Origin of the sequence: Enterovibrio sp. FF113, from assembly GCF_041439165.1 — a bacterium.
GTDB classification, from domain to species: Bacteria; Pseudomonadota; Gammaproteobacteria; order Enterobacterales; family Vibrionaceae; genus Enterovibrio; species Enterovibrio norvegicus_A.
In genome coordinates this window covers 57672-102117 of the sequence record NZ_JBGONO010000022.1, presented here as the reverse complement: position 1 = coordinate 102117, position 44446 = coordinate 57672, and the positions used below count along the sequence as shown (strand labels likewise).

The following is a 44446-nucleotide window of genomic DNA, read 5'->3' as shown; positions in this document are numbered from 1 at the left end:
CGCTGGAGGGCGATGTCTCTGACTTTAAGGTCAATGTCAAAACCCACGATGACAATGTCTTCGAGGGGGACGAGGGCCTAACCTTGGTCGTCACAGAAGGCCAATTCACCACCAACGGCACCGCGTCTGCGAACGCTGTTTTCTCTGACGATGGCGTCATTGATGGCAACCCTGGCGGTGATGATGACCGCCCCACGCTGACCGTGGATAACGCAGGGAAAGTGAGTGAAGGTGATAACGCATCATTCAACGTCACACTCAGCAACCCGGTTGACCGCGACGTCGAATACACCCTGACGATCAACCCGCGCTCGGCGGAGGCAGCAGATCTGACGCTTAACCCTGACGGCACCCTGACCGTGCTTGTCGAGGGTACGCCAGTGATCCTCACCCAACACAATGGTAAATTCACTGGCACCGTGTCGCTGCCTGGCGGCACCACCGACTTCTCAGTCTCCGTGCCGACGTTCGACGACAATGAGAACCCGGTCTATGAAGGCAATGAGCGCTTCACCCTCACCGTCAACGCCGACATTCTGGCCCCCACTGGCAATGACAACGTGGGCGCGGCCACCATCACCGACAATGGGAAAAATCAGGGCGACGATGACCGTCCACTGCTTAATGTCACTGGTGGCGGCGAAGTCAGCGAAGGCGATAAAGCGTACTTTGTGGTGTCTTTGACCAAAGAGACCGAAAACGGGCCTGTTGACGTGAAAGTCGATGGCGACGTCACGTATACCCTGAGCTTTGGCAACACCGATGGCTTTACCGCCGACGACATTTCTTCGCTGTCCGTCAATGGCGTCAAACTCAACAGCGACCAAATTAAAGCCTTCTTCAATGGCGGCTTCGAGGCCACGCTGGAGGGCGATGTCTCTGACTTTAAGGTCAATGTCAAAACCCACGATGACAATGTCTTCGAGGGGGACGAGGGCCTAACCTTGGTCGTCACAGAAGGCCAATTCACCACCAACGGCACCGCGTCTGCGAACGCTGTTTTCTCTGACGATGGCGTCATTGATGGCAACCCTGGCGGTGATGATGACCGCCCACTGCTTAATGTCACTGGCGGCGGCGAAGTCAGCGAAGGCCAGGACATCACCTTTACTGTGGATCTGTCCAACAAGGTCGCGGGCCAGCTCACCTACAACTTCGGCATTGACCAGGGCGACGTGGAGCGCGGTGACATCACCGGCATGACCATCAATGGCAAAGCGTTGACCGCTGACGACATCGACGCGGTCTTTGCCGGCACCTACACCGTCGCGATCAGCGGCGGCAACACCAACTTTGACGTGGTGTTCAACACCCGTGATGACAAGCGCTTTGAGGGCGACGAAAGCTTCACCCTGAACGTCTCGGCCAATACCGGTATCACCGTTGATGGTGATAACAGATCCCTGGTACTGACCGGTAACCAAGACGCGACCATCTCCGATGACGGCGTGATCGGCGGCAAGCCAGGCGGTGACGATGATCGCCCTACTATATCAATCAGCGGCAAAACAGAAGTCAATGAAGGCGATTTTGCTTGTTATAACATTGCGATCGATGGAAAAACGGACAAGATCGCCAAATTTACGCTGGAGCTGGAGTTCGGACAAACAGACATCAATGACTTTAACAATACTCGCGATTTCAAAGTTGTCTTTTTGAATGACCGCAATATATTCGAAGAAATATCCCCGGATGCCGACGGAAACTACTCCGTCCCACCAGGCGTGACTCAGTTGCTAGCGTATGTCACAACGAGTGCCGACGAGCCAAACGCAGTCTTCGAAGACGATGAAACCTATTCATTGAAAGTAATCCCTCTAGATGGGATCAGCGGCATTACCGCCAACAAGTCTGACACCCAGGAAACCACCATTAAAGACGATGGTACCTATTCAGACGACGATCGTCCGACTCTGCAAGTTAATAGCTTGAACGACGCTGATGAAGGTAATCCTGCTAACTTTACCGTGTTCTTGGGCAATGCGGTGAAAGGAAAAGTGCTCTACACCCTGAACCTGTCTAGCCAAGATGGGTTTGATGCTGATGACATTACGTCGATTACAATTGGTGGCAGAACCATCACAGACGCCGACGTAATCAAAGCATTCTTTGACCCAGAAAAAGGCTATCCGCTTGAGCTTTCCGGTGACCGTCTCGATTTCACAGTCATTATCAACACCAAAGATGATGCCAAGTTCGAAGGCGATGAGAATGTTACCTTGAGTGTGAAAGCGGATATCGTGCTGGCTGAGGAAGGCAATCAACTGTCTGACAGTGCAAAAATCATCGACAACGACAACCCGCCAGTTGCTAAAGATGACTATAAAGACACAGGTTCTATTTTCTTCGAATCATTTGAAAGCCAACCAAGCAGCAATAACGTTGTTCTAGATAACGGCAAATGGGTGGTCGTCGATGGGTACAACGGCTGGGATATCACCAACGGTTTAGAAATCCAAACGGGTAATGTTGGTGGCAGCACGGCATCCGATGGAAACAGTCACGCTGAACTAGATAGCCATGGTTCTGTTGACACGTCAGTCACCATTAGTCGCACTTTGGATGCGGGTGATGGCGTTATTGAAGGTCAACTTTACACCTTGTCATTTGACTTCAAGCCACGTCCGAACCACGAAGATGACAGCGATATGCTCTTCAAATTCGGCGAGTTCACTTACAAAATCAACGTAGACAGCAACAAAAACGTAACGGTTATGCCTGAAGACTCAGAGGTCACCATTGAAGGTCCTGATAATAATGGCTGGTACACCGTTTCAACAGAATACACAGCGAATAGTAGCGCAGAAATCGAGCTTTCTTTTGCGAACAATGCCGACACCACCAGCACGAAAAACTTTGGTGCGTATATCGACAACATTGAAGTAGATGGCCCTCAGCCATATTGGGTGAATAACGATAGCGGTAACGAAATCATCATTCCGCTTGAGCACATTTTAGGAAACGATAGTGACCTAGATGGCGATTTGTTGTCTGTTTGGCTAGAGAGTGGATTAGAGACTCTTAATCTAGTTCCAGAAAATGCGGGGACTATTTCTCTCGTTACCGAGAACGGAGAAGTGACCGGAATCAAGTTCACACCAGACAGTGAATTCAACGGCTCTGTCCAGATCGAATACAAAGCGACTGATGGCACAAACCTGTCCAACACCGCCAATATCCACATTTACGTCAATGAGGTGAATGCAAACGACGATGGCGATGGCATCCTGTTTTCCACTTCAAAAGCAGATGGATGGGAAAACCTAGATGGAAATGGCTTCTTCACTGTCAAAGCATTCAAAAAAGGCGAAGTTCTAAACGCAGATGGCTCATTAAATACTGCTGGAGAACTTATCACCGAGGACTCAGAGCACCTAGACAACCAATATGGTATGGGTGTCGCTGACAGTGCTCGTGGTGATGGTGCTGGAGACGTGCCGTATCAAGTGGAATACGATCATGAAACAGACCAATCCGAAGCATTGCGGATCGACTTAACAAATCCAATTAAGGCGTTAGAGTTTGGCGTTGCACGTCTGTTTGCCGAAGAAAATGGCACTGAAGTTGGTCAATACACGCTTTACGATGCAGATGGCAATTTCATCAAAGTGCAGGAATTTTCGCTTGATTCAGGGAATAGCGGAAAATTCACGATCATTTCAGACGTAGCGTTTGCTTACGTCGTGTTTGAAGCTCTACCTCGAACGAAAGATGGAGACAATCAAACAAGTGGTGACGCTTCAGATTTTGTCATTACTGAAATTACCATTTTGTCAGACAAGTTCATTGTTGAAGAGGGGTCAACTCCTGACAATTCAGACACTGACACAATAAGCGGTTCGTTGTTCGACAACGACAGCGATCCTGAAGGGCATGCTTTCTCCATCACTAAGGTGGATGGGAATGAGCTCATCTTTACCGATGGTATAGCGACTGTTGATTTCGATGAAGGTACGTTGACTATCTGGCAGAACGGTAAGTTCACTTTCGAGGCTGCAGATCAGGGCGATGACCTTAAAGCAGGCGAAAAGCAGGACTTTGACTTCACATACACCATTCAAGACGAAAAAGGCGACACTGATACTGCAACGGTTCATATCGATATTATTGGTAAAGACATCACACCAATTCCAGAACCTGAAACAATGGTGTCAGGCTTTGGTGGTGATGACTCAATCAACGCAAACATCGAGGCCATATTAAAAACAGGTGGATTGAATCGCGATGATGAAGCATATACGAAAGAGCTTTTTGAAGACGCAGGCTACGTCGTCGACTCGCACGACGAGAGACTTCTGAATCATGACTCAGGCAAGTACGGTAACTTTGAACTAGAGCTTGAAAATCCTTACGACCCTTCTACTGGAGCCTATCTATTTGGCGACTTAGGGAATGATAATATTATCGGTGGCGCGGGAGATGACATCATTCGAGGTGGCGCTAACGGTCACGGAACTTCCGGAACAAGTGCAAACGGTGGACAAGGGGACACTCTTGAAGGCGGAGCGGGGGCTGATACCTTCCTCTGGATGAAAGAAGACTTGGTTAATCTCGGCGCCGTAGATGGATATGACCATATCACTGACTTCATTGGTGATTTTAATGTCAATGAAGATAAATTGGATTTGTCCGATCTCGTTTCTGTCTCAAATGGTCAATTAGATAACCTGACTGTGGGTTACGATGACAAAGGGCAACTGAAAATATCTATTCATGTCAATGACTTAGAGAATGATACAGATGGAAATGTCACCCAACATATTGTGCTGGAAAAAGTTAGCCAAGGTCAGGAAGGAAACGAAGGGCTAGATCCTTCCGCTGTTGGTGGTGTGGTGCTCAATACCATCATCAATGGCAAGGAGGCAACGTTGACTATCACCGATGAGGATGGCGCAGGAACAACGCATAACCCCATTGTTGAAATTAAGCTCGAAGAACATTCCTAATTAAAACCCTCAAGGCATCGGACAATCAGCCGATGCCCTTTTTGTATTTGTACATTTTTGATTTTTTATAGAGAGAACTAGGTGGCAGAAGCAGCTATCGCTGAACGTAAACCGTCGCAGTGGCGCATTTCAGCGTCTACGCAGGCGGTTGACGACCCGTTGTTAGATTGCTTGGTCTTATTGACTGAGCACTATGGTTCACCGTGCTCTGGCGACGCCTTAACGGCAGGATTACCCATGACTGATGCGTTGCTGACGGCGGATTTATTTCCTCAGGCTGCGGCGCGCGCAGGGTTAACCGCCAAGCTCTCGCGGCGCCAACTAAAAGCGCTACCGAAACTTTTGTTACCTTGCATACTTCTTTTGACCGACAAAAAAGCCTGCATTCTGCGTGAAATTGACGAGAAAGAAGGCACAGCGCTGATACAAACCTCAGAGAACGGCGGTGAGGAAGAAATGTCTCTGGCTGAACTTGAGTCCATGTATGTCGGCTATGCATTTTTGGTCAAACGTCAGTATCGCGGTGACAACAGTGTCGACCTGCATTTGCACGACACCAAAATCCATTGGTTCTGGCAAACCGTCAAAGACGCCTCCCCTATCTATCGCGATGCGTTAATCGCGTCGGTATTAGTGAACTTGTTCGCCTTGGTCTCGCCGCTGTTTGTCATGAATGTGTATGACAAAGTGGTACCTAACCTGGCGTTTGAATCTTTGTGGGTACTGGCATCGGGAGCACTGATCGCGTTTTTCTTTGATTTTCTCATGAAGAAAATGCGCTCTTACTTGATAGATATTGCAGGTAAGAAAGTCGACATCATCGTGTCATCTCGCTTGTTTGCGCGATTAATGGGGATCCCGTTAGAAAAACGCGCCAAAAGTGTCGGCGGTATGGCAAAACAACTCGGTGAGTTCGATGGTATTCGCGACATGTTAACGTCGGCGACTATCACTACCTTGGTGGATTTACCCTTTGCGGCCTTCTTCATTTTTGTGATTTACCTTGTCGCGGGCGATCTGGCGGTCGTGCCTGTTGTCGCGGGTATCGCCATTCTCGGTTACGCATTCATGGTGCAGCCGCGCCTGAAGGCCGCCATTGAAGAGTCCAATAAATACGCCAGCCAAAAGCACGGTCATTTGATTGAAAGCCTATCCGCCTTGGAAGGGATCAAAGCCAACGTGGCAGAAGGTATTGTGCAAAAAAGCTGGCAACAAATGACCGCACACACCGCTAACTGGAACATGAAAGTCAAACAAATCACCAACTCGGTGTCTTACTTTGCTTCTTTTATTGTGCAAGTTACCTCTGTTGCTGTGGTCGTGATGGGGGTTTACCGCGTCGCGGATGCTCAAATCAGTATGGGTGGCATTATTGCTGCGGTGATGCTATCTAGTCGCGCGGTGTCACCGATGGCACAGCTTGCAGGCCTGATGAGTCGCTGGAATCAGACCCAATCAGGTATGCGCCAGCTTAATGCCATGATGGATCAAGAAGACGAGTTCGTAGACAAAGGTCACCTGATCAGTCGTAAGCGCCTGAAAGGCGATATCTATGCCGACAACGTGGGCTTTAGCTACCCAGAAACGGAAAAGCCTGCACTACACCCCACCAGCATGACTATCAAGGCCGGTGAAAAAATCGCGATTCTGGGTAAAAACGGGACAGGTAAAAGTACCTTAATTCGTATGCTGGCAGGCCTTTATCAACCAAGCGCCGGCAGCCTGCGTTTTGATGGCGTTGACGCCAAACAAATCCACCCTGCCGATCTGCGCCGCAATGTCGGTTATCTGGCACAAGATGTGACACTTTTCCACGGTACGATTCGTGAAAATATCATGTTCGGCACCCGCCAAGTGACAGAGCACCAGTTAATCCGTGCGACCCAGCTGTCGGGGGTCGGAATCTTCACCTTACAAGACAGCGAAGGGCTAGATAAACAAGTGGGTGAGCGCGGTGAAACACTTTCCCGTGGCCAACGTCAGTCTGTCGCATTAGCACGTGCGCTGCTTAACGACCCGCCGCTACTGATCATGGACGAACCAACAGCCAGCCTTGATGCTCATGCGGAAAACCAGTTTATCCATTCCATGAAGTTCGCCGCAAAAGATCGCACCTTAGTGATGATCACCCACAAAATGGCGCTACTCAACTTGGTAGATCGCGTCATTGTGATGGACAAAGGCCGCATTGTGATGGATGGGCCACGAGACAAAGTTCTTGAGCGTTTAAACAGCAATAACGCAGGAGGACAACATGACTAATCCATTGAAGCGCGATGACATCGAAATGACTGACGATGTCTATGGTGCCATGCTGACCGACGCGCCACTTCGCTACCGCATGGTAATTTGGGGGGTATTCATATTCTTCGCAGTGATGTTGGTTTGGTCTAACTTTGCCTCGTTAGATCGCATGACACGCGGCGAAGGTAAAGTGATCCCCTCTTCACAAGTGCAGCTGATCCAAAGTCTTGATGGCGGTATTTTGCAAGCAATGTATGTGCAAGAAGGCCAACTGGTTCAACAAGGTCAACCGCTTGCGCGTATTGATGACACGCGTTTTCGTTCCGACCTCGCTCAGCAAGAAGAGGAGGAGTTCAGCCTTCGTGCCAATATTTTGCGTATGCAAACCGAGCTAAAAAGCATCCAGTTAACCCCGACGGCCCCAAACTGGCGCGAGCAAATCCAGATAACCATGTTGCCATTGGAATTTCCCACACAACTTGAAAGCGCCGAGCCGGCACTGATTGCGCGTCAGCGTCAGGAATATGCAGGCCGATTGGTCGACTTGAAAAACAAAGTCGAAATTCTTGCTCGCCAGATCCAGCAAAAACAGCAAGAACGTCAAGAGGTTGATTCAAAGCTACGCACCCTATCTAACAGCTATGGCCTGATCAATCGAGAGCTAAAAATCACCATTCCACTGGCCAAAAAAGGCATTGTTTCTGAAATTGACTTGCTCAAGCTTGAGCGCCAAGTCAACGATCTCAAAGGTGAACTGGAATCGCTTCGCTTAATGCAGCCAAAGATCAAATCCACTGTCGACGAAGCGATTTTAAAACGCCGTGAAGCGGTGCATTCGTTCAACAATGAAACCCGCTCAAAAATGAGTGAGTTGGAATCGCGCTTGTCTCGCTTAACGCAGGCACAAGTTGGCTCTCAAGACAAAGTGAACAAAGCGGTGATCACGGCCCCTGTCACTGGCACCATCAAAACCATTCATATCAATACATTAGGTGGCGTTGTTCAGCCTGGCATTGATTTGATTGAGATCGTACCCGCTGAAGACAAATTGCTGATAGAGGCTAAAATCGCGCCCAAAGATATCGCCTTCTTGCATTCAGGATTGCCATCGGTCGTGAAAGTCACTGCTTATGATTTCACACGCTACGGCGGTCTAAACGGCACCTTAGAACATATCAGTGCTGATACCACCCAAGATGAAGAAGGAAACAGCTTCTACTTGGTGAGAGTCCGCACCGATAGATCCAGCTTAGAAAAAAAGGATGGCAGTGAATTGCCCATTATTCCGGGAATGCTGACGTCAGTGGACATCATTACCGGAAAACGGACGGTTCTAGAATATTTGCTTAATCCCATTTTAAGGGCAAAAGAATCTGCGCTAAGAGAGCGCTAATAATAAGAATCAAGGAGAGAGACATGACAAACAGTGTTAGCCAGTCGCTGAAAAAAAGCGTGGCAGCATTGGCAGTGGCTGCGGTATTGCTACCTACGTCAGTTGCCGCTCAATCACTCGAACAGGCAGTGGCAACCGCATTAGATACTCACCCGCAAATCCGCCAAGCATTCAACCGTTTTAAGGCGCGTGAAGAGCAAGTGAACCAAGCCTCTGCTGGCTACTACCCAACGATTGATTTCGATGCAGGTATTGGCCGCGAGTGGACAGAAAGCCCGTCAACCCGTCGAGACGGACTCAACGATAACTATGACGATAACAAAGAACTGACGCGCCGAGAAATTGGTGTCTCCCTTCGCCAAATGCTGTTTGATGGTTTCCAAACCTCCAGCGAAGTTGAGCGCACGGAATATGAAACCAGCGCTGAACAATGGATGTTGTTCGCCTCTGCGGAAAATGTGGCATTGGAAGTCTCTCGTGCCTATCTAGAATACCTGCGCGCAGGTCAAATTGTGGTTCTTGCCGAGCGAAATCTAGAAAGTCACCAGACTATTTTTGATGCAGTAAAACAAAAAACTGATTCAGGCTTAGGCTCAACGGCAGATTTGTCTCAAGTCACAGGTCGTCTTGCCCGTGCGCATTCGAACCTAATTTCATCGAAAAACAACCTTTCTGACGCCACCATCACCTACAAAAAACTGGTAAATGTTGCACCAGCAGACCTACGCATTCCAGCACCTGATGCCGTTTTGCTGCCAATTAGCTTAGATCAAGCCATTGATATGTCGACAGCCGATCACCCTACCCTTAAATCAGCTGGCAATGATATCAATGCAGCAACAGCACAACGTGAATCTGCCAAAGGCAATTACTACCCTCAGGTCACCTTTGATCTGTCTGCGGGTTGGGATGACAACTTAGACGGTTCCGATGGCCTAAGTCCTTTTGGTGCTGACGTAGGCGGTAACAGCGACGAAGTGCTCGCCATGGTGCGCGTCAGCTACAACCTGTTCTCCGGCGGCGCAGACAGTTCAAGAGAGCGCGAAGCGGCTTACAGCATTAATGAATCAAAAGCGGTTCAACAAGAAGCTTATCGTGACGTTGTTGAAGGTACGACCTTGGCTTGGAACGCGCGTGATTTTCTGAGCCAACAAATGACCTACCTTCGTCAACATGTTGAATCAGCTATCGAAACTCGCAATGCCTATGAAGATCAGTTCAAATTGGGTCAACGTACATTGATTGATGTATTGGACTCAGAAAATGAACTTTTCCAAGCACGCCGTGAGTATTTAACGGCTGAATATGATGATCTTATCGCTCAGTACCGCTTGCTTAACGCCACTGGGCAACTGCTGCAATCATTACGCATCACTACCCCAGAAGTCTGGTTGGGCGACGATAGCTACAAAGGAGGCGTTCAATAATGAACAAACTCGTTCTCTTACTTCCTATTCTGCTTTTGGGTGGCTGTGCTAATCAAGAGATTGCCACCATGCAAGATGTCTCACCACAAGCCAATGACCTGCGTGATCTTGACTACGATGGCGTGATCAAAGCCCGTGAACTTTGTGGCGAAACGTTAAGTGGTGCGGCAGTCAACAACGACGGCTGTGCAAAAGACAAAACCGTTAAGCAAAGCTTTCGCCTAGACGTGAAATTCCCCAATGATTCCGCAAAACTCATACCGAGCAACTACGCAAAGCTCGAACAGCTCGCGGCATTTTTGGAAGAGCAAGATGGCGCAGTCGCGACGATTGAAGGCCACGCAAGTAAGGTGGGCAACCCCGCTTACAACTTGTCCCTGTCTCAACGTCGCGCTGACGCAGTCGCAACGGCACTGATTGAGGATTTCGACATCCCTGCTTCACGTGTTGAAGCGGTCGGTTATGGCGATACTGTGCCGTTAATTGATGAGGACTCCGAACTCGCCCACGAAACTAACCGCCGCGTGATGGCGTCGCTTTCAGGTGAATTCAGCGTCACAGACATGAGATGGACCATTTTTACGTCTGAATAATTTTATGTCGTATGACCTTATGCCTGCATAACTTACATATGCATAAGAGAGTGGGCCAGCGCATGAGCGTACTGGCCTATTCTATTCTGCGCTACCTCGAGCTTTACTATGATAACGAAACGCCTTTCTCTGCTTATGGTCTACGTGTCAGCAGCGTTGTTACTCGCGATGTTTATAACCGGACAGTTGTTCATGAATACGCATGAACAACAAGCCAAGTTAGCGCAGCGCGCCGATAACGCGACACATCAACTCATGCAAACGCTACCGAAGTTCATCGCTTACTACGATACGGATTCGATCAAGCTTATCGTTAATGCCATGCTGTCCCCTGAACTGACATCTATAACGTTGACCGATCAAATTACGTCGGAAGCGGCCACATGGTCTTATGACAAGATGTCTGCTGATGACATGCCTTCTGAGCGGATATTGACTGACAAAATGCCGACTTTTTCATATTGGTTTTCGTCACTCACGCAAGTTGCCCCCGTCGAGCGAGTTATTGAGCTAAAAAATGACGATGCCGTCGTCGCTTCACTGGCGTTAACGTTGTCGGCGGCTAAAGCGAACCAAAATGTCGCTACACGCATCTCCTCGCTGTTAGCGAGTGCTAGCCTGCTAACACTTGGTTTGTTATGCGTGTTCACACTGATCAGCGAAAAACACCGTCGCGCGCTACGAAAAGCGACATCAACAATCCGTCAGTTGGCGGTTCAAGATTTCTCCTCTCAGGAATCTTCATCGCAACGATCTGGCTTGGTACTCCTCGATAGCGCCATTGATAGCTTGGCTCAGCAAGTACAACGCCTGATTCAATCACTCAATAACGAGCTCAAAACACTGCACAACAGCATGATGTACGATGCGGTCTCGGGTCTTCCGAATCGTCAATACTTCTCACACCAGCTCAACAGTTGGATGGGGGAAGGTCATGACGCTCAAAGTGCTGTGTTCATCGCTAACATGGCATGGATGGATACGATATATCGTCGCTATGGTTACGCAGCGCGCGATGAAACATGGCGCTTGTTGTCGAACTCACTGCAGTCCGCCCTTGGTAATCAAACCAATATTTGTATTGCACGAATTAGCGAAACCGAAGTGGCACTACTGTTGCCAGAATACAGCGAAGAGCAAAGCCGACATTGCCTTCATACGTTGATTAGCACACTAAACAATGAAGTGACCATGGCAGGCTTTGATGCCAATGAAGGCTTCCATATTGGTGTGGTTCATGGTCATGCAGTGCCTAGCTCTCAGCTGATGTCTTTAGCCGACAACGCTATGCAGCGCGCGATTCAAATCAACGATGTGTTTGTGTTCAACCGTGGATCCGAAGAGCAAGTGATTGACCGAGAAACCTGGCGATCATTGCTTACTGATACCCTTCGCGAGAAAGCGATTCGCCTGCAATGGCAACCAGTGAATAGGTTGGATAGCGCCAATAGCAAACCCTTTCATTACGAAGTGTTTACGCAGGCATTGATTGAACATCAGTGGCAATCAGCAGGTCGGATCATGCCTTATATCCAGCTGTTTTCGAAAGGTATTGAGTTTGACAAAATCGTCATTGAGTCCTTAGTTGGCATGCACAAGTTACAGTCACTTGAAACGCCTATTGCGCTTAACCTCACCGACGAAAGCCTCTCCAGTGAGGCGTTTACCAATTGGTTGGTACAGACACTCAATACCGCGCTTCCTCGCGAAAAGATATTCTTTGAAATCAGTGAAGCAAGCGCGCGCAACAACTTGAAAGCCTGTATTTCATTTAGTGACAAAGTTCGCGATGCGGGGGCGTTTGTGGGCGTCGATCACTTTGGCCGCTTCCTACAGGAAGTAGAGTACTTGGCGAAGCTTAAACCTAGCTATGTCAAACTGGATCAAGCATTTAGCCAAGAACAAAACAACCAAAATCGCCTATTTACTGAAACGCTAGCCAATATCGCCGACTCGTTGAATATCACCGTGATTGCGACAGGGGTGAAAGATGAAGAAAATAAAACACGGCTAAACAGAGAATTTATCGATGCATACCAAGGCTTTATTCATCCTCCAGTGATGATTATCTTAAAAGAGCAAGCCGTCTAAATAGTATAAAAAAACCGCTAAGTGCGGTTTTTTTATTCAAAATCATTATTCGAACCAGTAACTCATGATCAGCGCATCTTCCTTACCCGCTTTTGTCGGGTAATAACCGTAACGACGATCAAATTCGTTAAACTCTAACGCTTCATAGAGCTTAATGGCAGCTTGGTTGCTCTCCCTCACTTCAAGCCATGCTTCCTGCGCATCCATTTTACGCATACAGGCAAGAAAGCCGCTCAGTAGTTCCTTTCCAAACCCTTTGCCTTGATACATCGGCGCGATGGCAATGTTAAGCAGCGACGCTTCCCCCGCCACACATTGCGCGAAAAAATACCCAACCACATCATCATTCATCACCAACACGCGATTGCAGCCAAACTTTGTCGGTGGCTTGCGCAGTAGGCTTTCTGCCCATGGGTGACTATGGGCCGCGCGCTCAATGGAAACCACCGCATCGAGCCAGCGATCATCCATTGGAAGTAATTCAGTTTTCATAATTTTTTATTTGTTTCCACAGTGCTTTTTTCGCGTTTTGGTCGTCGTTCAACGCAGAGAGTGACGGTGAAGAGAGCGCTTTAACATTCGGCAAGGCTTGCGCAGACACACCGGAAAACCAGCTCCATTCAAGCGAATGCTCGCCTAGCGCCGACAGTGCTCTCGGCGGCAAACGAAGCGCCTGCTCAGGGGTCAATTTCATGCTCGCGAGAATTTTCCCAAACAGCCAAGCTTCATGGTCATTCGGCGCACTCTCACTAACAAACAGCAGCTTGCAGGACGGAGGCAATGTAATGGCCGTTGTCATATTTTCAGGGAACACCACGGGATGCCTAATATCCCACACGGTAATCCCCATTTCTTTAAGACGCTGTAAATCGTTCATGGCACCACGAAAGTCAAAAACTCAACCGATAAATATGCACGCATCCTATCAAAGTTCGCGATACATCGACATCAAAGCGCGAAGTGATATCCCCAGGCAACTTCAAGATGCTCACTCAGCGAGCACTTACTCAGCATAAAAACAAAAGGAGCAGCCACTGGCCGCCCCTCTTGTTTTGAACCAAACATAGCGGAACAATCACATCACTGCGACGTTAAAGCTCATCAAACTCTGGGCAGTAATCCACAATGCCTTGCAGGTTTTCAAATGCATTATCAATGATCTCTGTTGCCATAAACGCCTCTTGCGGTACATCCCATTTGCAATGGAATCCGAAGGTGTTTGCGGCGGTAAAGCCAAACTGTTCGTAGTATGCAGGGTCGCCCAACACGACACAGGCTGGGTAGCTTAGCTCCCTCAGGATCTCCAAGCCTTCTTTGACTAATGAAACGGCAATACCCTGTTTACGATAATCAGGATGAACACAAAGTGGTGCCAAGCCTTGGACACCAGTGTCCATTCCACCGATTGTGACAGGGCTAAACATCACGTGGGCAACGATTTTGCCTTCGTCATTACACGCCACCATCGACAAGGTGTTGTGACCATTTTCACGCAATGACATCACCAACTTGGCTTCCGCTTTAGTTGGGAAGGCTTTTTTTAGCAATCTGTCGATCGGTAAAAGATCGGCAGGCGCTTCAGATCTTATGAGCATAGTGCGCCTCATTGAGGGGAGCGGGAGCTTGCAGGCCTTTTTGAACAAAGGCTGCTAACGAAAATAGTCCTTGGCGAAGCATGGTCGGTAATGAATCCAAATCCACACTGTCCATCAAGTTCTTCACTTCCAGCCCGAGCTCAGTATCACCTTCAATCAAAAGGCGACGCTGGAAAAACAAAGTATCAGGATCTTCCTTGCGGGCTGCAATCAATATTAAATCGTTCAGATTACCGCTAAATCTAACATCCGGCGCTTCAATGTCTTGTTGCACCACCAGCTTGTCATTATCAAAACTAATATAGCTTTTAAATCCAATATCGCGCACATGCACTTCCAACCAGCGATTCTCGAGAAACTCAAATTCGCCATCATCCAATGCTTCGCGGAACACGCGTTTTAAGGTTTCTAACATCAATGCCTTTTGCGCTGATGCTGGAACAAGTTTGATTGGCAGTCTAAATAAAGCTGGTGCTTGATGCACCAACGTTGAGTGAAGTTTGTCGAGCAAGGTAATGCTCCAATGCTAAGGGTGCTGAAGATGTGACCCATTGTATGCCATTGTGTCGAGCAATGATCATGCCTTACATCAAAAAATAGAGTGCACAAATGCCACGACTATATAAAACAGGGTTGAATTAAATATTAATGCTTTTTGTAAGGGCATTAGCCGTCCCTACAACCCTTTATTTGAAATACATCACGATGTGGCAATTTCAATACTCCCCCGAAAAGCGGTATGGGTTCAATAAGCCGATCCTTTAGAGATATAAGCTATATAAAGGTTTATCCGATCACATCACCGTTATATAGTGTTGTCTCACATTTGAAGTTGAAGTAGGAATTAGCTTCGCAAGCTAGGATGTATGGTGCCTAAATGCCAATCGAGCAGTTAACCTATTGGTTTTCACGTCTGACTCAAAACAGCCCTTTTCTTTTTGCCGTTCTGGACAAAAGCCATCGTTATCTCTGGGTTAGCCAGCGTTATTGCGAAATCAGTGGCCTCGATCACAATGAGTTAGTCGGAAAACAGGATAAAGACATTTTAGGCACAGCCTTCTACGATGCATTGTCGCCCCATTATAATCGCGCACTTAATGGCGAGAATACGGAAGGCGAGATAGTTCTCAATGATGGCATTCATGACTCAAGCTTTCACTTCAGTGTTTCCCCACTAACCAGCAGTGAGTGGCCAGAAGGCGCAGTGATTTTTCACGCTGCAGACACGTCTGAAAGGCAAGTACTGACCAGTGCATTAGAGTCGTCAGAAAGCCGGTTTACTAATCTGTGCCAACTGGTTGGTGAAGGGTGCTGCGTACTCGACGATGGCATAATCCTTAGTGCCAACAGCCATGCTGTTAACCTGTTAGGCTTCGATAACCTAAATGAAATTTTAGGTGAAGATATCGAAAACCTTCTGGCAAGTCCTATCAAAGGACAATCCCTCGTTGCCTCTTTAACGTCATTAGCATCTGGACAGCAACTGGTTTGCCAGGCGAGTAATGGTAACGCTGACAGCAAACCTCTGAATATCTCTTATGGCTCAGTGAGCTTACTCGGGGGCAGTGGCGCTCTCATTACGTTATCGCGAACCCTCGCAACAACCGACCATAAGCAGACTATCGAAAAGCTGGCTCAGTTCGATGCACTTACGGGCCTATATAATCGACACGGTTTCTCGCGCCGACTTGAACAGCTCATCAATGGCGAAACACCTCTGCTGATGCTGTATCTCGACATTGATAACTTTAAGAATATTAACGACTCTCTAGGACACCACATTGGCGATCGTGTGCTGCAGGAAATTGCTCAGCGTCTTCGTCGCCAATTACCCGCAGAAACCATATTGGGCCATCTTGGTGGTGATGAATTTGCGGTTTTATTGCCAGAGCAGACTGGTGAAGGTGTTGCCGGTGAATTGACTAATAAAATCGTGGAAGTGATCAGCCAACCTTTTGACCTCTACCATTTCAGCAAGTATCTCGCCTGCTCAATTGGCTCGGTAAAATATCCTGGCGATGGTAAAGACGCACGTAGCCTGCTGCAAAATGCTGACACCGCAATGTACGAAGCTAAAGAACAAGGCCGCAACCGTGTTGTGACCTATAACCAACACATGAACAAAGAAGCACGCATGCGTCTTTGGTTGGAAATTGAACTACAAAAAGCACTGCAAAACAATGGCCTAGAAGTTTGGTATCAACCTAAGGTGAATGCTCAAGATTACACCATCAACGGCGCGGAGGCACTGGTGCGGTGGAAGCACCCAGTTGAGGGCTACATCAGTCCTGCGCGTTTTATTCCGGTGGCAGAACGATCTGGCATGATTGAATTGCTCGGTCGCAATGTGATGCGCGAAGTGTTTCAAGCGGTGCGCCGCTGGCAAAGCCTAAAGGTGCTGCCCGGTCGTGTGGCCATAAACCTATCACCGCAGCAATTTAGTAACCCAAACCTCACTACGCACATGAAAAAACTGCAATCTGCCACGAAAGCTGATCCCTCACTCATCACCTTCGAGCTGACTGAAAGTGCCGTCATGAGCGACGGTGACCATGCGATCCAAATGCTAAATGCCATTAAGGATCTCGGGTTTGCACTCTCAATTGATGATTTCGGTACCGGTTATTCGTCGCTGTCTTATCTGGCCAAGTTTCCACTTGATGAATTGAAGATTGACCGCGCGTTTATCTCAGACATGGAAACCTTCCCAAAACAGGTCACATTGATAGAGAACATTATCAATCTTGGCCGTTCGTTAAACATGTCTGTGGTCGCCGAAGGGGTAGAAACGGGCAAACAGGCAAGCGTGCTCGCCAACCTAAAATGCGACACGATTCAAGGCTTTCATTTCTATAAACCGATGCCAAGAGCAGAATTTGAAGCGCTACTAATAAACAATCGTAAGGCGATTAAAGCCGCTTCCTGATGCCGATAGTTGGCGCACGAACTGCGCCAACTCTATTCGCCTCAAGCCCGTTCATTACAAACCGGTCACCCAAACTCACCTTCATCCGCCCCCCTGCCACCATATAGTCCACAGATCGAATCCGTTACATATATTGCCCTGAATCATCGATTTCCCATCGGTTTCATTCTTTGTTTACCCAAACCTGCCTTACATCAATACCTTTTGAGCCAACTCTGCCTAAAATCCGGACTTTATGTTCAAACTCATAGCCAGATGCTGACCACGGATGTGGGGAAATTTATGGAATTGCTTTGTCCGGCAGGTAACCTTCCTGCCCTGAAAACGGCCATCGATAATGGCGCCGATGCGGTATATATCGGCTTCAAGGATGGCACCAATGCACGCCACTTTGCAGGCCTGAACTTTGACGGGAAAAAGCTCGAAAAAGCGGTTTCCTATGTTCATGATCGAAATAAACATCTTCATGTCGCACTGAATACGTTTGCTCACCCAGATGGTTTCAAACGTTGGACTGACGCGGTTGATGCAGCGGTTGATTTGGGCGTAGATGCACTCATCATCGCCGATCTCGCCGTACTTGATTATGCAGCCACTAAGCACCCTGACATGGAAATTCACCTGTCGGTGCAAGCCTCCGCCACCAACAGTGCTGCCATTGATTTCTATCGTGATCACTTCAACGTTAAGCGCGTTGTATTGCCGCGAGTGCTATCTATGCATCAAGTGAAGCAGCTTTCTCGCACCACCGATGTTGATCTCGAAGTGTTTGCCTTTGGTAGTCTTTGCATCATGTCCGAAGGACGTTGCTACCTGTCTTCCTACCTGACAGGAGAGTCACCCAATACTGTAGGCGCTTGCTCACCCGCAAAATATGTTCGCTGGCAGGAAACGCCACAAGGATTGGAATCTCGTCTCAACGACATTTTGATCGACCGCTATAAAGCCGGTGAAAACGCAGGATATCCAACGCTATGTAAAGGACGCTTTGTCACCGACGGAGAGCCATTCCACGCTTTGGAAGAGCCAACCAGCCTGAATACACTTTCTATTTTGCCTGAATTGTTTGCCGCCAACATTGCCTCTGTGAAAATCGAAGGTCGCCAGCGTAGTCCTGCATATGTCGAACAAGTGACTCGCACGTGGCGACAAGCTATTGATAGCTATCTCAAAAAGCCAGATGACTATCATGTGCTTCCGCAGTGGGATCAGTGCTTGGACAGTGTCTCAGAGGGCGCTCAAACGACACTGGGTGCTTACCACCGTAAATGGCAGTAAGAGAGAAAACTATGAAATATTCACTTGGCCCACTTCTCTATTTCTGGCCAAAAAATGACGTTGAAAGCTTTTATCAAAAAGCCGTAAACAGCGACACAGATATCGTCTATCTTGGCGAAACTGTCTGCTCTAAACGCAGAGAAATGCGCACTGCCGATTGGATGGATTTAGGTCGAGAACTGGCACAACACGGCAAGCAAGTCGTGCTGTCGACCATGGCGCTACTTGAAGCGCCAAGCGAAGTCAAAGTGATGAAAAGTTACATCGACAATGGCGAGTTCATTATCGAAGCTAACGATGTCTCAGCGATTCAACTGGCACACGAGAAAAAGATCCCCTTTGTCGCAGGCCCTGCGCTGAACCTTTACAACGCACAAGCACTTCACGTGCTGCTGAAAAAAGGCATGATACGCTGGTGTATGCCGGTTGAGCTTTCTCGAGAATGGTTGCAAAAAGTCCTAGCTGAAGCTGAGATGCTGGGGATCCGCAACAGCTTTGAGGTTGAAGTGTTTTCCTATGGGCATTTACCCTTAGCCTATTCAGCCCGTTGTTTTAGTGCACGCGCCGAAAACAGACCAAAAGACAAATGCGAAACCTGCTGTGTTAACTACCCACAAGGTCTCGAAGTCAAAAGTCAGGAGGGCCAAGCCGTGTTTACGTTGAATGGTATTCAGACCCAATCAGGTTACTGTTATGACCTGAGTGCTGACATCGCATCCATGCAGGGGTTAGTCGACGTGGTACGCATCAGCCCTCAGCATTTAGACACCATTGATGTACTGGAAGGCTTCAAACGCAGTGATACTGGCTTTGCGCCTCGCACCCATCACTGCAATGGCTACTGGCACAGCATTGAAGGGATGGCGACACACGTTTAACCGCTCAAATGTGAAAAGAGCCACTGATAGCGGCTCTTTTTGCATGACTTCAACGCTTATCTCACCCACGCCATCAATATTATGAAGATGGCGACTGGCTCAACTGTTGTGCGATACGGCTTAGTTCCAACATCGAGTAACGATGCTCAACGAAGTCATAAACATTACCCGCCATAGCCAATTTATACAGTGCCACGGCTGAACCTAAATCACCCTGTGCCTGATAGCGTTTGGCAAGATAGAAATACCCTTCACACAATCGTTCGGCCAACTGTAAATTATCCATGCTGCTATTCATAACTTCATTAAAGAACGCTTGCTCACTAATATCGTTAAGATACAGCCTTGCTAACTGCCAGCCCCAGTCCTGTTTATCAGAGGCTTGGTAACGATCCCTGAGAGCTTGCGTGGCCTGCTCACTGCCCTCTTTCTCTCGCTCTGCCAGATACAACCACAAGGCGCGGTAGGAATCGTTTTCATTATCACTATAGTGTTTGAGCAAATCGCGTACAGCTAAATCGTAGCGACCACCGTAGTAAAGCGCTATTCCACGGTTACGCTCTGCATACTGATGTGTCTCGTTTAATTCTAAGGTCGAATCGAACGCTTCGTACGCTGCGTCATACAGACCACTCTGGGTGAAATACACACCAAGGATATTAAACACATCTGGTTGTGCAGGGTTATATGACAATGAACGGTTGAAATCTAAACGCGCGAGATCACGCAGCCCTAGGCTGTCATTAATTAATCCGCGCTCGTAGTAGATCTGCGCTCTGTCTTGCTCCGCGATATCATCACGAAGCAGAATTTGGTCAATTCGCGCTAGCTGGACTTCCTGTTGCGTGGTTGACTGCAATGGCACTGCCATTGGCAGGTAATGCCAAGGTTGCGTGTTTTTCACTGAGGTAGACGTAGCACAGCCAGAAAGCAGTAGCAACGACCCAACAATGGTCAACGGCAGCCATCTCATATTTCGCATTAGCGCATCTCTCCTGAAAAACAGAAAAACAAAAAGGGGGCAATAGCCCCCCTTTTTATACCGCGTTTATCGCAATAGTGTAACTTATTCCGCGTCAGCTTCTGGCTGAGCGTCAGTTTCAGCGGCAGCAGGCGCTTGCTCTACTGCTTCTTTCATGCTCAGGCGGATACGACCCTGACGGTCGATTTCCAGAACCTTAACTTGAACTTCCTGACCTTGCTCAACGAAATCAGACACTTTCTCAATGCGCTTGTCAGCAACTTGAGAGATGTGAACCAGACCTTCTTTGGTGCCGATAACAGACACAAAGCAACCGAAGTCTACGATGCGAGTAACTTTACCGGTGTAGATACGGCCCACTTCAACTTCAGCAGTCAGCGCTTCAATGCGTGCAATTGCCGCTTTCGCTTTATCGCCATCTGTTGCTGCGATCTTCACTGTACCGTCATCTTCGATTTCGATGGTGGTTTCAGTTTCTTCAGTCAGCGCACGAATAACTGCACCGCCTTTACCGATCACATCTTTGATCTTCTCTGGGTTGATCTTGATGGTGTGGATACGTGGTGCGAATTCAGAGATATCGTCACGAGCCGCAGAGATTGCTTGATCCATGACGCTAAGGATGTGCAGACGCGCGCCCTTCGCTTGGTTCAGTGCAATTTCCATGATCTCTTTAGTGATACCTTCGATTTTGATGTCCATCTGCAGCGCAGTGACACCGTCATCCGTACCCGCTACTTTGAAGTCCATGTCACCCAGGTGATCTTCGTCACCCAGAATGTCAGACAGTACAACAAAGTCGTTGTCTTCTTTCACAAGACCCATTGCGATACCCGCAACAGATTTCTTGATCGGAACACCAGCATCCATAAGAGCCAGAGACGTACCACATACAGACGCCATTGAAGACGAGCCGTTAGATTCAGTGATTTCAGAAACCACACGAATGGTGTACGGGAATTCGTCTTGTGAAGGCATTACTGCTGCAATACCGCGCTTCGCCAGTTTACCGTGGCCGATTTCACGACGCTTAGGTGAACCAACAAAGCCAGTTTCACCCACACAGTACGGAGGGAAGTTGTAATGCAGCAGGAAGTGATCAACACGCTCGCCAGTGATCGAGTCGATGATTTGAGCATCACGCTTCGTACCAAGGGTTGCAGTAACCAGAGCCTGAGTTTCACCACGGGTGAACAAAGAAGAACCGTGGGTACGTGGCAGAACACCAGTACGTACGTCTAGCGCACGAACCATGTCTTTTTCACGGCCATCGATACGTGGGTTACCCGCGATGATGCGACCACGTACAACGTTTTTCTCAAGGCTGCTCAGCATACCTTGGATTTCACGGACGTTCAGATCGTCATTCTCTTCGCTCATTTGAGCGATAACGCCTTGCTTGATTTCACCAACTTGCGCATAACGCGCCATTTTTTCGGTGATCTGGTACGCTTCTACGAAACGCGCTTCAGCCAGTTCAGCAACACGTGCTTTCAGGTCAGCGTCAACCGCTGGAGCAGCCCAATCCCAAGAAGGGGTAGCGACTTCAGCAGCGAATTCTTTGATTGCTTGAATAGCAACTTGTTGTTGGTCATGACCAAAAACAACGGCTTGCAGCATTTGCTCTTCGCTTAGACGGTCAGCTTCTGATTCAACCATCAGAACTGCGCCTTCAGTACCTGCAATAACCAGATCCAAACGGCTAGTTTCAAGCTCAGCGTTGCTTGGGTTCAATACCAACTGATCGTTGATGAAGCCAACACGTGCTGCACCAATAGGACCGTTGAATGGCAGACCTGAAATAGCCAGAGCTGCAGAGGTCGCAAGCAATGCAACGATATCAGGGCTTACATCTGGGTTTACAGAAACCACAGTTGCGATAACTTGAACTTCGTTTTTAAAACCGTCTGGGAACAGTGGACGGATTGGACGGTCGATCAGACGTGATGTCAGTGTTTCGCCTTCAGAAGGACGACCTTCACGCTTGAAGAAACCACCAGGGATTTTACCTGCAGCGTAAGTACGCTCTTGGTAGTTAACCGTCAACGGGAAGAAGTCTTGACCTTCTACTGCTGATTTCTTACCAACAACACTTACGAATACAGAAGTGTCGTCCATGCTTGCCATTACAGCAGCGGTTGCTTGGCGAGCCATAACGCCAGTTTCCAGAGTAACGGTATGGTTACCGTACTGGAATGTTTTTACGATTGGATTCACGTGAAATTCCTTGTTTTATTTGCACTTACTTAGTGCGAGTCACTTTATTTTCAAAGGCTTCACCAATCGCGACTAATGACAAAACTCAATATTTCCTTGCTGTAGGAAAACGGCAATAGAGTGTTCTCAATAGTCGCGACCTGATGGTCGACTTCGTAGACTGCGAAGCCAATGAAAGCGCCAATATTATATACCCAAACTGTCGCAAGTTGCATGTTTCGGCAAGAATTACTGGGGTTATGCTCAAGGGTTAACGCAACTCGATTCATTTGATCGAGTCAAAAAGCGGTCACGATAGGCACAAGCCCAAAAAATTCTCGAACGAATAATAGTTGAGGGATGAAAAAAGGCGGGAACAAAAACGAGAAAAGGAGTCACGAGGACTCCTTTTCGGCTTGCGGTGCTTAAAAGCCAAAGGCTTATTAGCGACGCAGACCTAGACGCTTGATTACTTCTAGGTAACGGTCAGCGTTTTTACGCTTCAGGTAATCCAGAAGCTTACGGCGACGTGAAACCATGCGCAGCAGACCGCGGCGGCTGTGGTGATCACCTTTGTGCTCAGCGAAGTGGCCTTGCAGGTGATTGATAGAAGCAGTAAGAAGCGCTACTTGAACTTCTGGAGAACCAGTGTCGTTAGTGCCTTGAGCGTAATCAGCAACGATTGCTGCTTTAGTTTCTGCATTCAGAGACATAGTCTATTCCTAAATGTAAAAGGTTAAATTTGTGTCAGCCAATCTCTGATTCAGCCAGACACCCGAGCGGCGGATTCTACAGCGCTTCCCTTAATAAGGCAATCGATATAGCGCCCACCAAATATTTTTTCATCGCTTGCGCGCTTACTCTGGGCGAGCGTTCACCAAACGGCGAGGTGCAACCATGCCATCAGCGTCAATCTCACCAACACCGATAAAGGTGCGCTCTTCGCCAACCGTCATACGTACTTGGCCTTCAGTAGGCGCGTTTGACGCTTGTACTGCCTGACCTTGTAATGCATAACTTGCTACAGCAGGAAGCAAATTAACTTCTTCTAAATCTTGTACCGCTGAATCCAGAGGCAACAAAAGAGAATCAAGCAACTCGCGTGGCTGAACTTCTTGCTCGCGCGCTTGCTCAAGCAGTGCTTCCAGCTGTTCCAACGTTACCATCTTCTCGATAGGGTAACGTGACACACCAATGCGGCGAAGGGCAATGACATGTGCACCACAGCCTAACATTTCGCCAAGATCATCAACGATGGTACGGATATACGTGCCCTTAGAGCAATGCACTTCCATCTCCACTTCATCGCCTTCAAAGCGTAATAGGGAGATTTCGTACACATTGATCTTACGTGCTACGCGAGGCACTTCGATACCCGCACGCGCATATTCGTAAAGGGGTTTACCTTCGTATTTCAACGCAGAGAACATAGAAGGCACTTGCATCGTTTCACCACGGAAACCCGCAATAAAGCCTTCAAGCTGTTCTAGATTGACGTTGACATCACGAGTTTCAACCACTTCACCGTCTGAATCAGACGTGTTGGTACGCTCACCCAATTTCGCGACAACAACATAACGCTTGTCAGAGTCGAGCAAAAACTGGGAGAACTTGGTTGCTTCACCAAAACAGATTGGCAGCATACCTGTCGCCAATGGGTCTAGTGCGCCGGTATGACCCGCTTTTTCTGCAAAGAAAATGCGTTTCACTTCCTGCAAAGCACCATTGGAGGTAATACCGCTTGGTTTATCCAGCAGAACGATCCCGTCAACAGGACGTCCGCGACGACGTGGACGACGACCCATTACTCTTCTTCCCCATCAACATCTGCGCGGCGCGCTTCGTCTGATTTAACAGCACTGGTGACAAGGTTCGAGATACGCATACCTTCAGTGAGTGACTGGTCAAACACGAAGATAACTTCAGGTGTGATACGCAGACGAATGGCTTTACCTAACAAAGTACGAACATACCAGGCTTGCTCGTTCAGTGCTTCCAAACCAGCTTCTGCCGTTTGATCGCCTGTCGTCAAAAAGGTCACATGAATTTTTGCATACGCAAGGTCACGTGAAACATCAACGCCTGACACGGTTACCATGCTAATGCGTGGGTCTTTAATTTCGCGTTGCAGGATAAGCGCGACTTCTTTTTGCACTTGTTGCGATACGCGTTGGGTACGGCTAAATTCTTTGGCCATAACTCTCTTCTCTGATAAAGAATAGGGGAAAGCGCTTAGCACTTCCCCCCATGGTGTTTATAAACAACCTGTTACAGGTAGCTATTATTCGATAGTACGCTTAACTTCAACGATTTCGAATACTTCGATTTGGTCGCCTGGGCGAACATCGTTGTAGTTCTTAACGCCGATACCACACTCGTAGCCTTTAGCGACTTCGTTAACGTCATCTTTAAAGCGACGCAGTGACTCTAGCTCACCTTCATAGATAACAACGTTATCACGCAGAACGCGGATTGGGTTGTTACGCTTGATGGTACCTTCAGAAACGATACAGCCTGCAATTGCACCAATCTTAGGTGACTTGAAGACTTCACGTACTTCAGCCAGACCCATGATTTCTTGTTTGAACTCAGGCGCAAGCATACCGCTCATCGCTTGTTTCACTTCATCAATCAGGGCGTAGATCACTGAGTAGTAACGTAGATCCAAGCTTTCTGCTTCGATAGTCTTACGCGCTGATGCATCTGCACGAACGTTAAAGCCTACCAAAATTGCATTTGACGCAGCGGCCAGCACAGCATCAGTTTCAGTGATTGCACCAACACCTGAACCAACGATCTTCACTTTCACTTCATCAGTTGAAAGTTTAACCAGTGAATCAGCAATCGCTTCAACAGAACCTTGTACATCAGCTTTCAGTACAATGTTCAGCTCAGACACTTCGCCTTCAGTCATGTTAGAGAACATGTTCTCCAACTTAGCTTTCTGCTGGCGAGCCAGTTTAACATCGCGGAATTTACCTTGACGATACAGGGCAACTTCACGTGCTTTACGCTCATCACGAACAACGGTCGCTTCGTCACCCGCTTGTGGTACACCTGATAGACCCAGGATTTCCACAGGGATAGACGGACCAGCCTCTTCAACGTCTTTACCGTTCTCATCGCGCATTGCACGAACACGGCCATATTCCAGACCACACAGAACGATATCGCCTTTCTTCAGCGTACCTTCTTGAACCAGAACAGTTGCAACTGGGCCACGGCCCTTGTCGAGACGTGATTCGATAACCACACCGCTTGCCATGCTGTCACGTACGGCTTGAAGTTCAAGAACTTCAGATTGAAGCAAGATAGCTTCCAACAGCTCATCGATATTAAGACCTTGCTTAGCTGAAACATGAACGAACATGTTTTCGCCGCCCCAATCTTCTGACATAACGTTGTGCTGAGACAGTTCGTTTTTCACTTGATCTGGGTTTGCTGCTTCTTTATCAATCTTGTTCACTGCAACGATAAGTGGCACATCGGCCGCTTTTGCGTGCTGGATAGCTTCGACAGTTTGTGGCATTACGCCATCATCTGCTGCAACAACCAGAACAACGATATCTGTTGCTTTCGCACCACGTGCACGCATTGATGTAAACGCTGCGTGTCCTGGAGTATCCAAGAAGGTGATCATGCCGTTTGGCGTTTCAACGTGGTATGCACCGATGTGCTGAGTAATACCACCCGCTTCGCCTGAAGCAACATGCGCTTTACGAATGTAGTCAAGTAGCGACGTTTTACCGTGGTCAACGTGACCCATGATAGTAACAACTGGTGCACGTGGTTCACGTTTTGCACTGTCATCACGATCCAGCATGACCGCTTCTTCAAGTTCGTTCTCTTTACGAAGAACAACTTTGTGACCCATTTCTTCTGCAACAAGTGCTGCAGTTTCTTGGTCGATAACTTGGTTGATGGTTGCCATAGCACCCATCTTCATCATGGTCTTGATAACTTCGGTAGCTTTAATAGCCATCTTGTTAGCCAGTTCAGCAACAGTGACCGTTTCACCGATCTCTACATCACGGTTAACTTTCTGTACTGGTTTCTGGAAACCATGCTGCATAGACGTCGGCTTGGACATGCGTCCTTTTAGCTTACCGCCTCTACCGCCACGACCGCGATTCGCAGATGAATCGTCTTTGTCTTGTGCTGACTTTTTCTTCTTACGGCGACGTGGAGCGGCTTCTTGGCGGCGATCCGCTTCGTCTTCTGCTTCACGTGCATGTTGGAAAGTTGTAACGTGATGATCGGTTGCTTCCATTACATCTGCTACCACTTCTTGCTTACTCCAACGCTCTTCATTCAATTCTGCCATTTTGCGTGCCTCTTCTAGCTGGCGCTGACTTTCTTCTTCAGCTCTACGCTTGGCTTCCTCTTCCTGGCGACGCTTGAGTTCATCAGCTTCATTTTTTGCTTGCGACTCTGCCGCTTCACGAGATGCTCTTTGTTCAGAGTTCTCATTCAACGCTTTAGATTTTTCAGTCGCAACGCGTGCTTTTTCTTCAGCGTCGCGCTTAGCTTTCTCTTCAGCTTCGCGTTTTGCTTTTTCTTCGGCTTCTCGCTTCGCTGTTTCTTCAGCGGCGCGACGGGCTTTTTCCTCAGCCTCTCGCTGTGCTGCTTCTTCAGCTTCACGTTGTGCTGCTTCCTGCACTACACGTTGTTCTTCGAGGTCGCTGCGCTTCACGTAGGTACGTTTCTTACGCACTTCTACCTGAACATCCTTACTCTTTCCGCCAGCACCTGAAACACTCAATGTGCTGCGTTTTTTGCGCTGTAACGTCAGTCGAGTTGGAGCGCTACCATCGTCGCCGTGCTCACGTTTCAGGTGAGAAAGCAAAGTTTGCTTCTCATCTTGGCTTACGCTGTCTTCTGCCGACTTTTGAATACCGGCATCTTGAAATTGCTTAAGCAAACGATCTACCGGCGTATCGATCTCGCTCGCCAGTGCTTTAACTGTAACCTCTGACATTCTGCTCCTCCTTTGCTGCGCTTAAGCTTCGTCGCTGAACCAGCAAATATTGCGCGCAGCCATAATAAGCTCGCCCGCTTTAACTTCATCCATTTCCTCGATATCAAGAAGATCATCAGTGCCTTGGTCAGCCAGATCTTCCAATGTACAGATGCCTTTTGCTGCTAGGCGGAACGCCATATCACGCTCCAAACCTTCCAGACCCAATAGGTCTTCAGCGGGCTCTGCACCGTCAAGGATTTCTTCTTTCGCCAGTGCGATAGTGGTCAGTGCTTCTTTTGCACGGCTACGTAGTTCTTCAACGGTATCTTCATCAAGACCGTTGACTTCCATCAGCTCTGCAGCTGGTACGTAAGCAACTTCTTCCAATGTGGTGAAACCTTCTTCAACCAACATTGCTGCGAAATCTTCGTCGATATCCAGGTGCTTACTGAACAGTTCAATAGACTGGCCAGCTTCTTCCTGGTGTTTCTTCTTCAGATCATCAACAGTCATGACGTTCAACACCCAACCCGTAAGTTGAGATGCTAGACGTACGTTTTGACCGTTACGACCGATAGCTTGCGCTAAGTTGTCCGCTTCGACAGCGATATCCATAGTATGGGTATCTTCGTCTACGATAATAGACGCAACTTCCGCTGGTGCCATCGCGTTGATAACAAGTTGTGCAGGGTTATCATCCCACAAAACGATATCGATACGCTCACCACCAAGTTCACCTGAAACAGCTTGAACACGCGCGCCACGCATACCAACACACGCACCAACAGGGTCAATACGCTTGTCATTCGTCTTCACGGCAATTTTTGCACGTGAGCCAGGATCACGGGCTGCGCCCATGATCTCAATCATTTCTTCGCCAACTTCTGGCACTTCAATGCGGAACAGTTCGATCAGCATTTCAGACTTAGAGCGAGTCATGAACAATTGGAAGCCACGGGCTTCAGGACGCACAGCATACAGCAAACCGCGCACGCGGTCGCCTGGACGGAAATTTTCACGTGGTAATTGATCGTCACGTTGGATTGCCGCTTCTGCGTTGTTGCCCAAATCAACGATGATCAAATCACGGTTGACCTTCTTGACAATACCAGTGATTAGCTCACCTTCATTGTCCATGAACTGCTCAACGACTTGTTCGCGCTCAGCTTCTCGTACCTTTTGTACGATAACTTGCTTCGCTGTTTGCGTCGTGATTCGGTCAAACGTAACAGATTCGATGTCGTCTTCAACATAACCACCAAGCTCAAGCGTTTCGTCATCGAATTGCGCTGCTTCCAAGGTGATTTCACGTGTTGGCATGGTAACTTCGTCAACCACTAACCAACGACGGAAAGTTTCGACCTCGCCAGTTTTGCGGTCGATAACAACGCGGACTTCAATTTCTGCTTCGTATTTCTTTTTCGTGGCCGTTGCCAAAGCTGTTTCCAACGCTTCAAAAATGCGCTCGCGGGGAACTGCTTTTTCATTGGATACCGCTTCTACGACAGCCAAGATTTCTTTGTTCATGAACTAATGCCTCATTTAAGCTTAAAATGAAGGAACCAGGTTTGCCTTGGCGATATTGCTCAGGGCGAACGCTTCTTCGTTGCCATCGACGCTGATGGTCACAGTCTCACCATCCACGGAAAGAATATTACCTTTCCACTTGCGGCGGTTTTGCATAGCCATTTTAAGCACTACGTTGACTTCATGGCCGATAAAACGCTGATAATGTGCAGCGTTAAAAAGTGGTCGCTCCAAACCCGGAGATGAAACTTCGAGATTGTAAGCTACTGTAATTGGATCTTCGACGTCCATGACCGCACTAACCTGACGGCTCACTTCTGCACAGCTTTCAACCGTAATACCATTTTCATGATCAATAAAGACCCGAAGGGTTGAGTGCTGCCCAGCGCGAACAAATTCAAGCCCTACAAGCTCATAGTCCAACGCCGCTACAGGCGCTTCAAGCATAGCGAAAAGCTGTTTTTCTAGTCCTGTCATACAAACCCCAGAAATAAAAAAAGGGCTAAAAAGCCCAGTTATTTGTTCGAATGGTCATCTTCAGATAATAAAAAACCCCGAATCTCGGGGTTTAATGCAACTGGACCCTGTGCCATGGTTTCCCATAACCAGCGACTGTTTTGGTCTCACTAAACAATCGCCGTAAAGTGGTTGCGGGGGCCGGATTTGAACCGACGACCTTCGGGTTATGAGCCCGACGAGCTACCAAACTGCTCCACCCCGCGTCCGATGGCGACATTATATCGTCGCCTCACACACTAATACAAGCACTGTGAACCCTAATAGGGATTTTAAATTGGTGCCGAGAGCGGGACTTGAACCCGCATGCCTATACAGGCACTACCCCCTCAAGATAGCGTGTCTACCAATTTCACCACCTCGGCAAATCTTTTCTTAGTTAGGGATGTCGCTGTTGCCACTTGTCGTAGCGGGAACATCACCTGCCTGCGTCTGCTCAGTTAGCGGCACACTCAGGTCTTCATACTCACTACCCGTTTGGATCTGGTGAGATGTTAAGTTACCCAGCACAAGGCTAAGTATAAAAAATACAGTTGCGAATATCGCAGTCATTCGGGTCAGAAAGTTTCCAGAGCCGCCAGAGCCAAATACAGTACTTGATGCCCCAGCCCCGAAAGAGGCTCCCATATCTGCGCCTTTACCTTGTTGAACCAAAACCAGGCCAATAACACCGAGCGCGGCCAACAGATAAATCACAAGTAGAATTTCGTACATGGGTTCCACCTATGTTCCAAATTGTTGAGCCAGCTGACATTTAAGTTCACTAGCGCAACTCCCATCATTGGGAGCGAGAGAATACTAACGAATGCCAGCAGGTGAAACAAGAGAAAAATGCAAAAAAACAGCACTTTTCCTCGCGTTTGCACATCTTCTAACCAAACTGTCTCTCTCGCCCAATGTCGTTTTATGTATCAGCGGTATGTGCGATTAGCAGTTCGCTTTCACAGCGTCTGCAATCTCAAACGCATAGGCTTGGACATCTTCCGCATTTTCGCCTTCCACCATAACGCGTATGAGGGGCTCAGTACCCGACTTACGAAGCAATACGCGGCCTGTATCACCCAGTTTCGACTCGACAGATGCTTTTGCCGCTAACACGGCTTCGGATTCAAGCGGGTCGCTAGTGCCTTTGAAACGAACGTTCTCTAACACTTGTGGGAACATACTCATGCCTTCACACAGTGTTTTCAAACTCATTCCAGTGCCAACGACGCTCGCCAGCACTTGCAATGCTGCCACAATGGCGTCGCCAGTGGTGACCTTATCCAAAAGAATAACGTGACCTGAATTTTCAGCGCCAATTTTCCAGCCTTTTTCAAGTAGCTGTTCCATGACATAGCGGTCGCCTACTTTGGCACGGGTAAACGGAATACCAAGGTTTTTTAACGCCACTTCCATGCCCATATTGGTCATGAGTGTACCGACAACACCGCCCTTCAATTCGCCACGACGCAGAGATTCACGAGCAATAATATACGCAATCTGGTCGCCATCCACTTTGTTGCCTTCGTGGTCAACCATGATCACGCGATCGCCATCACCATCAAAGGCAATGCCAAGAAGGGCTTCTTCTTCAACTACGCGTTTTTGAAGGGCGCGTACGTCAGTTGCACCGACTTCGGCGTTAATGTTAATGCCGTTAGGTTCAACACCCATAGCGATGACATCGGCACCCAGTTCAGAAAATACGGAAGGGGCAATGTGATAGGTTGCGCCATGGGCGCAGTCAATCACAATTTTCATTCCCTTAAGGCTCATTTCTGAAGGAAAAGTCCCTTTACAAAACTCAATATAACGGCCCGCTGCATCGACAATTCGCTTAGCTTTACCCAACAAGGCTGACTCTACACAGGTCAGCGGCTTTTCCAATTCAGCTTCAATAGCCAGCTCAATCGCATCAGGTAGCTTGGTACCTTCTGATGAGAAGAATTTGATGCCGTTATCGTAATAAGGATTGTGAGACGCAGAAATCACGATCCCCGCTTCGGCGCGGAAGGTTTGAGTGAGGTAGGCAATCGCTGGCGTTGGCATTGGCCCTGTAAACGCAGCTTGAAGACCCGCAGCAGATAGGCCAGCTTCAAGTGCGGACTCCAGCATGTAACCAGAGATGCGCGTGTCTTTACCAATCAAGACCTTTTTCGTGCCCTGCTGGCTCAATACACGCCCTGCTGCCCAGCCAAGCTTCATAATGAAATCTGGCGTGATCGGGAATTCACCCACTTTGCCGCGCACACCGTCGGTGCCGAAATATTTACGTTCTGTCATTGTGTTTCTCCAAATAAAGCCGCTGCTTCGTTCATCATTTTGACGACATGAACAACGTCAGAGGTCTCTTTCACGTCATGTACGCGAATGATCTGAGCCCCTTTCATTGCAGCGATGGTGGCGCAAGCTAAACTGCCCCCGAGAACATCGGTAGGCGCTTTATCCAAAAGTTTAAAAATCATGGACTTTCTCGACATACCCGCCAGTATTGGCAGCCCATAACGATGAAAAACCTCCAGCTGTGAAAGCAGTTGGTAGTTATGTGTCAAGGTCTTACCAAACCCAAAACCAGGGTCTAGTATCAGCTTGTCTTTCGCTATACCTGCGATTTCACAAGCCTCAATACGTTGTTCGAAAAACTGATGAATATCATCCAGTAAATTCGTATAGATTGGGTTAGATTGCATGGAACGTGGCTGACCTTGCATATGCATTAAACACACAGGCACGCCAGCATTTGCAGCTGCTTGAAGGGCTCCCTCTTCTTGCAGCGCTCTTACATCGTTAATCAGATCAGCCCCGACAGCCGTCGCCTCACGCATCACATTGGCTTTGCTGGTATCAATAGAAATCCAACAATTAAAACGTGTGCGGATCGCTTCAATAGCAGGTACAACCCGAGATAATTCTTCATCTTCTGACACGTCTGCTGCGCCAGGTCGCGTTGATTCCCCACCAATATCCAGAATAGACGCTCCAGCCGTTAACATGGCTTCTGCATGAAACAATGCAGCATCTAACTGGTTGAATCTCCCTCCATCAGAGAAAGAGTCAGGTGTTACGTTGAGGATCCCCATCACTTGAGGGGTAGAAAGATCTATCACTTTGGATTTGCAGATGAGTTTCATGAATGGACTTTGTTCGGTTCGAGAATTTATAGCAGATAAAAGAAAAACCCCGAATTAATTCGGGGTTTTGCGATATTTCGATTCAATTACGCTTCCGACTTGTTATCTGGGTCTACGGGCTTATTGCCTGCATCCAAATTGTCAGAGGATGGCGGAACATCTGAGGCCACTTCTGCGTCTGGCGTCTTCGGTGTGTTATCTGAATTATCAGAATCCGAAGCAGTCCAGCCAGCAGGTTCACGAACAGGACGTCGTTCCATCAAATCATCGATTTGACCCGCATCGATCGTTTCATATTTCATCAATGCATCTTTCATTGCATGCATGATGTCCATGTTATCTTCGATGAGTTTGCGCGCACGCAGATAGTTACGGTCAATCAATTCGCGAATTTCACTGTCAATAAGACGCGCTGTTTCATCTGAGACGTGCTTGGATTTAGCCACAGAACGACCAAGGAAAACTTCGCCTTCATCATCAGCGTATAGCAATGGACCTAACTTCTCTGAGAAGCCCCATTGCGTCACCATCTTACGGGCAATATCCGTAGCGCGTTCAATGTCGTTCGATGCACCGGTTGAAACGTTGTCGAAACCGTAAACAATCTCTTCAGCCAAACGACCGCCATACAAACTTGAAATCATTGATTCAAGGTGTAAACGAGACATGCTCACACGGTCAGTCTCAGGCAGATACATGGTCACACCCAACGCACGACCGCGCGGAATGATTGAGACTTTGTAAACAGGATCGTGCTCTGGCACGAGGCGACCCACAACGGCGTGGCCTGCTTCATGGTAAGCCGTTGATTCTTTCGTCTCTTCGGTCAGTACCATGGACTTACGCTCAGCGCCCATCATGATTTTGTCTTTGGCCAGTTCGAATTCAGTCATCGACACAACACGCTTATTACCACGGGCTGCAAACAATGCTGCTTCGTTAACCAGGTTTGCCAAATCTGCACCAGAGAAACCAGGTGTGCCACGTGCAATCAGCGATGCTTCCACGTCGCTACCCAATGGCACCTTACGCATGTGAACTTTAAGAATCTGCTCACGACCGCGAACATCCGGTAGACCAACAACAACCTGACGGTCAAAACGACCTGGACGCAGAAGCGCTGGGTCAAGAACGTCTGGACGGTTAGTCGCTGCGATAACGATGATACCTTCGTTACCTTCAAAGCCATCCATTTCAACCAGCATCTGGTTAAGGGTTTGCTCACGCTCGTCGTGACCACCACCTAAACCCGCACCACGTTGACGGCCAACGGCATCAATTTCATCGATAAAGATGATACATGGTGATGATTTCTTCGCTTGCTCGAACATGTCACGCACACGAGATGCACCCACACCCACGAACATTTCAACGAAATCAGAACCTGAAATAGTAAAGAATGGGACTTTGGCTTCACCCGCAATGGCTTTTGCCAGTAGCGTTTTACCTGTACCTGGAGGACCCACCATTAGAACACCCGTCGGAATTTTACCGCCGAGTTTCTGGAAACGGCTTGGATCACGCAGGTAATCCACCAACTCTTTAACGTCTTCTTTTGCTTCATCACAGCCAGCAACATCTGCAAACGTCGTTTTGATTTGATCTTCACTCATCATACGAGCTTTAGACTTACCAAAAGACATTGCACCTTTGCCGCCGCCGCCTTGCATCTGACGCATGAAGAAAATCCACACACCAATAAGCAGAAGCATTGGGAACCAAGAGATGAAAATAGATGCAAGAATGCTTGGTTCTTCAGGTGGCGTACCGCGAACCTGAACTTTAGAGTTAATCAAGTCGTCCAGCAATTTTGGATCTTGGAGAACAGGCATGTAAGTGACATAGCTCGTGCCATCACGACGTGTCACTTTCAGTTCGCGATTATCGAACTGTACATCCTGTAGTTTATCCTGTCCTATTTCTTGGACGAACGTTGTGTAGTCGACTTGACGGCCCGCGCTGTCGCCTGGTCCAAAACTCTGGAACACAGACATTAGAACAACAGCGATAACCAGCCATAAAATCAAGTTTTTTGCCATGTCACTCAAGGTGTTAGCCCCGCGGAAACTTTAGTAATAATAGTAGAGTACTACAGTTTATAACCTGTAGCCACAATGTAGACCTCACGCGAGCGCGCGCGGGAGGAATCTGGTTTGCGGATTTTCACCGCTTTAAACATTTTACGTACTTCAGCCAAATATTGATCAAAGCCTTCCCCTTGGAATACCTTAACAATAAATGCGCCATCACGAGCCAAAACTTCTTGGCACATACTCAGCGCCAACTCAACCAGATACATAGCACGAGGTTGATCTGACGCTTGGTTACCACTCATGTTTGGTGCCATATCTGACATCACCACATCCACCATATCTGGCTGGATACGATCTAGCAACGCGTTTAGCACCGCCTCTTCACGGAAATCTCCTTGCAGGAAACTGACACCTGGCAAGGAGTCCATAGGAAGAATGTCACAAGCAATGACCTGTCCATTATCTCCGACCTGTTCAACAGCATATTGAGACCACCCCCCAGGGGCTGCCCCCAAATCGACCACTGTCATACCGGGTTTCAATAACTTATCTTTACCTTGGATTTCATCAAGTTTAAAAATTGCTCGGGAACGAAAGCCTTTTTTCTGGGCTTCTTGAACATATTTATCATCAAAATGTTCTTTCAACCAACGACCAGAACTCGCTGAGTGTTTCTTTTTGCTCATGTTTTACCTAGCCCTTAATTCAGTCGTTAACTTCAAACAGACGGTTTAGAGGGATATTTGTTCAGTTTGATTAGAGATGGCGGTAGAATGTCACGTTTTCAACCCCGATAAAACAACAAATCGAGTCAACATGAATCTAAGCACAAAACAAAAGCAGTATCTAAAAGGTCTGGCACATAATCTTAAACCTGTCGTTCTGATGGGTGCCAATGGCCTAACAGAAGCCGTGCTTGCTGAGATTGAAATCGCTCTCGATCACCACGAACTGATCAAGGTTAAAGTTGCGTCTGAAGACCGCGACACTAAGAACCTGATTGTAGAAGCAATTGTTCGTGAAACTAAGGCAGAGAAAGTCCAAGTCATCGGTAAGGTACTTGTTCTATATCGTCAAAGCCAAGAGCGTAAAATCGAACTACCACGCAAATAAAAGAAGGCCGCTTAGCGGCCTTCTGTGTTTTCACGCCTGTAATACTCGCTAACAGTTTTCACTGTTAGACATTCCGCACTACACGTACTTAACACCACCAATTTCAAATTCTTTTACGCCACCAGGCGTGGTGATAGACACTTCATCACCTTCTTCTTTACCAATCAGCCCACGCGCGATCGGGGAATTTACAGAAATCAGATTTTTCTTAATATTAGCTTCGTCATCACCAACAATCTGATAAGTCAGTTCATTGTCAGTATTGATGTCTATCAGCGATACTGTTGAACCGAAAATAACCTTCCCGTTGTTAGGGATTTTTGAAATATCGATAACTTGAGCGACTGACAGCTTGTATTCAATGTCGCGAATTTGTGCTTCGCAGATGCCCTGCTCTTCACGTGCGGCGTGATACTCAGCATTCTCTTTAAGATCGCCAAGTTCTCTCGCTTCACCAATCGCCTGAGTAATAATTGGACGACGTTTCAGTAAGCGAGCTAGCTCTATACGAAGCTGCTGCTCGCCAAGAACAGTCATGGGTACCTTATCCATAAATGACATTACCTCTGTGTCCAAAACCTTGTGTTTTGGAATAACAAAACCCCGCCCAAGCAAAGGTATGAGCGCGGAAAACGAATATTTATACCCTCAGTGTAAACAAGTTAGTTGCTCTGGTCACCTACGATTTTGGTCGCGCAGGTGCTTGAGCGCTCCTGAATGGCATAGATATAAACAAACACTTGCCACCTAAAAGCCCCTCTACATATCCCTCACGATATTTCCTCGATGCACATCACACAAACAAGAACAAAAACAAATGTTTAGGAAAAATAAAAAACAAAAAATATCTAAAAACACCGCCTAAAATGGAACTTATCAATAAAGTGGCAACACGTTGAAAAATAGGAAATTACAACAAAAAACCCACATAAAAAACAATGTTTTCTATTTGTTTTTTGATCGTTTTACTAACGGTTGCAATTCGGGAGCGGTTACAAACAAGACATCGAGATGTTTGGAGATTACGTCTCGAAAATCATAATCTTATAAAGGACAACATAATGAACAAAAAGTTGATCGCACTTGCTGTTGCTGCTGTAGCTTCTACCTCTGTTTCTGCTGCTGAAGTTTTTAACGACGGCACCTCTAGCCTTTCAATCGGTGGCCGTATCGAAGCACGTGCATTGCTTGTTGATGGTGACATGGATGACAAAAGTCGCGCACGTATGAACATCCTTGGTCAAACCGAGATTGCAGAAAATGTTTACGGTTTTGGCTTCTTCGAGCACGAATACACCACAACTGAAGATGAAGTTCGTTACGGCTTCGCAGGTATCAGCACTGAGTTTGGTAAAGTGGCTTACGGTAAAACTGACGGCTCTTTGGGCATGATCACCGATTTCACCGATATCATGTCTTACCACGGTGCTGGCGCGAGCGCTAAAATCGCCGTTGCTGACCGTATCCAAAACAACCTAGCGTACATGGGTGAGTTCGGTGGCCTGACGGTTAAAGCAAACTACGTAGGCGAAACCACCGATCTTAACGGTGGACTGGTTGTTGACGGTGGTTACTCTATGGGTGCGATATACGCACTAGAGAACGGCCTAGCAATGGGTCTGGGTTATGCTGACCAAGGTAAAGATGCTGTTGTCGCAGGCAAGTCTTACGCAGCTGAAAGCCAAACTGAAGCAGCACTTTCTTACACCATCGGTGACATCTACGTTGCTGCGCTTTACAAAGATGGCGAAAACAAACAATCAGGCGTTAGCACTGACCTGACTGGTTACGAATTGGCTGCTGCTTACACCATGGGCAAAACTAAGTTCACAACCACTTACAACAACGCGGAATCAAAAACAGGTTCTGACAAGTCAAATACCTACGATGCAATCGCAATCGACGCGACGCATTACTTCAACGACAACTTCCGTGCTTACACTTCTTACAACTTCAACCTGCTTGATGCAAACGAAGTTGAAACTAAGAAAGATGCAGAAGACCAATTGGTATTCGGCCTACGTTACGATTTCTAATCTGACTTAAGTTCTTTACTTAAATCAGTATCAAAAACGCCTACCTCCGAGTAGGCGTTTTTTGTACCATACTGAATCTTCCTTCATTGCGGGAACTTCTTATGGCGCGCCTTTTATCTCTAATCGTTTGTTCTCTTTTCTCTGTCACCGCCTTTTCCATTCCCCTCAATAACATTGAGGCTATGCTTCCCGCTGGTAGCCAGCTTGCACTTTCGGTGTTTAACACCAACAGCGGCGAGCAAATCATTGGGCGTGATGATGACATCTTGCTGCCACCCGCCAGCACACAAAAAGTCGTGACCGCACTGGCCGCATCACTTTACCTCCCCCAAGATTTCGCCTTTGAAACCAAAGTGCTTCAATCAGGCAAAGACATTGTTTTTAAGTTTGATGGCGACCCAACGCTGAAGCGCAAAGATCTTCAATTGCTCGTTAGTGCCCTAAAAGCCAAAGGCATTCGTCAAATTCGCGGTGATGTTTGGCTGGATGGTGAAATATTTACGGGATATGAACGCGCCGTTGGTTGGCCATGGGACATTTTGGGCGTTTGCTACAGCGCGCCGTCTTCAGCAATAACGCTAGAACGAAACTGTGTTCAAGGCTCGATCTATAGCGAAAAAAGTAAGCGCCAAACTCGCGTCTTTGTGCCCGAGCACCAACCGATAGAGATAAGTACCAATGCATTGGCGCTGACCACCGATCAGCAAAAAGACCAACATTGCGATTTAGAACTTCACTATGACAACAACAACCACTATCAATTGAGTGGTTGCTTGGCTCACCGCACTAGCCCGCTTCCTCTAAAATTTGCCGTGCAAAATCCACAAAAATACATGAGTGATGTACTCGCCAGTGAGCTAAAGAAAGCCGCTATTTCCGTGAAAGGTAAAATTCGAATCGGCGCGCCAAGCGGCCAACGCAGTTTTATTGCCATGCATAAATCAGCGCCACGCGATGCACTGCTTAATACCATGCTCAAGCGCTCTGACAATCTAATTGCCGACAATATACTCAAAACATTGGGTCATCGTTACTTCGATCAAGCCGGCTCATTCAGCAATGGGGCGGCGGCGATCAAAGCCATATTGAAGCAACAAGCAAACATTGATCTTGATACTGCGGTGATGGTTGATGGGTCGGGATTGTCTCGTAACAATCGCATGACAGCCGCGCAATTGATGGATGTGGTGCAATACGTCTATACACACCCTCAAATTGGCCTGCTGGCCATGTTGCCCGTGTCAGGGGTGGATGGCACATTGAAGTATCGCAGCAGTGTTCGTCATGCACCGCTCAAAAATAAGCTGACAGCGAAAACAGGCTCTTTGTACGGTAGCTATAACCTTGCGGGCATACTGAGAAATGACAAAGGCCAAGATATCCTGGTGGTTCAGCTTGTGACTAACTACCACATTCCCGCATCGGATGATCGCCCCAGCAATGTTGCCAGCCCGATCACCCAATTTGAACGAGAGCTTTATCAAGCGCTGCTTACGTCAAGCCTAACCACGCGTTAATGGTCATAAAGTAAATCGCCATCCCGCTGATATCGACGACAGAGGCCAGCACTGGGCTCACAAGAACGGCGGGATCTAGCTTGAGTTTGCGAGCCACCAATGGCAGCACACCACCTAACGTGGTGGATAGTGTCACTTGGATCACCAATGCGGTACCAATGGCCATCGCAATGTCATTAAGGTGAAAGCCTGCAGGTAACGATGTGGCATCACTAAAAACCAGCACTCTCGTCATAATCACGGCCGCTAGCGCAAACGCGATAATAATCGCCACTCGTACTTCCTTCCACATCACAGCTAGCCATTGAGAAGGGCGAACTTCATTCATGGCCATTGCCCTCACCACTAATGTCGCCGCTTGAGAGCCCGCATTTCCTCCCGCTGCAGCGACCACTGGCATATAAATAGCGAGCAGAACCAACTGAGTGATCGTGTCTTCATAATGTGAAATGATAAGACCAGATAAGATCCCAAGTAACGCCAAACCAACAATCCAGCCAATACGCTGCCTGACATGGTTCATCACAGAATTAGTGAGATAATCTCCGTCGGGTTCAATTTCAGAACTAATCAATCCCAAATCTATCGCGATTTGTCTGCTCCTGACGGTATCCCCCGTTTCCGTTAATGCATCCAATAATTGTCTGACCAAAGCCAGTGGGCAGTAATTCAGCACACCAACAGCTTCAGATACGGGCATGACCAAGAGCAGACGAACTCTCTCTTCCATGGTGTGAATGAGAAATGCATTTTTTGCGGCATCAATTTCATGAGCAGCAAGGTGTGTGTGTTGGCAATCCAACAGTGTTGTGTACATTACCGACATAGCGAATCTCCCGATTGGCAAGTTCCTGACGTAAACGCCTGGTTGAGGGTAACGACCAAAAAATACGAATTTGATGCTCAACAATAAACAGCTAACGCGCATGCTTATCATGAAACTCGTCACTAAAGACTCAACGTCCTTGGTCGTATTTTCACTCTGAATATCGGGGAAGCGCTGGGATTGATGCAGGAAATAGCAATCATTCCGACCGGGCGGTCGAAATGTGGATACACATGAACTTAACCGCTGGGTTTACTGGCCTCCCTGACAACTCGGAGGATGGTCGATAACGTTCATGGTGTTCTCCATCATTGCCGCAGTATTGCGACACGAGCATTTTACGCATCCCCTACCTCATCTCAAGCAAAAAATGTCATCAATCAACAATCAATGCCTAGCTTATTGATGGGCTAAATCACGCCAAAATAAACAATGAAATTCGGTGATGTTTCGCACTATCTGAAACGAATAAGAAATGCCAGAGACAAAAAAGCCCGCCTAAGTAAGGCGGGCAAGGAGGTTATCTAGGCCGGCTTGATGCCGGCTCATTGGTTATAACTTTATATCGTGTATAAGGATTACGCTTTACCGTATTTCTCTGCCACGCGAGCGTGCAACTCTTGCACTGAGTTCACTTTAGACAGATCAGCTGCCGTGTGAGCCATACAAGTTGCGAATGCTGCGTTTAGTGTGGTGGTATAGTTCACTTTCTCAGCCAGTGCGCCACGACGAAGTACTTTTGAATCTTCAATCGCCTGACGACCTTCCGTGGTGTTGATGATGTAGCTGTATTCACCATTCTTGATACGGTCAAGAATATGAGGACGACCTTCATGCACCTTGTTCACCAAGCGAGGGTTAATACCCGCTTCACCAAGCACAACTGCTGTACCGTGTGTTGCATCTAACTCAAAACCTAGCTTGATAAGCTTGGCTGCCAGGTCAACAACACGTTGCTTGTCGTTATTACGAACAGACAGCAGCGCGCGACCTTGGTCGGAATAGGATTTACCACAACCGAGATCCGCTTTCGCAAACGCTTCTGCGAAGGTATCACCCACACCCATCACTTCACCTGTTGAGCGCATTTCTGGGCCTAACAGTGGGTCAACGCCAGGGAACTTGTTAAATGGCAACACCACTTCTTTCACTGAGTAATACGGTGGAATGATTTCCTGCGTGAAACCTTGTGATTCAAGTGATTGACCAGCCATTACACGTGCGGCAATTTTCGCCAGTGGTGCGCCAGTGGCTTTAGACACAAACGGGACAGTACGTGCAGCACGTGGGTTCACTTCAATCAGGTAGACTTCACCGTCTTTCACCGCAAACTGTGTGTTCATCAAGCCACGAACGCCCAGCTCAAGTGCTAGCTTCTCAACTTGGCGACGCATTTCGTCCTGAATCTCTTGGCTCAGAGTATATGCAGGTAATGAACATGCAGAGTCACCGGAGTGAACGCCCGCTTGCTCAATGTGCTCCATGATACCGCCGATAACCACACGCTCACCGTCGCAAATTGCATCTACATCGACTTCGGTCGCGTCATCCAAGAAACGGTCCAGCAATACAGGGGATTCGTTAGAAACACTCACTGCCTCAGCAAAGTATCGGCGCAGATCGCTCTCGTCATAAACGATTTCCATCGCACGGCCACCCAGCACGTAAGAAGGACGAACAACCAATGGGAAGCCAATCTCTTTTGACTTCTCAATCGCCAGTTCCATCGTAGTTACAGTGGCATTTTGTGGGGTTTTCAAACCAAGACGGTCAACCGCTGCTTGGAAGCGCTCACGGTCTTCTGCACGGTCAATGGCATCAGGACTTGTACCAATGATTGGTACGCCTGCCGCTTCTAGTGCACGCGCCAGTTTCAGAGGTGTTTGACCACCGTACTGAACAATCACGCCTTTTGGTTTTTCAACACGCGCGATGGCCAGTACGTCTTCCAAGGTTACAGGTTCGAAGTACAAGCGATCAGACGTGTCATAATCGGTTGAAACCGTTTCAGGGTTACAGTTAACCATGATGGTTTCGTAGCCATCTTCACGCAGCGCGAGCGACGCATGAACACAACAATAATCGAATTCAATGCCTTGGCCGATACGGTTTGGACCGCCGCCAAGAACCATGATTTTGTCTTTGTCAGTAGGGTTCGCTTCGCATTCTTCGTCATAAGTGCTGTACATGTACGCGGTATCAGACGAGAACTCTGCCGCACAAGTATCAACACGCTTGTAGACAGGGTGAATGTCGAATTGGTCGCGCAGCTTGCGGATTTCGCTCTCGCTAACACCCAACAGCTTGCTCAGGCGAGCATCAGCAAAACCTTTGCGCTTCAGTTTACGAAGCACTTCTTTGTTCAGACCCGCGAAGCCATTCTCTTTCACTTCAGCTTCGATTTTGACGATGTCTTCGATCTGAACCAAGAACCAGCGGTCAACGTTTGTCAGCTTAAACACGCCGTCTACCGACATGCCTGCACGGAATGCATCTGCGATGTACCAGATGCGCTCAGCGCCCGCATCTTTTAGCTCATGACGAATTTTGGTCATGGCATCGGGTTCGTCCAGATCAACCATTTCATCAAAGCCTGTCGCGCCAACTTCTAGGCCGCGCAATGCTTTATGCAGTGATTCTTGTTGATTACGACCAATAGCCATGACTTCACCCACAGATTTCATCTGTGTGGTCAGACGGTCATTTGCGCCCACAAATTTCTCGAAGTTAAAACGAGGAATTTTGGTCACAACATAGTCAATTGTTGGTTCAAATGATGCTGGAGTTGCACCGCCAGTGATGTCATTCATCAGCTCATCAAGCGTGAAACCAACCGCCAGTTTTGCCGCGATTTTTGCAATCGGGAAACCCGTCGCTTTTGACGCCAACGCAGAAGAGCGAGAAACACGTGGGTTCATCTCGATGATAACCATACGGCCATCTTTCGGGTTGATACCAAACTGAACATTCGAACCGCCTGTTTCTACGCCAATTTCGCGCAGAACAGCCAAGGATGCATTACGCATCAATTGGTATTCTTTGTCCGTCAGTGTTTGTGCTGGGGCAACGGTGATGGAGTCACCCGTGTGGATGCCCATCGCATCGAAGTTTTCAATCGCACATACGATGATGCAGTTGTCGTTTTTGTCACGAACAACTTCCATCTCGTATTCTTTCCAACCAATCAGAGATTCATCAATGAGAAGCTCGTTGGTAGGAGAAAGATCCAAACCGCGACGACAGATTTCATCGAACTCTTCTTTGTTGTAAGCAATACCACCACCGGTGCCGCCCATGGTGAAAGAAGGACGGATGATGCAAGGAAAACCAACCATATCCAAAACTTTATAAGCTTCTTCCATCGTTTTCGCTGTATCTGCCGTTGGGCATTCCAAACCGATAGACTTCATCGCTTTGTCGAAACGTGAACGGTCTTCTGCTTTATCAATCGCATCAGCCGTTGCACCAATCATTTCCACGCCGAACTCAGCCAGTACGCCGTGTTTTTCCAAATCTAGTGCACAGTTCAGTGCCGTTTGACCACCCATGGTAGGCAGTACAGCATCTGGGCGCTCTTTGGCGATGATGTTACGTACTACTTCCCATTGAATTGGCTCGATGTAGGTCGCATCAGCCATTTCAGGATCAGTCATGATGGTTGCAGGGTTGGAGTTAACCAGAATAACGCGGTAACCCTCTTCACGCAGCGCTTTACACGCCTGCGCACCTGAATAGTCAAACTCACATGCTTGACCGATAACGATTGGGCCTGCACCCAGAATAAGAATACTTTTAATGTCTGTACGTTTTGGCATTCTCTGCTACTCCGGATTACGCGCTGTGTTGCTTGATAAGTTCAATGAAATGGTCGAACAGTGGGGCCGCATCGTGTGGGCCTGGGCTCGCTTCAGGGTGTCCCTGAAAGCTAAATGCTGGTTTATCTGTGCGATGAATACCTTGCAGTGAGCCATCAAACAGAGACTTGTGAGTAGCACGCAAGTTCTCTGGCAGAGTGTCTTCGTCTGCTGCAAAACCGTGGTTTTGGCTGGTGATCATCACCACATCGCGATCCAAGTCTTTCACAGGGTGGTTGGCGCCGTGGTGACCAAATTTCATCTTCACGGTTTTAGCGCCACTTGCCAGTGCCAGAATTTGGTGCCCCAAACAGATACCAAAAATCGGTAGGCCTTTTTCTAAGAATACTTTTGTTGCTTCAATAGCATAAGTACATGGCTCTGGGTCACCAGGACCGTTCG

Annotated in this window: 33 protein-coding genes and 2 tRNA genes (1 of these 35 running past the window's edge); 12 read left to right on the top strand and 23 right to left on the bottom strand. The window is 47.9% G+C overall.

All coding sequences use genetic code 11. From position 1 onward, the window contains the following. From ACED36_RS17265 to ACED36_RS17240, 6 genes are all read left to right on the top strand, one after another. A partial coding sequence (locus ACED36_RS17265) for an Ig-like domain-containing protein (RefSeq protein ID WP_371733574.1) occupies positions 1-4946 on the top strand: 4946 nt, incomplete at its 5' end. A gap of 81 nt (positions 4947-5027) precedes the next feature. Further along, the gene (locus tag ACED36_RS17260; RefSeq protein ID WP_371733573.1) at positions 5028-7208 is read left to right on the top strand and encodes a type I secretion system permease/ATPase; all 2181 of its coding nucleotides are present in this window, start codon (positions 5028-5030) and stop codon (positions 7206-7208) included. Continuing rightward, positions 7201-8583 carry an HlyD family type I secretion periplasmic adaptor subunit gene (locus ACED36_RS17255; protein WP_016961633.1) on the top strand — a complete coding sequence of 461 codons (1383 nt, stop codon included), beginning with the start codon at positions 7201-7203 and terminating at the stop codon, positions 8581-8583. Before ACED36_RS17260 ends, ACED36_RS17255 begins: the two co-directional genes overlap by 8 nt. Before the next feature lie 23 nt (positions 8584-8606). Then, complete coding sequence (locus tag ACED36_RS17250; RefSeq protein ID WP_016961635.1) at positions 8607-10010, top strand: TolC family outer membrane protein; 1404 nt, start codon at positions 8607-8609, stop codon at positions 10008-10010. Next, positions 10010-10603: an OmpA family protein gene (locus ACED36_RS17245; protein ID WP_371733572.1), complete on the top strand. Its 594-nt coding sequence runs from the start codon at positions 10010-10012 to the stop codon at positions 10601-10603. Before ACED36_RS17250 ends, ACED36_RS17245 begins: the two co-directional genes overlap by 1 nt. A 108-nt stretch (positions 10604-10711) precedes the next feature. Then, on the top strand, positions 10712-12694 hold the full coding sequence (locus tag ACED36_RS17240; RefSeq protein WP_371733571.1) for an EAL domain-containing protein: 1983 nt from the start codon (positions 10712-10714) through the stop codon (positions 12692-12694). Between the two features lie 45 nt (positions 12695-12739). Here the strand turns inward: ACED36_RS17240 and rimI are convergent, their stop codons facing one another. The 4 genes from rimI to ACED36_RS17220 all read right to left on the bottom strand — a co-directional run bounded on the left by rimI (position 12740) and on the right by ACED36_RS17220 (position 14800). Further along, positions 12740-13186 carry a ribosomal protein S18-alanine N-acetyltransferase gene (gene rimI, locus ACED36_RS17235; RefSeq protein ID WP_016961641.1) on the bottom strand — a complete coding sequence of 149 codons (447 nt, stop codon included), beginning with the start codon at positions 13184-13186 and terminating at the stop codon, positions 12740-12742. Further along, on the bottom strand, positions 13176-13571 hold the full coding sequence (locus ACED36_RS17230) for a DNA polymerase III subunit psi (RefSeq protein ID WP_016961643.1): 396 nt from the start codon (positions 13569-13571) through the stop codon (positions 13176-13178). The genes rimI and ACED36_RS17230 overlap by 11 nt, the downstream gene beginning before the upstream one ends. Before the next feature lie 214 nt (positions 13572-13785). Then, a complete protein-coding gene (locus ACED36_RS17225) occupies positions 13786-14289 on the bottom strand; it encodes a GNAT family N-acetyltransferase (RefSeq protein ID WP_016961645.1) in 504 nt (167 codons plus the stop codon). Continuing rightward, entirely contained in the window at positions 14273-14800 is a 528-nt protein-coding gene (locus ACED36_RS17220; protein ID WP_016961647.1) for an SCP2 domain-containing protein, read from the bottom strand. Before ACED36_RS17220 ends, ACED36_RS17225 begins: the two co-directional genes overlap by 17 nt. 366 nt (positions 14801-15166) lie before the next feature. Here ACED36_RS17220 and ACED36_RS17215 point away from each other — a divergent pair, with 366 nt between their 5' ends. The 3 genes from ACED36_RS17215 (at position 15167) to ACED36_RS17205 (ending at position 19371) form a co-directional block, all read left to right on the top strand. After that, positions 15167-17215 carry an EAL domain-containing protein gene (locus ACED36_RS17215; RefSeq protein ID WP_371733570.1) on the top strand — a complete coding sequence of 683 codons (2049 nt, stop codon included), beginning with the start codon at positions 15167-15169 and terminating at the stop codon, positions 17213-17215. A 282-nt stretch (positions 17216-17497) separates the two neighbouring features. Next, on the top strand, positions 17498-18493 hold the full coding sequence (locus ACED36_RS17210) for a peptidase U32 family protein (protein ID WP_016961651.1): 996 nt from the start codon (positions 17498-17500) through the stop codon (positions 18491-18493). An 11-nt stretch (positions 18494-18504) separates the two neighbouring features. After that, positions 18505-19371, top strand: coding sequence for a U32 family peptidase (locus ACED36_RS17205; protein ID WP_016961653.1), 867 nt, complete (start codon positions 18505-18507; stop codon positions 19369-19371). Positions 19372-19450: 79 nt separating this feature from the next. Here ACED36_RS17205 and nlpI read toward each other — a convergent pair whose 3' ends face one another. From nlpI to rlmE, 15 genes are all read right to left on the bottom strand, one after another. After that, a complete protein-coding gene (gene nlpI, locus ACED36_RS17200) occupies positions 19451-20353 on the bottom strand; it encodes a lipoprotein NlpI (RefSeq protein ID WP_016961655.1) in 903 nt (300 codons plus the stop codon). Positions 20354-20437: 84 nt separating this feature from the next. Further along, complete coding sequence (gene pnp / locus ACED36_RS17195; protein WP_016961656.1) at positions 20438-22570, bottom strand: polyribonucleotide nucleotidyltransferase; 2133 nt, start codon at positions 22568-22570, stop codon at positions 20438-20440. Positions 22571-22992: 422 nt separating this feature from the next. Then, the gene (gene rpsO, locus ACED36_RS17190) at positions 22993-23262 is read right to left on the bottom strand and encodes a 30S ribosomal protein S15 (protein WP_016961657.1); all 270 of its coding nucleotides are present in this window, start codon (positions 23260-23262) and stop codon (positions 22993-22995) included. Between the two features lie 144 nt (positions 23263-23406). After that, positions 23407-24354 carry a tRNA pseudouridine(55) synthase TruB gene (gene truB, locus ACED36_RS17185; RefSeq protein ID WP_016961658.1) on the bottom strand — a complete coding sequence of 316 codons (948 nt, stop codon included), beginning with the start codon at positions 24352-24354 and terminating at the stop codon, positions 23407-23409. Further along, a complete protein-coding gene (gene rbfA, locus ACED36_RS17180) occupies positions 24354-24746 on the bottom strand; it encodes a 30S ribosome-binding factor RbfA (protein ID WP_016961659.1) in 393 nt (130 codons plus the stop codon). Before rbfA ends, truB begins: the two co-directional genes overlap by 1 nt. 84 nt (positions 24747-24830) lie before the next feature. Continuing rightward, entirely contained in the window at positions 24831-27527 is a 2697-nt protein-coding gene (gene infB, locus ACED36_RS17175; RefSeq protein ID WP_016961660.1) for a translation initiation factor IF-2, read from the bottom strand. A gap of 21 nt (positions 27528-27548) precedes the next feature. Next, positions 27549-29036 carry a transcription termination factor NusA gene (gene nusA / locus ACED36_RS17170; protein WP_016961661.1) on the bottom strand — a complete coding sequence of 496 codons (1488 nt, stop codon included), beginning with the start codon at positions 29034-29036 and terminating at the stop codon, positions 27549-27551. Between the two features lie 21 nt (positions 29037-29057). Then, entirely contained in the window at positions 29058-29513 is a 456-nt protein-coding gene (gene rimP / locus ACED36_RS17165; RefSeq protein ID WP_371733569.1) for a ribosome maturation factor RimP, read from the bottom strand. A gap of 168 nt (positions 29514-29681) precedes the next feature. Continuing rightward, positions 29682-29758 (bottom strand) — tRNA-Met (locus ACED36_RS17160). A gap of 72 nt (positions 29759-29830) precedes the next feature. Beyond that, positions 29831-29917: transfer RNA gene (locus tag ACED36_RS17155), tRNA-Leu, on the bottom strand. A 10-nt stretch (positions 29918-29927) separates the two neighbouring features. Next, entirely contained in the window at positions 29928-30266 is a 339-nt protein-coding gene (secG, locus tag ACED36_RS17150; protein ID WP_016961663.1) for a preprotein translocase subunit SecG, read from the bottom strand. A 213-nt stretch (positions 30267-30479) separates the two neighbouring features. Beyond that, positions 30480-31817: a phosphoglucosamine mutase gene (glmM, locus tag ACED36_RS17145; protein ID WP_017004592.1), complete on the bottom strand. Its 1338-nt coding sequence runs from the start codon at positions 31815-31817 to the stop codon at positions 30480-30482. Then, complete coding sequence (gene folP, locus ACED36_RS17140; RefSeq protein WP_371733568.1) at positions 31814-32665, bottom strand: dihydropteroate synthase; 852 nt, start codon at positions 32663-32665, stop codon at positions 31814-31816. Before folP ends, glmM begins: the two co-directional genes overlap by 4 nt. Positions 32666-32751: 86 nt before the next feature. Further along, positions 32752-34704 carry an ATP-dependent zinc metalloprotease FtsH gene (ftsH, locus tag ACED36_RS17135; RefSeq protein WP_016961666.1) on the bottom strand — a complete coding sequence of 651 codons (1953 nt, stop codon included), beginning with the start codon at positions 34702-34704 and terminating at the stop codon, positions 32752-32754. 50 nt (positions 34705-34754) lie between these two features. Beyond that, positions 34755-35384, bottom strand: a complete 630-nt coding sequence (gene rlmE, locus ACED36_RS17130; RefSeq protein WP_016961667.1) for a 23S rRNA (uridine(2552)-2'-O)-methyltransferase RlmE — start codon at positions 35382-35384, stop codon at positions 34755-34757. Between the two features lie 130 nt (positions 35385-35514). Between rlmE and yhbY the strand changes: the two genes are divergently transcribed. Beyond that, on the top strand, positions 35515-35811 hold the full coding sequence (yhbY, locus tag ACED36_RS17125) for a ribosome assembly RNA-binding protein YhbY (RefSeq protein WP_016961668.1): 297 nt from the start codon (positions 35515-35517) through the stop codon (positions 35809-35811). A 78-nt stretch (positions 35812-35889) separates the two neighbouring features. On the opposite strand, the gene greA is transcribed toward yhbY, so the two are convergent. Continuing rightward, positions 35890-36363 carry a transcription elongation factor GreA gene (gene greA / locus ACED36_RS17120; RefSeq protein WP_026024021.1) on the bottom strand — a complete coding sequence of 158 codons (474 nt, stop codon included), beginning with the start codon at positions 36361-36363 and terminating at the stop codon, positions 35890-35892. A 509-nt stretch (positions 36364-36872) separates the two neighbouring features. Here greA and ACED36_RS17115 point away from each other — a divergent pair. Beyond that, the gene (locus tag ACED36_RS17115; RefSeq protein ID WP_371733567.1) at positions 36873-37847 is read left to right on the top strand and encodes a porin; all 975 of its coding nucleotides are present in this window, start codon (positions 36873-36875) and stop codon (positions 37845-37847) included. A gap of 101 nt (positions 37848-37948) precedes the next feature. Continuing rightward, positions 37949-39364, top strand: coding sequence for a serine-type D-Ala-D-Ala carboxypeptidase (dacB, locus tag ACED36_RS17110; RefSeq protein ID WP_371733566.1), 1416 nt, complete (start codon positions 37949-37951; stop codon positions 39362-39364). On the opposite strand, the gene ACED36_RS17105 is transcribed toward dacB, so the two are convergent. From ACED36_RS17105 to carA, 3 genes are all read right to left on the bottom strand, one after another. Then, positions 39339-40190: a magnesium transporter gene (locus tag ACED36_RS17105; RefSeq protein ID WP_371733565.1), complete on the bottom strand. Its 852-nt coding sequence runs from the start codon at positions 40188-40190 to the stop codon at positions 39339-39341. The genes dacB and ACED36_RS17105 overlap by 26 nt on opposite strands. A gap of 578 nt (positions 40191-40768) precedes the next feature. Next, complete coding sequence (gene carB, locus ACED36_RS17100) at positions 40769-44005, bottom strand: carbamoyl-phosphate synthase large subunit (protein ID WP_016961673.1); 3237 nt, start codon at positions 44003-44005, stop codon at positions 40769-40771. A gap of 16 nt (positions 44006-44021) precedes the next feature. Further along, positions 44022-44446: the final stretch of a glutamine-hydrolyzing carbamoyl-phosphate synthase small subunit gene (gene carA / locus ACED36_RS17095; RefSeq protein WP_016961674.1), read on the bottom strand. The gene runs 715 nt beyond the window's last position; 425 of the gene's 1140 nt are visible here — the last part of the coding sequence; its start codon lies off the right edge, out of view; it ends in the stop codon at positions 44022-44024.

Bases quoted from the DNA above. Each gene is read 5' to 3' on its own strand.
- ACED36_RS17255 (WP_016961633.1), top strand. From the start codon at position 7,201: ATGACTAATCCATTGAAGCGCGATGACATCGAAATGACTGACGATGTC.
- ACED36_RS17250 (WP_016961635.1), top strand. From the start codon at position 8,607: ATGACAAACAGTGTTAGCCAGTCGCTGAAAAAAAGCGTGGCAGCATTG.
- ACED36_RS17245 (WP_371733572.1), top strand. From the start codon at position 10,010: ATGAACAAACTCGTTCTCTTACTTCCTATTCTGCTTTTGGGTGGCTGT.
- ACED36_RS17240 (WP_371733571.1), top strand. From the start codon at position 10,712: ATGATAACGAAACGCCTTTCTCTGCTTATGGTCTACGTGTCAGCAGCG.
- rimI (WP_016961641.1), bottom strand. From the start codon at position 13,186: ATGAAAACTGAATTACTTCCAATGGATGATCGCTGGCTCGATGCGGTG.
- ACED36_RS17230 (WP_016961643.1), bottom strand. From the start codon at position 13,571: ATGAACGATTTACAGCGTCTTAAAGAAATGGGGATTACCGTGTGGGAT.
- ACED36_RS17225 (WP_016961645.1), bottom strand. From the start codon at position 14,289: ATGCTCATAAGATCTGAAGCGCCTGCCGATCTTTTACCGATCGACAGA.
- ACED36_RS17215 (WP_371733570.1), top strand. From the start codon at position 15,167: ATGCCAATCGAGCAGTTAACCTATTGGTTTTCACGTCTGACTCAAAAC.
- ACED36_RS17210 (WP_016961651.1), top strand. From the start codon at position 17,498: ATGGAATTGCTTTGTCCGGCAGGTAACCTTCCTGCCCTGAAAACGGCC.
- ACED36_RS17205 (WP_016961653.1), top strand. From the start codon at position 18,505: ATGAAATATTCACTTGGCCCACTTCTCTATTTCTGGCCAAAAAATGAC.
- nlpI (WP_016961655.1), bottom strand. From the start codon at position 20,353: ATGCGAAATATGAGATGGCTGCCGTTGACCATTGTTGGGTCGTTGCTA.
- rpsO (WP_016961657.1), bottom strand. From the start codon at position 23,262: ATGTCTCTGAATGCAGAAACTAAAGCAGCAATCGTTGCTGATTACGCT.
- truB (WP_016961658.1), bottom strand. From the start codon at position 24,354: ATGGGTCGTCGTCCACGTCGTCGCGGACGTCCTGTTGACGGGATCGTT.
- rbfA (WP_016961659.1), bottom strand. From the start codon at position 24,746: ATGGCCAAAGAATTTAGCCGTACCCAACGCGTATCGCAACAAGTGCAA.
- infB (WP_016961660.1), bottom strand. From the start codon at position 27,527: ATGTCAGAGGTTACAGTTAAAGCACTGGCGAGCGAGATCGATACGCCG.
- nusA (WP_016961661.1), bottom strand. From the start codon at position 29,036: ATGAACAAAGAAATCTTGGCTGTCGTAGAAGCGGTATCCAATGAAAAA.
- rimP (WP_371733569.1), bottom strand. From the start codon at position 29,513: ATGACAGGACTAGAAAAACAGCTTTTCGCTATGCTTGAAGCGCCTGTA.
- secG (WP_016961663.1), bottom strand. From the start codon at position 30,266: ATGTACGAAATTCTACTTGTGATTTATCTGTTGGCCGCGCTCGGTGTT.
- glmM (WP_017004592.1), bottom strand. From the start codon at position 31,817: ATGACAGAACGTAAATATTTCGGCACCGACGGTGTGCGCGGCAAAGTG.
- folP (WP_371733568.1), bottom strand. From the start codon at position 32,665: ATGAAACTCATCTGCAAATCCAAAGTGATAGATCTTTCTACCCCTCAA.
- ftsH (WP_016961666.1), bottom strand. From the start codon at position 34,704: ATGGCAAAAAACTTGATTTTATGGCTGGTTATCGCTGTTGTTCTAATG.
- rlmE (WP_016961667.1), bottom strand. From the start codon at position 35,384: ATGAGCAAAAAGAAACACTCAGCGAGTTCTGGTCGTTGGTTGAAAGAA.
- yhbY (WP_016961668.1), top strand. From the start codon at position 35,515: ATGAATCTAAGCACAAAACAAAAGCAGTATCTAAAAGGTCTGGCACAT.
- greA (WP_026024021.1), bottom strand. From the start codon at position 36,363: ATGGATAAGGTACCCATGACTGTTCTTGGCGAGCAGCAGCTTCGTATA.
- ACED36_RS17115 (WP_371733567.1), top strand. From the start codon at position 36,873: ATGAACAAAAAGTTGATCGCACTTGCTGTTGCTGCTGTAGCTTCTACC.
- dacB (WP_371733566.1), top strand. From the start codon at position 37,949: ATGGCGCGCCTTTTATCTCTAATCGTTTGTTCTCTTTTCTCTGTCACC.
- ACED36_RS17105 (WP_371733565.1), bottom strand. From the start codon at position 40,190: ATGTCGGTAATGTACACAACACTGTTGGATTGCCAACACACACACCTT.
- carB (WP_016961673.1), bottom strand. From the start codon at position 44,005: ATGCCAAAACGTACAGACATTAAAAGTATTCTTATTCTGGGTGCAGGC.